Annotated in this window: 52 protein-coding genes, 2 tRNA genes, 2 pseudogenes and 1 riboswitch (2 of these 57 running past the window's edge); of the genes and pseudogenes, 25 read left to right on the top strand and 31 right to left on the bottom strand. The window is 57.8% G+C overall.

The genetic code is table 11. The annotated features are described in order from the left end of the window. Window positions 1-74, top strand: a tRNA-Ser gene (locus ACMGGM_RS21410); it begins 14 nt to the left of the window's first position. Window positions 75-219: 145 nt separating this feature from the next. On the opposite strand, the gene ACMGGM_RS21405 is transcribed toward ACMGGM_RS21410, so the two are convergent. The 5 genes from ACMGGM_RS21405 to efeU all read right to left on the bottom strand — a co-directional run bounded on the left by ACMGGM_RS21405 (window position 220) and on the right by efeU (window position 6,713). Continuing rightward, complete coding sequence (locus tag ACMGGM_RS21405) at window positions 220-1,725, bottom strand: alanine/glycine:cation symporter family protein (RefSeq protein ID WP_023332665.1); 1,506 nt, start codon at window positions 1,723-1,725, stop codon at window positions 220-222. 406 nt (window positions 1,726-2,131) lie between these two features. After that, window positions 2,132-2,923 carry a phosphate starvation-inducible protein PhoH gene (phoH, locus tag ACMGGM_RS21400; RefSeq protein ID WP_014883322.1) on the bottom strand — a complete coding sequence of 264 codons (792 nt, stop codon included), beginning with the start codon at window positions 2,921-2,923 and terminating at the stop codon, window positions 2,132-2,134. A gap of 499 nt (window positions 2,924-3,422) precedes the next feature. After that, entirely contained in the window at window positions 3,423-4,706 is a 1,284-nt protein-coding gene (gene efeB / locus ACMGGM_RS21395; RefSeq protein WP_045134616.1) for an iron uptake transporter deferrochelatase/peroxidase subunit, read from the bottom strand. Window positions 4,707-4,711: 5 nt separating this feature from the next. After that, a complete protein-coding gene (efeO, locus tag ACMGGM_RS21390; protein ID WP_063943488.1) occupies window positions 4,712-5,839 on the bottom strand; it encodes an iron uptake system protein EfeO in 1,128 nt (375 codons plus the stop codon). 40 nt (window positions 5,840-5,879) lie between these two features. Then, entirely contained in the window at window positions 5,880-6,713 is an 834-nt protein-coding gene (efeU, locus tag ACMGGM_RS21385) for an iron uptake transporter permease EfeU (RefSeq protein ID WP_045134618.1), read from the bottom strand. Window positions 6,714-6,964: 251 nt separating this feature from the next. Here efeU and ACMGGM_RS21380 point away from each other — a divergent pair, with 251 nt between their 5' ends. Next, the gene (locus ACMGGM_RS21380; protein WP_014883317.1) at window positions 6,965-8,149 is read left to right on the top strand and encodes a NupC/NupG family nucleoside CNT transporter; all 1,185 of its coding nucleotides are present in this window, start codon (window positions 6,965-6,967) and stop codon (window positions 8,147-8,149) included. A 69-nt stretch (window positions 8,150-8,218) separates the two neighbouring features. Here ACMGGM_RS21380 and ACMGGM_RS21375 read toward each other — a convergent pair whose 3' ends face one another. Further along, complete coding sequence (locus tag ACMGGM_RS21375; protein ID WP_059373390.1) at window positions 8,219-8,638, bottom strand: DUF3574 domain-containing protein; 420 nt, start codon at window positions 8,636-8,638, stop codon at window positions 8,219-8,221. Window positions 8,639-8,755: 117 nt separating this feature from the next. Beyond that, window positions 8,756-10,264: a sodium/proline symporter PutP gene (putP, locus tag ACMGGM_RS21370; RefSeq protein WP_014883315.1), complete on the bottom strand. Its 1,509-nt coding sequence runs from the start codon at window positions 10,262-10,264 to the stop codon at window positions 8,756-8,758. A 422-nt stretch (window positions 10,265-10,686) separates the two neighbouring features. On the opposite strand from putP, the gene putA reads away from it, so the two are divergent. Beyond that, window positions 10,687-14,649: a trifunctional transcriptional regulator/proline dehydrogenase/L-glutamate gamma-semialdehyde dehydrogenase gene (putA, locus tag ACMGGM_RS21365; protein ID WP_023337071.1), complete on the top strand. Its 3,963-nt coding sequence runs from the start codon at window positions 10,687-10,689 to the stop codon at window positions 14,647-14,649. A gap of 102 nt (window positions 14,650-14,751) precedes the next feature. Next, complete coding sequence (locus ACMGGM_RS21360; RefSeq protein ID WP_059373392.1) at window positions 14,752-15,147, top strand: lysozyme inhibitor LprI family protein; 396 nt, start codon at window positions 14,752-14,754, stop codon at window positions 15,145-15,147. Here the strand turns inward: ACMGGM_RS21360 and rutR are convergent. After that, window positions 15,144-15,782: an HTH-type transcriptional regulator RutR gene (rutR, locus tag ACMGGM_RS21355; RefSeq protein ID WP_014883312.1), complete on the bottom strand. Its 639-nt coding sequence runs from the start codon at window positions 15,780-15,782 to the stop codon at window positions 15,144-15,146. The two genes, ACMGGM_RS21360 and rutR, sit on opposite strands and share 4 nt — an antisense overlap. A gap of 243 nt (window positions 15,783-16,025) precedes the next feature. On the opposite strand from rutR, the gene rutA reads away from it, so the two are divergent. Genes rutA through rutG form a run of 7 tightly spaced genes read left to right on the top strand, consistent with a single transcriptional unit; the run spans window position 16,026 to window position 21,460 of the window. Beyond that, entirely contained in the window at window positions 16,026-17,117 is a 1,092-nt protein-coding gene (rutA, locus tag ACMGGM_RS21350) for a pyrimidine utilization protein A (protein ID WP_063614082.1), read from the top strand. After that, the gene (gene rutB, locus ACMGGM_RS21345; RefSeq protein ID WP_014883310.1) at window positions 17,117-17,806 is read left to right on the top strand and encodes a pyrimidine utilization protein B; all 690 of its coding nucleotides are present in this window, start codon (window positions 17,117-17,119) and stop codon (window positions 17,804-17,806) included. Before rutA ends, rutB begins: the two co-directional genes overlap by 1 nt. Before the next feature lie 11 nt (window positions 17,807-17,817). Beyond that, complete coding sequence (gene rutC / locus ACMGGM_RS21340) at window positions 17,818-18,204, top strand: pyrimidine utilization protein C (protein WP_014883309.1); 387 nt, start codon at window positions 17,818-17,820, stop codon at window positions 18,202-18,204. Between the two features lie 7 nt (window positions 18,205-18,211). After that, a complete protein-coding gene (gene rutD / locus ACMGGM_RS21335) occupies window positions 18,212-19,012 on the top strand; it encodes a pyrimidine utilization protein D (RefSeq protein WP_045134621.1) in 801 nt (266 codons plus the stop codon). Between the two features lie 9 nt (window positions 19,013-19,021). After that, entirely contained in the window at window positions 19,022-19,612 is a 591-nt protein-coding gene (locus ACMGGM_RS21330; protein WP_014883307.1) for a malonic semialdehyde reductase, read from the top strand. Between the two features lie 9 nt (window positions 19,613-19,621). Next, window positions 19,622-20,116, top strand: a complete 495-nt coding sequence (gene rutF / locus ACMGGM_RS21325; protein WP_023338235.1) for an NADH-dependent FMN reductase RutF — start codon at window positions 19,622-19,624, stop codon at window positions 20,114-20,116. A 21-nt stretch (window positions 20,117-20,137) separates the two neighbouring features. Beyond that, a complete protein-coding gene (gene rutG / locus ACMGGM_RS21320) occupies window positions 20,138-21,460 on the top strand; it encodes a pyrimidine utilization transport protein G (protein WP_023338234.1) in 1,323 nt (440 codons plus the stop codon). Between the two features lie 110 nt (window positions 21,461-21,570). On the opposite strand, the gene ACMGGM_RS21315 is transcribed toward rutG, so the two are convergent. Together ACMGGM_RS21315 and ACMGGM_RS21310 are read right to left on the bottom strand one after the other, a co-directional pair. Then, window positions 21,571-22,491 (bottom strand): DMT family transporter, encoded by a 921-nt coding sequence (locus ACMGGM_RS21315; protein ID WP_023338233.1) that lies wholly within the window; start codon window positions 22,489-22,491, stop codon window positions 21,571-21,573. A gap of 116 nt (window positions 22,492-22,607) precedes the next feature. After that, entirely contained in the window at window positions 22,608-22,778 is a 171-nt protein-coding gene (locus ACMGGM_RS21310; RefSeq protein WP_023332656.1) for a general stress protein, read from the bottom strand. Window positions 22,779-23,169: 391 nt separating this feature from the next. Between ACMGGM_RS21310 and wrbA the strand changes: the two genes are divergently transcribed. Both wrbA and ACMGGM_RS21300 read left to right on the top strand, forming a co-directional pair. Further along, a complete protein-coding gene (gene wrbA, locus ACMGGM_RS21305) occupies window positions 23,170-23,766 on the top strand; it encodes an NAD(P)H:quinone oxidoreductase (RefSeq protein ID WP_014883301.1) in 597 nt (198 codons plus the stop codon). An 18-nt stretch (window positions 23,767-23,784) separates the two neighbouring features. Further along, a complete protein-coding gene (locus ACMGGM_RS21300) occupies window positions 23,785-24,012 on the top strand; it encodes a YccJ family protein (protein ID WP_014883300.1) in 228 nt (75 codons plus the stop codon). A 33-nt stretch (window positions 24,013-24,045) separates the two neighbouring features. On the opposite strand, the gene agp is transcribed toward ACMGGM_RS21300, so the two are convergent. Together agp and ACMGGM_RS21290 are read right to left on the bottom strand one after the other, a co-directional pair. Next, window positions 24,046-25,287 carry a bifunctional glucose-1-phosphatase/inositol phosphatase gene (gene agp, locus ACMGGM_RS21295; RefSeq protein WP_023337066.1) on the bottom strand — a complete coding sequence of 414 codons (1,242 nt, stop codon included), beginning with the start codon at window positions 25,285-25,287 and terminating at the stop codon, window positions 24,046-24,048. Between the two features lie 103 nt (window positions 25,288-25,390). Further along, the gene (locus ACMGGM_RS21290; RefSeq protein WP_014883299.1) at window positions 25,391-25,891 is read right to left on the bottom strand and encodes a DedA family protein; all 501 of its coding nucleotides are present in this window, start codon (window positions 25,889-25,891) and stop codon (window positions 25,391-25,393) included. Between the two features lie 158 nt (window positions 25,892-26,049). Further along, window positions 26,050-26,219, top strand: a riboswitch (M-box (ykoK) riboswitch). Window positions 26,220-26,279: 60 nt separating this feature from the next. Here ACMGGM_RS21290 and ACMGGM_RS21285 point away from each other — a divergent pair. Then, the gene (locus ACMGGM_RS21285) at window positions 26,280-27,281 is read left to right on the top strand and encodes a magnesium transporter (RefSeq protein WP_014883298.1); all 1,002 of its coding nucleotides are present in this window, start codon (window positions 26,280-26,282) and stop codon (window positions 27,279-27,281) included. Here the strand turns inward: ACMGGM_RS21285 and hpxK are convergent. From hpxK to hpxU, 7 genes are all read right to left on the bottom strand, one after another. Then, the gene (gene hpxK / locus ACMGGM_RS21280; protein WP_045134623.1) at window positions 27,247-28,509 is read right to left on the bottom strand and encodes an allantoate amidohydrolase; all 1,263 of its coding nucleotides are present in this window, start codon (window positions 28,507-28,509) and stop codon (window positions 27,247-27,249) included. The genes ACMGGM_RS21285 and hpxK overlap by 35 nt on opposite strands. Beyond that, on the bottom strand, window positions 28,506-29,747 hold the full coding sequence (locus tag ACMGGM_RS21275) for a pyridoxal-phosphate-dependent aminotransferase family protein (RefSeq protein ID WP_045134624.1): 1,242 nt from the start codon (window positions 29,745-29,747) through the stop codon (window positions 28,506-28,508). Before ACMGGM_RS21275 ends, hpxK begins: the two co-directional genes overlap by 4 nt. Window positions 29,748-29,760: 13 nt before the next feature. Further along, on the bottom strand, window positions 29,761-30,498 hold the full coding sequence (locus tag ACMGGM_RS21270) for an amino acid ABC transporter ATP-binding protein (RefSeq protein ID WP_008499843.1): 738 nt from the start codon (window positions 30,496-30,498) through the stop codon (window positions 29,761-29,763). Beyond that, a complete protein-coding gene (locus ACMGGM_RS21265) occupies window positions 30,479-31,135 on the bottom strand; it encodes an amino acid ABC transporter permease (RefSeq protein ID WP_049008460.1) in 657 nt (218 codons plus the stop codon). The genes ACMGGM_RS21270 and ACMGGM_RS21265 overlap by 20 nt, the downstream gene beginning before the upstream one ends. Beyond that, on the bottom strand, window positions 31,135-31,800 hold the full coding sequence (locus tag ACMGGM_RS21260) for an amino acid ABC transporter permease (RefSeq protein WP_023332651.1): 666 nt from the start codon (window positions 31,798-31,800) through the stop codon (window positions 31,135-31,137). The genes ACMGGM_RS21265 and ACMGGM_RS21260 overlap by 1 nt, the downstream gene beginning before the upstream one ends. 4 nt (window positions 31,801-31,804) lie before the next feature. Beyond that, window positions 31,805-32,587, bottom strand: a complete 783-nt coding sequence (locus tag ACMGGM_RS21255) for a transporter substrate-binding domain-containing protein (RefSeq protein ID WP_014883294.1) — start codon at window positions 32,585-32,587, stop codon at window positions 31,805-31,807. Between the two features lie 192 nt (window positions 32,588-32,779). Continuing rightward, window positions 32,780-33,619, bottom strand: a complete 840-nt coding sequence (gene hpxU / locus ACMGGM_RS21250) for a MurR/RpiR family transcriptional regulator HpxU (RefSeq protein ID WP_014883293.1) — start codon at window positions 33,617-33,619, stop codon at window positions 32,780-32,782. Window positions 33,620-33,763: 144 nt separating this feature from the next. On the opposite strand from hpxU, the gene hpxW reads away from it, so the two are divergent. The 4 genes from hpxW to hpxZ are packed head-to-tail and all read left to right on the top strand — an operon-like array spanning window position 33,764 to window position 37,323. Next, entirely contained in the window at window positions 33,764-35,347 is a 1,584-nt protein-coding gene (gene hpxW / locus ACMGGM_RS21245; RefSeq protein ID WP_045134627.1) for an oxamate amidohydrolase, read from the top strand. Between the two features lie 10 nt (window positions 35,348-35,357). Beyond that, window positions 35,358-35,546: an oxalurate catabolism protein HpxX gene (gene hpxX / locus ACMGGM_RS21240; protein ID WP_023332649.1), complete on the top strand. Its 189-nt coding sequence runs from the start codon at window positions 35,358-35,360 to the stop codon at window positions 35,544-35,546. Then, a complete protein-coding gene (locus ACMGGM_RS21235) occupies window positions 35,543-36,940 on the top strand; it encodes an AtzE family amidohydrolase (protein WP_045134628.1) in 1,398 nt (465 codons plus the stop codon). Before hpxX ends, ACMGGM_RS21235 begins: the two co-directional genes overlap by 4 nt. Then, complete coding sequence (gene hpxZ, locus ACMGGM_RS21230) at window positions 36,937-37,323, top strand: oxalurate catabolism protein HpxZ (RefSeq protein WP_045134629.1); 387 nt, start codon at window positions 36,937-36,939, stop codon at window positions 37,321-37,323. Before ACMGGM_RS21235 ends, hpxZ begins: the two co-directional genes overlap by 4 nt. A gap of 73 nt (window positions 37,324-37,396) precedes the next feature. On the opposite strand, the gene ACMGGM_RS21225 is transcribed toward hpxZ, so the two are convergent. From ACMGGM_RS21225 to ACMGGM_RS21205, 5 genes and pseudogenes are all read right to left on the bottom strand, one after another. Further along, window positions 37,397-37,687 carry a DUF6966 domain-containing protein gene (locus tag ACMGGM_RS21225; protein WP_063943486.1) on the bottom strand — a complete coding sequence of 97 codons (291 nt, stop codon included), beginning with the start codon at window positions 37,685-37,687 and terminating at the stop codon, window positions 37,397-37,399. After that, the gene (locus ACMGGM_RS21220; protein WP_045134631.1) at window positions 37,684-38,835 is read right to left on the bottom strand and encodes a hypothetical protein; all 1,152 of its coding nucleotides are present in this window, start codon (window positions 38,833-38,835) and stop codon (window positions 37,684-37,686) included. The genes ACMGGM_RS21225 and ACMGGM_RS21220 overlap by 4 nt, the downstream gene beginning before the upstream one ends. A 272-nt stretch (window positions 38,836-39,107) precedes the next feature. Beyond that, window positions 39,108-40,006, bottom strand: a pseudogene (gene puuE, locus ACMGGM_RS21215) (allantoinase PuuE). Beyond that, a pseudogene (locus ACMGGM_RS21210) lies at window positions 39,927-40,798 on the bottom strand (aspartate/glutamate racemase family protein); the annotation flags it as partial. The pseudogenes puuE and ACMGGM_RS21210, both read right to left, overlap by 80 nt. Then, entirely contained in the window at window positions 40,798-41,514 is a 717-nt protein-coding gene (locus tag ACMGGM_RS21205; protein ID WP_014883286.1) for a GntR family transcriptional regulator, read from the bottom strand. The pseudogene ACMGGM_RS21210 and the gene ACMGGM_RS21205, both read right to left, overlap by 1 nt. 144 nt (window positions 41,515-41,658) lie before the next feature. On the opposite strand from ACMGGM_RS21205, the gene ACMGGM_RS21200 reads away from it, so the two are divergent. Together ACMGGM_RS21200 and guaD are read left to right on the top strand one after the other, a co-directional pair. Next, the gene (locus ACMGGM_RS21200; RefSeq protein WP_414149078.1) at window positions 41,659-43,155 is read left to right on the top strand and encodes an NCS1 family nucleobase:cation symporter-1; all 1,497 of its coding nucleotides are present in this window, start codon (window positions 41,659-41,661) and stop codon (window positions 43,153-43,155) included. 107 nt (window positions 43,156-43,262) lie between these two features. Continuing rightward, the gene (guaD, locus tag ACMGGM_RS21195; RefSeq protein ID WP_414149077.1) at window positions 43,263-44,579 is read left to right on the top strand and encodes a guanine deaminase; all 1,317 of its coding nucleotides are present in this window, start codon (window positions 43,263-43,265) and stop codon (window positions 44,577-44,579) included. On the opposite strand, the gene uraH is transcribed toward guaD, so the two are convergent. Continuing rightward, window positions 44,559-44,882, bottom strand: a complete 324-nt coding sequence (gene uraH, locus ACMGGM_RS21190) for a hydroxyisourate hydrolase (protein ID WP_023332642.1) — start codon at window positions 44,880-44,882, stop codon at window positions 44,559-44,561. The two genes, guaD and uraH, sit on opposite strands and share 21 nt — an antisense overlap. After that, entirely contained in the window at window positions 44,879-45,379 is a 501-nt protein-coding gene (gene uraD, locus ACMGGM_RS21185; RefSeq protein ID WP_414149076.1) for a 2-oxo-4-hydroxy-4-carboxy-5-ureidoimidazoline decarboxylase, read from the bottom strand. The genes uraH and uraD overlap by 4 nt, the downstream gene beginning before the upstream one ends. A gap of 240 nt (window positions 45,380-45,619) precedes the next feature. Here uraD and hpxO point away from each other — a divergent pair, with 240 nt between their 5' ends. The 3 genes from hpxO to ACMGGM_RS21170 are packed head-to-tail and all read left to right on the top strand — an operon-like array spanning window position 45,620 to window position 48,771. Continuing rightward, window positions 45,620-46,774: an FAD-dependent urate hydroxylase HpxO gene (gene hpxO, locus ACMGGM_RS21180; protein WP_023337051.1), complete on the top strand. Its 1,155-nt coding sequence runs from the start codon at window positions 45,620-45,622 to the stop codon at window positions 46,772-46,774. Window positions 46,775-46,789: 15 nt separating this feature from the next. Beyond that, window positions 46,790-47,824, top strand: a complete 1,035-nt coding sequence (hpxD, locus tag ACMGGM_RS21175) for a molybdenum cofactor-independent xanthine hydroxylase subunit HpxD (RefSeq protein WP_014883280.1) — start codon at window positions 46,790-46,792, stop codon at window positions 47,822-47,824. An 11-nt stretch (window positions 47,825-47,835) separates the two neighbouring features. Then, window positions 47,836-48,771, top strand: a complete 936-nt coding sequence (locus ACMGGM_RS21170; protein WP_414149075.1) for a PDR/VanB family oxidoreductase — start codon at window positions 47,836-47,838, stop codon at window positions 48,769-48,771. 132 nt (window positions 48,772-48,903) lie between these two features. On the opposite strand, the gene ACMGGM_RS21165 is transcribed toward ACMGGM_RS21170, so the two are convergent. The 4 genes from ACMGGM_RS21165 to ACMGGM_RS21150 are packed head-to-tail and all read right to left on the bottom strand — an operon-like array spanning window position 48,904 to window position 53,821. Beyond that, window positions 48,904-49,479: a DJ-1/PfpI family protein gene (locus tag ACMGGM_RS21165; protein ID WP_414149074.1), complete on the bottom strand. Its 576-nt coding sequence runs from the start codon at window positions 49,477-49,479 to the stop codon at window positions 48,904-48,906. 22 nt (window positions 49,480-49,501) lie between these two features. Beyond that, window positions 49,502-50,692: a glycoside hydrolase family 88 protein gene (locus ACMGGM_RS21160; RefSeq protein ID WP_414149073.1), complete on the bottom strand. Its 1,191-nt coding sequence runs from the start codon at window positions 50,690-50,692 to the stop codon at window positions 49,502-49,504. Window positions 50,693-50,705: 13 nt separating this feature from the next. Next, complete coding sequence (locus ACMGGM_RS21155; RefSeq protein WP_014883276.1) at window positions 50,706-51,986, bottom strand: oligosaccharide MFS transporter; 1,281 nt, start codon at window positions 51,984-51,986, stop codon at window positions 50,706-50,708. After that, window positions 51,983-53,821 carry a DUF2264 domain-containing protein gene (locus tag ACMGGM_RS21150; protein WP_063666683.1) on the bottom strand — a complete coding sequence of 613 codons (1,839 nt, stop codon included), beginning with the start codon at window positions 53,819-53,821 and terminating at the stop codon, window positions 51,983-51,985. The genes ACMGGM_RS21155 and ACMGGM_RS21150 overlap by 4 nt, the downstream gene beginning before the upstream one ends. 228 nt (window positions 53,822-54,049) lie before the next feature. Between ACMGGM_RS21150 and ACMGGM_RS21145 the strand changes: the two genes are divergently transcribed. Then, a complete protein-coding gene (locus ACMGGM_RS21145) occupies window positions 54,050-54,907 on the top strand; it encodes an AraC family transcriptional regulator (RefSeq protein WP_032637038.1) in 858 nt (285 codons plus the stop codon). 54 nt (window positions 54,908-54,961) lie between these two features. Here ACMGGM_RS21145 and ACMGGM_RS21140 read toward each other — a convergent pair. Beyond that, window positions 54,962-55,049 (bottom strand) — tRNA-Ser (locus ACMGGM_RS21140). Between the two features lie 278 nt (window positions 55,050-55,327). Here ACMGGM_RS21140 and ACMGGM_RS21135 point away from each other — a divergent pair. Next, window positions 55,328-55,941, top strand: partial view of a D-alanyl-lipoteichoic acid biosynthesis protein DltD gene (locus ACMGGM_RS21135; RefSeq protein ID WP_213783734.1) — the 5' portion only. The gene runs 523 nt beyond the window's last position; only the first 614 of its 1,137 coding nucleotides appear in the window; its start codon is at window positions 55,328-55,330; the stop codon falls past the right edge of the window.

Raw genomic sequence — 55,941 nt, 5'->3', positions numbered from 1 at the left:
GTGGCTGAAGGAGCACGCCTGGAAAGTGTGTATACGGCAACGTATCGGGGGTTCGAATCCCCCCCTCACCGCCATATTCAAGATGAGAGCTCGTACGAAAGTACGGGCTTTTTTCTTTTATATTCTCCCTACAAAACCCGTAGGCCCGTGCAAGCGTAGCGCCGCCGGGCGAAACGTTGTCAGCAGTCTGAGCCCGTATTGCGATACGGGCTGTCACGATTAATTGTTCAGTTTCCCTGCGCTTTGCTCTCTCACGACAGAAGTCGTCTGCCCCGGATTCGCAGCCGGTTCATCCTTACGCTCTCCCAGCCAGTAATCGGCATTTTTAATTCCCAGTCGAACCGGATCAAACTGTGGATCCAGTCCCTGTGCATTCTGGGTTTCATAATCCTTAAGGCTGACAAAGGCTTTTTTATGTAAAAGTACAATGGCAATAATGTTAAGCCATGCCATCATCCCAACCCCAATATCCCCCAGTCCCCATGCCAGATCCGCGGTGCGGACGGTCCCGTACACTGTGGAAGCCATCAGACATAATTTGAGCAGGAATGTCAGCCAGGGACGGTGAATTTTACGGTTGATGTAGGCGATATTGGTTTCGGCGATATAGTAGTACGCAATAATGGTGGTAAAGGCGAAGAAGAACAGCGCAATGGCAACAAAGTAATTACCAAAGCCCGGCATCATACTTTCCATCGCCGTCTGAACATAGCCAGGACCTGCGGCCACGCCTGCAATCCCCGTATAGAGTGCAGCGCCATCGACGCCCTGAACATTATACAGCCCGGTGATCAGCAGCATAAACCCGGTCGCGGAGCAGACAAACAGCGTATCGATATAAACTGAGAAGGCCTGCACCAGCCCCTGTTTCACCGGATGGCTCACCGCTGCCGCAGATGAAGCATGCGGTCCGGTCCCCTGTGCCGCTTCGTTGGAATAGACGCCGCGCTTAACGCCCCACATAATCGCCTGACCCAGAATCGCGCCAAAGCCCGCTTCAAAGCCAAAAGCACTTTTCCAGATCAGCAGAATAACACCAGGAAGCTCGGTAATATTAATCGCGATAATAACGCAAGCCACAATAATATAGCCGAGTGCCATAAACGGAACGACCATACTGCTAAAACTGGCGATCCTTTTCACACCACCGAAAATAATAAAGCTTAACAGTACGGCAAGTAATGCCGCCGTGACATTGGGATCAAGCCCAAAAGCTATCTCCAGGCTGGCGCCAATCGAGTTTGCTTGAACCCCTGGCATTAATAAACCGCAGGAGAAAATGGTGACGACTGCAAATAACCATGCATACCATTTGACCCCTAATCCTTTTTCGATATAAAAGGCAGGACCGCCACGATATTCACCGTTGATTTTTTCTTTATAAACTTGGCCCAACGTAGATTCCACAAACGCTGAGCTGGCACCCAAAAACGCCACCATCCACATCCAGAAAAGTGCGCCCGGTCCACCGAAGGTGATTGCGGTGGCGACACCAGCAATGTTTCCGGTCCCTACTCGCCCTGCCAGCGTCATCGTCAGTGCCTGGAAAGACGATACCCCTGCATCGGTAGGACGCCCCTGGAACATCAAGGTAATCATATGTTTTATATGACGTAACTGCAAAAAACGACTACGTAATGAGAAATAGAGACCGACACCCAGACATAAGAATATTAACGCCGGGCTCCAGATAACACCGTTAATTGCACCAACCAGTTCGTTCATGTATGACCCTCAACGTGATGTTCCAGGGAAACGGTTCCCCATGGGATTTTCTTGTTAGAATGTTGTTTGAATCAGTACGAAACATAGATAATTACCCTCAATACACCAACTTAATTTTTACAACTTAGTAACATTATGTGACAACATTCACGTTTAAATTTGAACGAACAATTAGCGCGATCATGATATTCATGGGTATTTTGTGGATATTATAAATACGCATCACATTTCGCCAGGCGTGATAAAAACCCACCGCTGAAATGAATACCGAAATGATGAATTCCGCACGACAGGCGATCTATTAAAAGATAACCAGGCGCGAGAAGAGCCCAGGAATAAAAGAAGCTTCCCGGCATGATGCCGGGAAGGGATTACTGAAGAAGGATAAAACGGTAATGTTTTACCTTCAGTCGGAATAGACTTGCAACGTCCGCTGACACAGTGCCGAACGCACGCAATCCTCTTTCGTGAAGCGTACCACCCCAATCATCTCATCTTCCTCAAAACGTGACATCGCGTCGCTCAGCCCGGATTTCACGCCGGATGGCAGGTCACACTGGGTAATGTCGCCGTTAACGATGACCGTCACGTTCTCCCCGAGGCGCGTTAAGAACATCTTCATTTGCGCAGCGGTCACGTTCTGAGCCTCGTCAAGAATGACGACCGCATTTTCAAATGTACGTCCGCGCATATAGGCGAACGGCGCGATTTCCACCTTGCCAATCTCTGGTCGCAGGCAGTACTGCATAAAGGATGCACCCAAACGCTTCACCAGCACGTCATAGACGGGTCTGAAGTACGGGGCAAACTTCTCCGAAATATCGCCGGGCAGGAAGCCGAGATCTTCATCCGCTTGCAGTACCGGACGGGTAACAATAATACGCTCCACGTCCTTATGGATGAGCGCTTCCGCCGCTTTGGCTGCACTGATCCAGGTTTTCCCGCATCCGGCTTCACCGGTTGCAAAGATGAGCTGTTTACTCTCGATAGCATTCAGGTAGTGCGCCTGAGCCTCATTGCGCGCCACAATTGGAGAATGATCACGGCTGTCTCGGGCCATGCCAATTGCTTCTACGCCACTCATCTGCACAAGCGAGGTGACCGATTCTTCTTCACGCTGTTTATGGCTACGTGAGTCCCGTCTCAGCACACGTTTTGCCTCGCGACGAGCTTTGATCACTGCTTTTTGTCTTCCCATGGATAGCACCTTGAGTTGTTGGTATTCATCACACGTGCCAGCGTCGGCACGATTATGCGCACGAACATCAGAGGGTTGGCTTCCTTGTAAGCCATTGCTTGCTTTATCAGATGACGATACAGAACGGCTACGCGCACCAGTCTGCACGTCGGTCGAATCAGATTCTTGAGGAGAGGGGGAGAATTTAGTGGTGAGGAAATCGCTGCCGGAGCCTGAGCCTCCGCGCCGGGTGCTGCGGTTGTTATGTTTACCTTGTCCAGTACAGGACGCAACCATTCGCGATCTCCATAGTGATTCAGCATCACTGCCGGGAACTACCGCTGTCTTATCTTAAGTACATCAGGAGTTATCATAAATGCAACATTTATTTTACCTGATTGCAACTTTTCAGACTGCTCCTGCAGCGGATTCAGTCTTATATAGAAATATTACAGAAATATAACAATATGTTTGTCATAGGAAAAAATAATGTCCCCGCGAACTCTCGCAGGGACAATTATCAGGCTTCAATCAGATCTTGCGCGAGATACGCGTTCCGATCGCGCACGCCAGGCAGGGCAAAGAAGTAGCCGCCGCCGATGGGTTTTACATACTCTTCCAGCGCTTCGCCGTTTAAGCGCTTTTGCACGGTCAGGAAGCCCTTTTCAAGGTCATGCTGATAGCAGACGAACAGCAGCCCCATATCGAGCTGACCTGCGTTGGTCACGCCGAGGGAGTAGCTGTAGCCACGACGCATCATCAGGCTGGACTGCGTCTCTTTGGTGCGCGGATTGGCGAGGCGAATATGGCTGTCCAGCGCAATCACATCGCCATTGGGATCGCGGGCATAGTCGGGCACATCATGCTCATGCGTCATACCGAGCGGCGCTCCGCTCTGCTTGTCGCGGCCGAAAATGGTCTGCTGCTCTTTCAGCGGCGTGCGGTCCCAGAACTCCACATGGAACTGGATAATGCGCACCGCCTGGTAGCTGCCGCCGACGGCCCACGCCGGTTCGCCCTGATCCGCCGTCACCCACACCACCTCTTTCATGAGCGCAGCATTGCTGCTGTCCGGGTTGGCCGTGCCGTCCTTAAAGCCCAGCAGGTTAACCGGCGTCTCTTCCCCTTTACTGCGCGCAGCGTGGTCAGAGATAAACCCTTCCCGCTTCCAGCGCACGCTGAGCAGATCCGGCGTGTGCTTGATGATATCGCGCAGGGCGTGGATCACCGTGTCCTGGGTATTGGCGCAAATCTGCAGGAGCAGGTCGCCATGACACAACCCCGCGTCGAGGGAATCGTTTGGAAAACGCGTCATTTTTTGCAGCGCTTTCGGCTTCTGCTTTGTCAGGCCGTAGCGGCCATCAAACAGCGACTCTCCGACCGACACGGTAATGGTCAGGTTATCGGGCGCGATAAACGCCCCGAGAATACCGGAGTCCATTGGCGGCAGGCGCGGATTAGGCGTGTCCGGCGCCGGTCCACCTGCGGTAAGAAACGCAATGCGTGCCGTCAGCAGGCGGAACAGACGTTCCAGATCGGCTTTATCGCTGGCCAGCGAATCAAACGCCACCAGCATCATGGAGGCCTGCTGCGGCGTCAGAATGCCCGACTGATGATCGCCGTAAAAAGGCTGCGTCTCCATGCGGGCATTGGGGGACAGCGTGCCGGGTGCGCTTTGCGGTTTCGCCGCATGCGCCACCGGGCAGCCGCCTGCAAGGGCAAGCGCGCCGCCCAGCGCCCCTACCCCTTTTAACAACCGACGACGGGAAGGTTCTACCTCGTCGAACTTACCATTCTTGTTCATCGTGCTTAGTCCAGACCCAGTACGCCGCGCAGCAGAGAGAGATCTTCCGCCAGGGCGGTAATCGGGCCTTTCAGCGCATTACGGTCGGCGTCGGTCAGCTTATCGTACGTTTCAAATCCGTCTTTGGTACGGTATTTCGCCAGAATGGTGTCGACTTTTTTGAAGTTGGCATCCACTTTTGCCAGCAGTTCGCTGTTCTCTTTCTGCAGCTGAGGACGCAGCAGATCGACAATTTTCTGCGCACCGTCGACGTTGGCCTGGAAGTCCCAGAGGTCGGTGTGGCTGTAGCGATCTTCTTCACCGCTGATTTTGCTTGCGGCCACTTCTTCAATCAGACCCGCCGCGCCGCCCACCACTTTTGACGGTGGGAAAGCCAGCTCGCTGATGCGCTTTTGCAGTTCCAGCACGTCGCCGTTCAGCTGTTCGGCGTATTTTTCCATCCCTTTGGTAGTGTTGTCGCCAAACAGGGCTTTCTCCAGACGGTGGAAGCCGGTGAATTTCGGATCGGCGGCCTTCTGCTCGAAATCATCTTCGCGGGCGTCAATGCTGCCATCAAGGTCAGAGAACAGCTCGGCAATCGGCTCGATGCGCTCGTAGTGCTGACGGGTTGGTGCATAAAGGGATTTGGCTTTTTCGATATCACCGGCTTTCACCGCATCGGTAAAGGCTTTCGTGCCCGCCACCAGATCTGCCGTCTCTTTGGTAACGTATGCTTTATAAGCGGTAATCGCGTCACCCAGGCTTAGCACCGCAGCGCCTTTCGCCGCATCCGCCGTCGCTTCACCTTTAACGATCAGCTTACCCTTAGGATTGGTCAGCAGACCGCAGGTCATTTCATACTCGCCCGGCTGCAGATTGGCAGTCATCTTCTGGCTGAAGCCAGGGGCGATATTTTCACGCTCTTCGACGACCAGCACCCCTTTCAGGATCTCCCACTCCAGCGCCTTCTGGCTGTGGTTCTGAATAATGAACTGGGTTTTACCGCTGTTCACCGTGAGGGTCATCGGCTCGCACTGCTTGTCATTGACGGTCACTTTGACCTGAGGAACATTGGCCCCCCAGGCGGAAAATGCGGAAGCGAACAGCGCGGCAATGCCTGCGCATAACGCACTACGACGGAACTGAATTGCCATGACTCTTCCCTTTAAAAGTATGTTGTAACTAAATCAATTATTACGGCGCGACGCGCGTCGCCTGTGTGTCGGTACGCGGCGGCATCGCAAACAACACCAGCGCCGGCACCAGATAAATAAAGTACATCGCCACTTCGCTGACGCTCGGTGTCTCCTGGTAACCGAAGATACCTTCGAGCAGAGTGCCGGTCAGAGAGTGTGTGGAGAGGACATTGCTGAGATCAAACGCCACGTCCTGGAAGTGGTTCCACAGGCCCGCTTCATGAAAGGCGCGGATCGCCCCAGCCGCCAGCCCCGCGGCGACCAGCAGAATAAACAGGCTGGTCCATTTGAAGAACGCCCCCAGGTTAAGGCGAATACCTCCCCAGTAGAGCAGGAAACCCAGCACGACGGCCGTTGCCAGCCCCAGCACTGCCCCCAGCGGCGGCCAGATGCCTACGTCCTGCTGGAAGGCGGCCAGCAGGAAGAAGACCGATTCCAGCCCTTCACGCGCCACCGCAAAAAAGACCATCATGATCAGCGCCCAGCCGTGATGGTTGCCTTTTTGCAGGGCGTTATCCACGGCCTGCTCCAGCTGCACTTTCACATTGCGGGAGACCTTGCGCATCCAGAACACCATCCAGGTCAGGATCACCACCGCAATGACGGCGACGATCCCCTCAAACAGCTCTTGCTCTTTCTGCGGGAACTCGCCGGTGGTTTCGTTGATCAGGATACCCAGGCCCAGACAGAGCGACGCGGCAAGGAACACGCCAATCCACATGACGCCAATCCAGCGTCCGCGCTGGGTTCGCTTCAGATAACTGGCGATAAGGCTGACAATGAGAGCCGCTTCGAGCCCTTCACGTAACATAATGAGAAATGGAACAAACATGCCGACACCTTAAATGTTTATCGCGGTCAACTGATGCAAAGAAAGGTAAATTCTTGTGATAGTGATTATCATTACGGCGAGAAGAAAAACAAGCGAAATGTGTGGCGTTTTGATGACGAGTTGTAAACGCGAAGCCTGATAATAGTTGTCAACGTAATCATTACGTTTATAAGTTATAACGAAAATGCCCGTTTACGGTTAATCAGCGCTGTGGCTAAATATCTGCCTCGAAAACCAAGTGAAAATAAACCATGTTTAAGATTATCCATTTCCTGCTGGCGCTGGTGATTATTCTTGCGCTCGCCTGGCTGGTGAGTTTCGACCGCCGAAAAATTCGCATTCGTTATGTTTTACAGCTGATTGTTATTGAAATTGCCCTGGCGTTCTTTTTCCTGCACGCCGAAAGCGGGTTATTCCTGATTAAATACGTTTCCGGCTTCTTTGAATCCCTGCTCAAATTTGCTGGCGAAGGCACCAATTTTGTCTTTGGCGGAATGGGTGAAAAAGGGCTGGCGTTCATTTTCCTTGGCGTGCTTTGCCCGATTATTTTTATTTCCGCATTGATTGGTATTCTCCAGCACTGGCGGATCCTGCCGATTTTTATTCGGGTTATCGGGACGCTGCTGTCAAAACTGAACGGTATGGGCAAGCTGGAATCGTTTAACGCGGTGAGCTCGCTGATCCTCGGCCAGTCGGAAAACTTCATTGCCTACAAGGGCGTGCTGGGGGATCTCTCCTCGCGCCGTCTGTTCACCATGGCTGCGACCGCCATGTCGACCGTTTCCCTGTCGATTGTCGGCGCTTATATGACCATGCTCGACGCCAAATTTGTCGTTGCGGCGCTGATCCTGAACATGTTCAGCACCTTCATTATTCTCTCCGTCATTAATCCGGTGCGTCCGGAAGCGGAGCCGGATATCAAGCTGGAAAAACTGCATGAATCCCAGAGCTTCTTCGAAATGCTCGGGGAGTATATTCTGGCCGGTTTTAAGGTAGCGATGATTATTCTGGCGATGCTGATTGGCTTTATCGCGCTTATTAGCGCCGTTAACGCCCTCTTCTCCAGCGTATTCGGCATGAGCTTCCAGCAGATTTTGGGTTATGTGTTTTATCCGCTGGCGTGGCTCATCGGTATTCCGCTGAGTGATGCGCTCAACGCCGGCAGTATTATGGCAACCAAGCTGGTGGCGAATGAATTTGTGGCGATGATTGAGCTGCAAAAAATTGCCCATCAGATGTCACCGCGCGGGCTGGGCATTTTATCCGTCTTCCTGGTGTCGTTCGCTAACTTCGCGTCTATTGGTATCGTCGCAGGCGCCATCAAGGGCCTGAACGAGCGGCAGGGGAACGTGGTTTCGCGGTTTGGTCTGCGCCTGGTGTACGGCGCGACGCTGGTGAGCCTGCTGTCGGCGAGCTTTGCGGGATTAGTGTTGTAAGTTTTGTGCGGTTTGTGCCCGGTGGCGGCTACGCCTTACCGGGCCTACAAAACTATCCCGCCATTTTGCTTAAAACTGCACGCACACCGGCTGATCGACCCGCATCACCGACTCCTGCGCGAAGCGAGATTTATAAATCCCGCGCAACGCTTCGATATTCTTCTCGCTCTGCGCGTCTTTACCGTGGATCAGCATCAGCGCTTTGCTCGGCTCGCGCGCCACTTTCCCGTCATTCCCCAGCCACTGGCCACGGGCATCAAACACCGTTAAGCCGTCCCGAAAGCGCGGCGTCACGTCCTGGTCAACAAACTGCTGCCACTCGTTGCCGGTGATCTGCGCTCCGGCCGGACGATTCAGTCCGAAATAAAGCGTGGTTTGCTGCATCTGGTTATCTGCTTTGCAGGTCTCCACTGCCGCGTGTTGCGCGGGTGCGTTGCAGCCTGCGAGCATCAATAATGCCGCCGCCATAAGCCCTGTTTTGATGGTCATTGTTCGCTATCCTCATTGTTATAAGTGCAGCGATATCAACGTAATTTACGCATTTTGGCAAGAAAAAAGCCGGGTCGCGCTAGCGCTTACCCGGCTTACAGGAGGGAATAGGTTTTTTTACTCAGCCTGAAGCTTCGTCGGTGGTGCAGTGTGGTAGTGCGCGTCCGCTTCCGCAAAGCGTTTCTGCATGGAGGCAGACGGTGCTTTACCCAGCAGGCTGAACACCACAATACCGATGCTGCCGAAGATGAAGCCCGGGATGATTTCGTACAGACCCAGCCACGCGAACTGCTTCCAGACGATAACGGTCACCGCTCCGATGATCATGCCCGCCAGCGCGCCGTTGCGGGTCATGCGTGACCACAGAACGGAGAACAGAACCACCGGACCAAACGCCGCACCAAAGCCCGCCCACGCATAGCTCACCAGACCCAGAACGCGGTTATCAGGATTGGCCGCCAGCGCGATGGCAATCAGCGCCACTAACAGCACCATAAAGCGCCCGACCCATACCAGCTCTTTCTGGCTCGCACCTTTACGCAGGAAAGCTTTGTAGAGATCTTCGGTAATTGCGCTGGAGCAGACCAGCAGCTGGCAGCTCAGAGTCGACATCACCGCCGCCAGAATTGCGGAGAGCAGAATACCGGCAATCCAAGGGTTGAACAGAATGCCTGCCAGTTCGATGAACACACGCTCGGCATTCTGGTTTACTGCACCTGCCTGCGCCGGGTTATTGTTGAAGTAAGCGATGCCGAAGAAGCCAACCGCACAGGCACCCGCCAGACAGAGGATCATCCACGTCATACTGATACGACGGGCATGAACAATCGTGTGGTGAGAGTCAGCGGCCATAAAGCGTGCCAGGATATGCGGCTGACCGAAGTAGCCCAGACCCCAGCCCATCAGAGAGACGATGGCCACGAAGTTCAGCCCTTTCAGCATGTCGACGTTTTCAATGCTCTTCTGCTTGATCACTTCCAGCGATTCACCGAAGCCGCCAACGGTGAAAATCACAATCACCGGGGTCAGGATCAGGGCGAAGATCATCAGGCTCGCCTGCACGGTGTCGGTCCAGCTTACCGCCAGGAATCCGCCCACGAAGGTATAGAGAATGGTCGCCGCGGCACCTGCCCACAGCGCGGTTTCATAGCTCATGCCGAAGGTGCTCTCAAACAGACGCGCGCCCGCCACGATGCCGGAAGCACAGTAGATGGTGAAGAACAGCAGAATCACCACCGCGGAGATAATGCGCAGAATGCGGCTGTTATCTTCAAAACGTCCGGTGAAGTAATCCGGCAGCGTCAGGGCATTGTTGTTCGCTTCGGTATGCACGCGCAGACGGCCTGCTACCAGCTTCCAGTTGATCCACGCCCCAAGGGTCAGGCCGATGGCAATCCAGCTTTCAGAGATACCGGAGATGAAAATCGCGCCCGGTAACCCCATCAGCAGCCAGCCGCTCATATCGGATGCGCCCGCAGACAGCGCGGTCACCATCGGGCCTAAACTGCGGCCGCCGAGAATGTAGTCGTCAAAGTTCTTTGTTGAACGCCATGCCAAAAACCCTATCAGGATCATGCCAAAAATATAAACGAGAAATGTCACCAGCATCGGTGTGCTAATAGCCATTCAAATTCTCCAAAATGTCGAGCGACAACCGTCCGGGTTGCCTTGTTATGTCATCACCGGAACGTAGTGATGTGTGTATGTGTTTCCATTGGGCGCGCTATCCTGCCGTATGCGCATCCCGCTGACAAACGATTTAACACTGCATTTACATCAAATTCATCCCCGGTTTGATACGAGTTTCCTATAGGTTGCACTCGCTCACACTTATACGGGTTGCACCTTTTAAAAGTGTTAAGTACCGCATAAAAACAGGCTTCTCATGCAGAAGCCAGCGCTTTTTTCCAGCTAACCAATCATTAACAATCCATTCATTTTCTGGGTTGCAAACCAGGTCACATTTAACACGGTTGCACAAAGTTGCAACATGGTGGATATTTCATGCCATCTACAAAACGCGATTACAGAACAACAGGAGTTTTGGCATGGGGATGACCACCATGGGGGTTAAGCTGGATGACGCTACCCGCGAACGGATTAAAACCGCAGCGACCCGCATTGACCGTACACCGCACTGGTTAATCAAGCAGGCGATTTTTAACTATCTGGAAAGACTGGAGAGCGACGAAGGCCTGCCAGAACTGCCTGCCCTGCTGGCGGGTGCCGCCAATGAAAGCGAGGATGCACCCGCCGCTGGCGACGAAAGCCACCAGCCGTTCCTCGAATTCGCCGAGCAGATCCTGCCGCAGTCCGTCAGCCGTGCCGCCATTACCGGCGCTTACCGTCGTGCCGAAACCGACGCCGTGCCGATGCTGCTGGAGCAGGCCCGCCTGCCGGAAGCCATTGCCGCCCAGGCGCACAGCCTGGCGTATCAGCTGGCCGACAAGCTGCGCAACCAAAAAACCGCCACCGGCCGCGCCGGGATGGTGCAAGGTCTGCTGCAGGAGTTTTCCCTCTCTTCACAGGAAGGCGTGGCGCTGATGTGTCTGGCGGAAGCGCTGTTGCGTATTCCGGATAAAGCCACCCGCGACGCGTTGATCCGCGACAAGATCAGCAACGGCAACTGGCATTCGCACATTGGCCGCAGCCCGTCCCTGTTCGTTAACGCCGCCACCTGGGGCCTGCTGTTTACCGGCAAACTGGTCTCAACCCATAACGAAGCCAACCTGTCACGCTCTTTGAACCGCATCATCGGTAAGAGCGGCGAGCCGCTGATCCGCAAAGGCGTGGACATGGCGATGCGCCTGATGGGCGAGCAGTTCGTGACCGGCGAAACCATTGCCGAAGCGCTGGCGAACGCCCGCAAGCTGGAAGACAAAGGTTTCCGCTACTCGTATGACATGCTCGGTGAAGCGGCCCTGACTGCCGCCGACGCGCAGGCCTACATGGTCTCTTATCAGCAGGCGATCCACGCCATCGGTAAAGCCTCTAACGGCCGCGGTATTTATGAAGGTCCGGGTATCTCTATCAAACTGTCCGCCCTGCACCCGCGCTACAGCCGCGCGCAGTACGACCGCGTGATGGAGGAGCTTTACCCGCGCCTGAAGTCCCTGACCCTGCTGGCGCGCCAGTATGACATCGGCATCAATATCGACGCCGAAGAGGCCGACCGTCTGGAGATCTCCCTCGATCTGCTGGAAAAACTGTGCTTCGAGCCAGAGCTGGCGGGCTGGAACGGCATTGGCTTCGTTATCCAGGCGTATCAGAAACGCTGCCCGTTCGTCATTGATTATCTGATTGACCTGGCAAGCCGCAGCCGTCGCCGCCTGATGATCCGCCTCGTGAAAGGCGCCTACTGGGACAGCGAAATCAAACGCGCCCAGATGGAAGGTCTGGAAGGCTATCCGGTCTATACCCGTAAGGTCTACACCGACGTCTCTTATCTCGCCTGTGCGAAAAAACTGCTCGGCGTGCCGAACCTGATCTACCCGCAGTTCGCTACCCATAACGCCCACACCCTGGCGGCAATCTACAGCCTGGCGGGTCAAAACTATTATCCTGGCCAGTACGAGTTCCAGTGCCTGCACGGCATGGGTGAACCGCTGTACGAGCAGGTCACCGGTAAGGTAGCAGATGGCAAGCTGAACCGCCCATGCCGCATTTATGCGCCGGTAGGTACGCACGAAACGCTGCTGGCGTACCTGGTGCGTCGTCTGCTGGAAAACGGCGCGAATACCTCCTTCGTAAACCGCATCGCCGACACCACGCTGCCGCTCGACGAGCTGGTGGCCGATCCGGTGCAGGCCGTTGAGAAGATGGCGGCCCAGGAAGGTCAGATTGGTCTGCCGCATCCGAAGATTGCCCTGCCGCGCGAGCTGTATGGCGCAGGCCGCGTCAACTCTGCGGGTCTGGACCTGGCGAACGAACATCGTCTGGCGTCCCTCTCCTCTGCCCTGCTCAACAGCGCGCTGCAGAAATGGCAGGCGAAACCGATCCTTGAGCAGTCCGTCGAGGACGGTGAGATGCAGCCGGTTATCAACCCGGCAGAGCCAAAAGATATCGTCGGCTATGTACGCGAAGCCACCGAAGCGGAAGTGGATCAGGCGCTGGACAGTGCGGTCAACAACGCGCCAATCTGGTTTGCCACCCCGCCGCAGGAGCGTGCCGCCATTCTGGAGCGTGCTGCCGTGCTGATGGAAGATCAGATGCAGTCGCTTATCGGTATTCTGGTGCGTGAAGCGGGTAAAACCTTCAGCAACGCTATCGCTGAAGTGCGTGAGGCCGTGGACTTCCTGCACTACTACGCGGGTCAGGTGCGCGATGATTTCGATAACGAAACCCACCGTCCGCTCGGATCGGTCGTGTGTATCAGCCCGTGGAACTTCCCGCTGGCTATTTTTACCGGCCAGATTGCCGCAGCCCTTGCCGCAGGTAACAGCGTGCTGGCCAAACCGGCAGAGCAGACCCCGCTGATTGCCGCGCAGGGCATCAACATTCTTCTGGAAGCCGGCGTACCTGCGGGCGTGGTCCAGCTGCTGCCAGGCCGCGGCGAAACGGTCGGCGCTAAACTGACCTCCGATAACCGCGTACGCGGCGTGATGTTTACCGGCTCGACCGAAGTTGCCTCTCTGCTGCAGCGCAACATTGCTACCCGTCTGGATGCGCAGGGTCGTCCTACCCCGCTCATCGCGGAAACCGGCGGCATGAACGCCATGATCGTTGACTCCTCTGCCCTCACCGAACAGGTGGTGGTCGACGTGCTGGCCTCGGCGTTCGACAGCGCCGGTCAACGCTGCTCCGCCCTGCGCGTACTGTGCCTGCAGGATGACGTGGCCGACCACACGCTGAAAATGCTGCGCGGCGCGATGGCCGAATGCCGTATGGGCAACCCGGGGCGTCTCACCACCGACATCGGCCCGGTGATTGACGCGGAAGCCAAAGCCAATATCGAAAACCACATCCAGACCATGCGCGCCAAAGGCCGTCCGGTGTTCCAGGCGGTGCGTGAGAACAGCGAAGATGCCCGCGAGTGGCAGACCGGCACCTTCGTGCCGCCAACGCTGATTGAGCTGGCAAGCTTCGACGAGCTGAAAAAAGAGGTCTTCGGTCCGGTGCTGCACGTGGTGCGTTACAACCGTAACAACCTTAATGAACTGATCGATCAGATCAACGCCTCCGGCTATGGCCTGACGCTTGGCGTACACACCCGTATCGACGAAACCATCGCGCAGGTGACCGGCAGCGCCAAAGTGGGCAACCTGTACGTTAACCGCAACATGGTCGGCGCGGTCGTGGGCGTGCAGCCGTTCGGCGGTGAAGGTTTGTCCGGCACCGGTCCGAAAGCGGGCGGTCCGCTTTACCTGTACCGTCTGCTGGCGAACCGTCCGGAGAACGCGCTGGGCGTGACGCTGGCACGTCAGGACGCAGACTATCCGGTCGACGCGCAGCTGAAAACCGTGCTGACGCAGCCGCTTGAAGCGCTGATCGCCTGGGCGGAAAAACGTCCTGAACTGCGTGCCATTGCGCAGCAGTACGGCGAGCTGGCGCAGGCTGGCACGCAGCGTCTGCTTCCGGGGCCAACCGGCGAGCGCAACACCTGGACGCTGATGCCGCGCGAACACGTACTCTGCGTAGCGGATAACGAGCAGGATGCGCTGGTACAGCTGGCTGCCGCGATGGCAACCGGATGTGAAGTGCTGTGGCCGGAAGATGCGCTGCATCGCGACCTGGCAAAACAGCTGCCAAAAGCCGTTTCAGCCCGCATTCGCTTCGCGAAGGCCGATGCGCTGCTGACGCAGCCGTTTGACGCCGTGATTTATCACGGTGATTCCGACCAGCTGCGCGAACTGTGCGAACAGGTGGCGGCCCGCAGCGGGGCGATTGTTTCGGTACAGGGCTTTGCGCGTGGGGAAACCAACCTGCTGCTGGAGCGTCTGTACGTGGAGCGTTCGCTCAGCGTCAACACCGCGGCGGCGGGCGGTAACGCCAGCCTGATGACCATCGGTTAATCGTGTAAACTCTCCCCGGTGGCGCTACGCTTACCGGGGCTACAAAGAATCGTAGGCCGGATATGCATAGCGCATCCGGCTTTTTTTTACACGGAGGGGATGATGAAAAGAGTATTTCTCGCAGGTGCCGCACTGCTGTTGAGCACCAGCGCGCTGGCCAACGAGTGCGACAACGCCACCACCCAGCTTGAACTGAACACCTGTAGCGCGCAGCAGTACAAGGCGGCGGATAAGAAGCTCAACGCGACGTATCAGGCCGCTATCAAACGTGCGGCAGCCCCCCAGCGTGACCTGCTAAAAAAAGCGCAGCAGGCGTGGATTACCCTGCGGGATGCAGACTGCACGTTTATCGGTTCGGGTACGGAAGGTGGAAGCATTCAGCCAATGATTGTCAATCAGTGCCTGGCAGAGAAAACCGCGGAGCGAGAAGCGTTTCTGGCCTCGCTGATGCAATGTGAAGAGGGCGATTTAAGCTGCCCTCTCCCGCCGGGAAACTAACGCACGCGGATCCCTTCGATAATCATCCGCTGTACGTTTTCCAGAGTGCTGTGGAAAAACGCTTCATCCTGGAGCGTTTTCCCGGTCACCGCCTCGACCTGGGCCGCAAAGTCAGCGTAATGCTGGGTGGCGGCCCAAATCATAAAGATCAAATGCTGCGGATCGACCGGCGCCAGCTTTCCGCTGGCGACCCACCCGGCAATAATCGCCGACTTATCGTCAACCAGCTGCTTTAAATCCCCCGTCAGCTCAGCCTGCAACAGCGGCGCGCCCTGCAGCATCTCAAGACAAAACAGGCGCGACGCCTGCGGGTAATCGCGTGACACCTCCAGCTTAAGGCGGATGTACTCTTTGATCGCCACCAGCGGGGCCAGCTCTGCGCGGAACGCTTTCAGGGGCGCCAGCCAGATATCGAGGATCTGCTGCATCACCGCCACATAGAGCGCCTCTTTCGACGGGTAGTAGTAGAGCAGATTGGTTTTGGAAACCCCGGACTGCTCCGCTACCTGCTCCAGCCGCGTGCCGTGAATGCCAAACTGTGAAAACGTCTCCAGCGCCGCGCTGAGAATAGCCTGCTTCTTGGCGCTGACTGCCTGTGACCGTTTACCTGGTGTTTTCACTGCGCCTTGTGTCATTCCCGCTCTCCTTATTCTGCGTTGCCCTCAGCATAGCAAAACCCCCGTCTCGCCACGACATTCTGCACTCCCATCGCGCATGAATGCCTGTTTTCTGTGCAATGTTTTTGACCAGTTAGTCCACTTTTGACCACATCAATACGCCAACCTTCGATTAACACATTAATAACAAAGTCATTTTCAAAACTGGCACTCCCTTTGCAAAAACGCCAGTACCTGCAACGTAGTGAAGAGAGGTTCGTGATGAAAATTGGCGTATTTGTACCTATCGGCAACAACGGCTGGCTTATCTCGACCACTGCCCCGCAATACATGCCGACCTTTGAGCTGAATAAAGCCATCGTGCAAAAAGCGGAGCACTACCATTTCGACTTTGCACTTTCGATGATCAAGCTGCGCGGCTTTGGCGGCAAAACAGAATTCTGGGATCACAACCTGGAGTCCTTCACCCTGATGGCAGGACTGGCCGCTGTCACCTCGCGGATTCAGGTCTACGCTACCGCCGCCACGCTCACCCTGCCCCCGGCGATCGTCGCGCGCATGGCCTCCACCATCGACTCGATCTCCGGAGGACGCTTTGGCGTGAACCTGGTGACCGGCTGGCAAAAGCCGGAGTACGAGCAGATGGGGCTCTGGCCGGGTGACGATTACTTCTCGCGTCGCTACGACTACCTGACCGAATACGTGCAGGTCCTGCGCGATCTCTGGGGCACCGGCAAAAGCGATTTCAAAGGTGACTTCTTCACCATGAACGACTGCCGCGTCAGCCCGCAACCGTCGGTGCCGATGAAGGTGATCTGCGCCGGGCAGAGCGACGCGGGGATGGAATTCTCCGCCAAATACGCCGACTTTAACTTCTGCTTCGGGAAAGGCGTTAACACCCCTGCCGCTTTCGCCCCCACCGCGGCGCGCATGAAAGAGGCTGCCGACAAAACCGGGCGCGACGTGGGCTCCTACGTGCTGTTTATGGTGATTGCCGACGAAACCGACGAGGCCGCACGCGCGAAATGGGAGTGTTACAAAGACGGTGCCGACGAGGAGGCCCTGAGCTGGCTTACCGAGCAGAGCCAGAAAGATACCCGTTCCGGCGCAGACACCAACGTCCGCCAGATGGCTGACCCCACCTCCGCCGTCAATATCAATATGGGCACGCTGGTTGGATCCTATGCCAGCGTTGCCAGAATGCTCGACGAAGTCGCCGCCGTACCCGGCGCAGAGGGCGTTCTGCTGACCTTCGATGATTTCCTCACCGGTGTGGAAACCTTCGGCGAGCGCATCCAGCCGCTGATGCAATGCCGCGCCCACATTCCTGCCGTCACGAAGGAGGTTGCGTAATGACGACCTTAAACGCTCGCCCGGAAGCCATTACCTTTGCGCCGCAGCAGAGCGCGCTGATCGTGGTGGACATGCAAAACGCCTACGCCAGTAAAGGGGGTTATCTGGATCTGGCGGGGTTCGACGTCTCCGCCACGCAGCCGGTCATTGCGAACATCAACACCGCCGTCAGCGCCGCACGGGAAGCCGGCATGCTCATCGTCTGGTTCCAGAACGGCTGGGACGACCAGTACGTGGAGGCCGGTGGCCCCGGCTCGCCCAACTTCCACAAGTCCAACGCCCTGAAAACGATGCGCAAAAACCCTGAACTGCAGGGCAAGCTGCTGGCAAAAGGCGGCTGGGATTATCAGCTGGTGGACGAGCTGGTCCCGCAGGCAGGTGATATTGTCTTGCCCAAACCGCGCTACAGCGGCTTTTTCAACACCCCGCTCGACAGCCTGCTGCGCAGCCGGGGCATTCGTCACCTGGTCTTTACCGGCATCGCCACCAACGTTTGTGTGGAGTCGACCCTGCGCGACGGCTTTTTCCTTGAGTATTTTGGCGTGGTGCTGGAAGACGCGACCCATCAGGCCGGGCCGGAATTCGCGCAGAAAGCGGCCCTGTTCAATATCGAAACCTTTTTTGGCTGGGTGAGTAACGTCGCAGCGTTCTGCGATGCCCTGAATCCGCCGCTCGCCCGTATCGCCTGAGGAGAACAACGATGCCGAAATCCGTGATTATTCCGCCGGGCACCAGCACACCGATTGCCCCGTTTGTCCCCGGAACGCTCGCCGACGGCGTGGTGTATGTCTCCGGTACGCTGCCGTTTGATAAAGACAACAACGTGGTGTTTATCAACGACCCAAAGGCACAAACCCGCCACGTGCTGGAGACGATCAAAAGCGTGATCGAAACGGCGGGTGGCACGATGGAGGATGTGACCTTCAACAGCATCTTTATCACCGACTGGAAAAACTACGCCGCGATTAACGAGATCTACGCCGAGTTCTTCCCCGGCGATAAGCCGGCCCGGTTCTGTATACAGTGCGGGCTGGTGAAGCCTGACGCGCTGGTTGAAATTGCCACCGTTGCGCACATTGCGAAGTGAGGCGGCCATGAAACTCTCCGTCTCACCGCCCCCGTATGAGGGGGCACCCGTGGTAGTCCTCATTGCCGGTCTCGGCGGCAGCGGCAGCTACTGGCTGCCCCAGCTGGCCGCGCTGGAGCCGGAGTATCAGGTGGTGTGCTATGACCAGCGGGGGACGGGTAATAACCGCGACACCCTGCCGGAAGGCTATAGCCTGGCGCAAATGGCGGACGAACTGGCCATAGCGCTGGCTGAAGCCGGAATTGCCCGCTACTGCGTGGTCGGTCATGCGCTGGGCGCGCTGATCGGGCTACAGCTGGCCCTCGACAGACCTGATGCGCTCACCGCGCTGGTGTGCGTCAACGGCTGGCTAACCCTCAACGCCCATACCCGACGCTGTTTTCAGATCCGCGAGCGTTTGCTGCATTCCGGCGGCGCGCAGGCGTGGGTAGAGGCGCAGCCGCTGTTTCTCTACCCGGCAGACTGGATGGCTGCTCGTGCGCCCCGCCTGGAGGCCGAAGAAGCGCTGGCGCTGGCTCATTTCCAGGGCAAAAGTAACCTGCTGCACAGGCTCAGCGCCCTGAAGAAAGCGGATTTCAGCCGCCACGCCGCGCGTATTCATTGTCCGGTACACCTCATCTGTTCCGCCGACGACATGCTGGTGCCCTCTGTCTGCTCGACTGAGCTACAGGCGGCTCTCCCACGCAGCCACAGCGTGGTCATGCGCCAGGGCGGGCATGCCTGCAACGTCACCGAACCGAACACCTTTAACACCCTGCTGCTGAACGGGCTTGCCAGCCTGCTGCACAGTCCTGAACCCGCTTTATAAGGAGCTTTAATGAGCGAAGCCATTAATCCTGCGGCGCGCGAAACGCTATTCACCGGCGCCCGTACCCACAACGGCTGGCAGAATCTGCCCGTCAGTGACGAGACGCTGCGCGAAATCTACGACCTGATGAAATGGGGCCCAACCTCCGCCAACTGCTCCCCGGCGCGAATCGTGTTTGTGCGCAGCGCAGAGGGAAAAGAGAAGCTGCGCCCGGCGCTCTCCAGCGGCAATCTGGAAAAAACGCTCACCGCGCCGGTCACGGCGATTGTTGCCTGGGACAGCGAGTTTTATGAGCGCCTGCCGGAACTGTTCCCGCACGGCGATGCCAGAAGCTGGTTTACCACCAGCCCGGCGCTCGCCGAAGAGACGGCATTTCGCAACAGCTCAATGCAGGCTGCTTACCTGATTTTCGCCTGTCGCGCCCTCGGGCTGGACACCGGCCCGATGTCAGGCTTTGACCGACAAAAGGTCGACGAGGCCTTTTTCACCGGCACGCTGCTTAAAAGCAATCTGCTGATCAACATTGGCTATGGTGATACGAACAAACTTTACGGACGCCTGCCGCGTCTGGCGTTCGAAGATGCCTGCGGGCTGGCGTAAGGAGCAATCATGACGACACCGGATAAACAAACCTTTCGCGACACCATGGCCTGCGTCGGCGCGGCAGTCAACATCATCACCACCGACGGCCCGGCGGGAATGGCGGGATTCACTGCCAGCGCGGTGTGCAGCGTCACGGATTCGCCTCCCACCCTGCTGGTATGCCTGAACCGCGGCGCGTCCGTCTGGCCGACGTTTAGCGAAAACCGCACGCTGTGCGTGAACACCCTGAGCGCCGGACAAGAGCCGCTATCCAACCTGTTTGGCGGCAAAACGCCAATGGAGACGCGCTTTGCCGCCGCCCGCTGGCAAACGGGCGACACGGGGTGTCCGCGTCTGGAGGATGCGCTGGCCTCGTTTGACTGCCGCATCAGCCAGGTGGTGAGCGTCGGTACCCACGACATTCTGTTTTGCGACATTGTTTCGATTGCTCGCCACCCCGCGCCGCAAGGGCTGGTGTGGTTTGACCGCGGCTACCACGCGCTTATGCGACCCGCCTGCTAAGGCGCTTTAAGGAGACAGACCATGTTCGGATTTCCCCACTGGCAGTTGAAATCGACCACCACAGAAGCAGGCGTGATCGCGCCGGATGAACGACTCCCGCTCGGACAAACGATGGTGATGGGCGTCCAGCATGCAGTCGCGATGTTTGGTGCGACCGTACTCATGCCGATGCTAATGGGGCTTGATCCCAACCTGTCGATTCTGATGTCGGGTATCGGCACCCTGCTGTTCTTTTTTGTCACCGGTGGGCGCGTGCCCAGCTATCTGGGCTCCAGCGCCGCGTTTGTCGGGGTGGTTATCGCCACAACCGGATTTAACGGCCAGGGGATCAACCCTAACCTGAGCGTGGCGCTCGGCGGCATCATCGCCTGCGGCCTGGTCTATACCCTGATTGGTCTGGTGGTGATGAAGATTGGCACGCGCTGGATCGAACGCATGATGCCTCCCGTGGTGACCGGTGCCGTCGTCATGGCGATTGGCCTGAACCTGGCGCCGATCGCGGTGAAAAGCGTCTCCGGCTCGCCGTTTGAAAGCTGGATGGCGGTGATCACCGTGCTGTGTATCGGCCTGGTGGCGGTGTTTACGCGCGGGATGATCCAGCGTCTGCTGATTCTGGTCGGGCTGATTGTCGCCTGTCTGGTTTACGCTCTGCTGGCGAACGTTTTCGGTCTCGGCAAGCCGGTCGATTTTACCCTGCTCCATCAGGCTGCCTGGTTTGGCCTGCCGCAGGTCACTTCCCCCACCTTTAACACCCAGGCAATGATGCTTATCGCACCGGTGGCGGTGATCCTGGTGGCGGAGAACTTAGGTCACCTGAAGGCGGTCGCGGGAATGACCGGCCGCAGTATGGACCCGTACATGGGCCGGGCATTTGTCGGTGACGGTCTGGCAACCATGATCTCCGGCTCCGTGGGCGGCAGCGGCGTCACCACCTATGCCGAAAATATCGGCGTGATGGCGGTGACCAAAGTCTACTCGACGCTGGTCTTCGTCGCGGCAGCGGCGATGGCGATACTGCTTGGTTTCTCTCCGAAGTTCGGCGCGCTGATCCACACCATTCCGTCGCCGGTCATCGGCGGGGCATCGATTGTGGTATTTGGGCTGATCGCCGTGGCTGGCGCGCGAATCTGGGTGCAGCATCGGGTCGATCTGAGCCAGAACAGCAACCTGATTATGGTGGCGGTCACGCTGGTGCTGGGCGCGGGCGATTTCGCGCTAACGCTGGGCGGATTTACGATTGGTGGGATCGGCACGGCAACGTTCGGGGCAATTCTGCTTAACGCCCTGCTGAGCCGCCGGAAAGGGGATGAAGCGCAGGCTGAAGCCATCACCCCCTCAACCTGAAATGAGTGCTGCTTTCTTGCCGGGTGACGCTACGCTTACCCTGCCTACAATGAGCATGTAGGCCCGCGCAAGCGTAGCGCCGCCGGGCAAAACGGGCAGAGTGCACGTTGTTAGCTATCTGCCCCTTGTTCAGCCCCCACCCCGGTAATCGCCTTGCGTCGGTTTTTTAGCTTCAGCTCGCTCACCAGCACCCCGGCGACAATAAATGCCGCACCGACCAGGGCCAGCAGCGGCAAGCGCTCTCCGGCGAGGCGACCAAAAATCCCCGCCCATACCGGTTCGCCGGTGTAGATCACCGTTGCCCGCGTCGGGGAGACGCTGCGCTGCGCCCAGTTCATGGTGACCTGAATAATGGCGCTGAAGATGCCCAGCCCCAACGCGACCACGATCAGACCGGTAGACATCGGCGGCACGGACTCTCCGGCCGGTACCATCGTCGCAAACGCCACCAGCGAGGCCGTGGCGAGCTGGACCACCGTCACGCGCTTGACGTCCACCTTGCCCGCCCAGGCGCTAATCAGAATAATTTCCGCCGCAATGGCAATCGCCCCGACGAGGGTAATGATCTCGCCCGGTCCCAGTGCCAGCAGGTTATTTTCCGGCCCGGCCAGCAAAATCAGGCCGATAAATGCCAGCACGATACCGATGCAGGACATCATCCCCGGCAGCCGTCCCAGGCAAAGCCACTGCAGGAGCGGTACCAGCGGTACATACATGGCGGTGATAAATGCCGATTTGCTGCTGGAGATAGTCTGTAATCCCCATGTCTGCAGGCTGTAGCCCATTGCAATCGCCACCCCGATCGCCACCCCGGCCTTCAGCTCTTTAAGGGTTAATCCGCGCAGGGATTTTAGCGATACGAGCGCCACGGCTATCGCCGCCGTCGCAAAGCGCAGACCAACAAAAAAGAACGGATCGCTCAGCGTTACCGCGTACTGGACGGCCAGAAACGTCCCGCCCCAGAACATGGTGATGAGAATAAGGATGGCTTCCTGCGGTTTTACGGAGAATTTAAAGCGTGAGACAGACATGCGACACCAGCAAATGAGAACAATTCTGTAGTGTGCGTCGCCTTTGGTTACAGTTCAATGTTGCAGAAATAAAAAAACCGCCGGGAACGCCCGGCGGCAGGGTTCAGCCTGGCGCGTTACTTATTGCTGCCGTGGCTGTTTTTACCCCCTTTCTTGCCAGCCTCTGATGCGCGCTGAGGGTCATTTTTGAAGTTGCCCCCGCTATGCTGGCCACCTTTACGACCTGCTTCTGATGCTCTTTCACGGTCTTCAGCGAAATTACCTGAACCACCACGATGGTTTGCCATCTCTAACCTCCAGAGTGTGAAACATTAGACATCATATTGCATTCAGTAAAAGAGGATTCTTTCACCTCGCGGCATGAGGACAGTGCCTTTATCTGTGCCGCGTGAAACTAAGCTTAGTGGACTAAGGCTGTCCGGCAAGCCGCTGGTAATATCCTGCAACAGGATCTCAGTCTTTCGGGTGAGATAACGCGACGGAGATTCATAACTCTTTCTTATCATTTCAAAAAACGGAGGCGAGAAAGTTGTTTCATTTTGCTACAGCACGCTTCCCCAATCATATTGTTATAAATCAAAGAAATGGTGTTCATTTTTGCAGTCTGGCCGTGATGGCATATCTTTAAATGAACGCAGCGATCCGCTGTCAGAAAACACAAACGAGGAGTGATGCAAAATGGCAAAAGTTCTGGTGCTCTATTATTCCATGTATGGACACATTGAAACCATGGCTCACGCAGTCGCAGAAGGTGCAAACAGGGTGGACGGCGTTGAGGTTGTGGTGAAGCGCGTACCGGAAACCATGCAGGCGGAAGCCTTCGCCAAAGCCGGGGGAAAAACACAGAATGCCCCGGTCGCCACGCCTCAGGAGCTGGCAGATTACGATGCGATTATTTTCGGGACGCCAACCCGTTTCGGCAATATGTCCGGCCAGATGCGCACCTTCCTCGATCAGACGGGCGGGCTATGGGCCTCAGGCGCTTTATACGGCAAACTCGCCAGCGTCTTCAGCTCTACCGGCACCGGTGGCGGTCAGGAGCAGACGATTACCTCAACCTGGACTACCCTTGCTCATCATGGGATGGTGATTGTGCCGATTGGCTACGGCGCGCAGGAACTCTTTGATGTTTCTCAGGTACGTGGCGGTACTCCCTACGGTGCAACCACCATTGCCGGCGGCGATGGTTCCCGACAGCCGAGCGACGAAGAGCTCGCCATCGCCCGTTATCAGGGTGAGCATGTCGCGGGCCTCGCCAAAAAACTGAACGGCTAACTCAACAGGAGGACAAGCATGCCAACTCAGGAATCAAAAGCCCACCGCGTGGGTGAATGGGCAAGTTTACGCAATACCTCTCCGGAGATTGCCGAAGCCATTTTTGAAGTCGCGAAATATGACGAGAAACTGGCAGAGCAGATTTGGGAAGAAGGTAGCGACGAAGTACTGGTTCGCGCCTTCGAAAAGACGGACAAAGACTCGCTCTTCTGGGGCGAACAGACCATCGAACGTAAAAACGTCTGAACGTTTCCCCCCGCCTTTGCGGGGGGTTATCCTCTATTTTGCCGCGCTGTTCATCACCGCATTAAACTTATCAACCGGGCAGAAGCCGTTAGCATCCACCGGGCAGCCTTTCAGCTCCAGCGTCACACGCTGCGCGGGGGATTCCAGCGACAGCACGCTGGCGTTTCGCAGCTGCTCTGAGCTCTGGTAGACATACTCAATTTTCATCAGTTCCTGGTTAGCGTTTTTGTCATGCCAGCGCTGGAAGACTATTTTGCCGCCAATTGGCGTGCGCTCGTGCTGATCGTGGAGTTGATACGGTTTGAAATCCAGCGCGGTCAGCAGCGACGCAATGTTCGAATCATGCCCCACCAGCAGGGTGATTTTAGGCGCTTTCGCCTGATCGGTGACCAGCGCTTTATCAATATATTTCACCAGCGGTTTGGCGACGTTTTGCGCCACCTCGGTGGAGGTAAACAGCGAGTCCTGATAGCCGTTTTTCAGCTTCGACAGCACACGCCACTGCTGGTCAGTCTTGATCTCACCCCAGGCCACCTGGTCAGCCGGGAAACCTTCGTAATATTGCAGCGTGAACGCATCCACCAGCGAGTTACCCACTTTCAGCGGACCGGACACGCCTGGCTCTTTTTCATAGTCGGCACTGAACGTATCTTTCGCGTCCGCCAGCGAGCAGACTTTTTTCTCTTTGCAGGACGGCGAATCGGCGTAGTTCGTCATCTGCTCCAGCAGCTTATAGCTTTCTGAAAGCTGCATTTTCTGCCGCTCGGTCTCCATCGCCTTCAGCGCTTTTTCGCGGAACTCAGGCGAGTTATCGGTAATGACCGGATTAAAGGTGGGATCCATCGTGCCCATTTTTTCCTGATGATGCACAGGCACATCGCACCCCGGGAACGCGCCGGTAATGAAGAATTGTGCGGTCGCAACGGTACGCTGCAGGCTATTGGCATATGCATAAACGGTGTCCGCTGGCGGGCACTCTCCAGTCTTTATCATCCCCTGCTGCGCCAGCCACTCGCGCATGTAATGACCCATATAGACCTCCAGCACGCCGCCTTTGGTGGTGAGCTGACCACCCGGTACCTCCCACTCTGGCCACTGTTTCGGCGTGGACTGCTCCAGCACGCTGCCGTTGTTGGCGAGCGGTGCGCGCAGGTTATGGCGACTCATGATTAAAACTTGCTCCAGCTGATACCCTTCCGGCGTCTCTTGTGCCTGCACGCCAAACGTTGCTGAAATGGAACCGGCGACTGCCAGCGCGAGTAGTGCTTTTCTCATCCCTAATTCCTCACTCGTTTTAAAATGTCGCATTCAGTGTGACAGATTCGTGACAATTTTCCGGGAAGCATTTCTCAATCTGATGAATACCTTACTCGCCGATTCAGACGCTGATGCCAGCGACGATGCCAACATACAGCGCCGCCCACGCGCAGGCAGAAAGCAGGCTGACGGCGTAGACCTTCACAGCGCTTAGCCTGAGCATCCCCGCTGCCAGCGGCACGATATAACGCAATACCGCCAGAAAGCGCGACGTAAACAGCGCAATTTCACCGTTCTTTTGCAGCTGATGCTGCACTCTCAAAAACCTGTCGGCATGCTTAGACGTGAAACGCGTGACCAGGCGGGTGTGTCCCATCAGCTGGCCAACATGGTAATTTAGCACCGATCCCACCGTTGCCCCCATTACCACGGCAAGCCATGCGAGCCCAGGATGCATGCTCCCCTGGCTGACGCCGATGCCCGCCAGCAGCATCACCGAGGCGGGTGGCAGCACGGAGGAGATCAGTACCGTCGATTTACCCAGCGCCATCACGAATAACAACGCAAACAGATGTGCCGGATAGAGCGCAAAATGAGTAAGCAGATGATCAAACCACGCCATTTACCCCATCCTCGTGATGATTTAATCTTTTATTTAAAATGAATAATCTTAAATAAACCCTCAACATCGTATTAATAAAATTCTTCTAAACCGTTCTTAAACATTATTTAAAATCCTGAGCGGTAAAATTAAATATGCGTATTATCCCTCATGTTTTACAACGATCTCGTTATGGCGAGGCTCCTGTACAAATACACGTTATCGCTCTGGTGGGTTCGAGAGAACCGACACAGGGTAAAACAGGCACTGTCGAATCAAGGCTTTGTCAGTATAACTTCCCTTGCGGGATACGGTGTACAGTGCTGAACCCAGGACGTGGGGATCTCCTCTTCGACATGCCCTGTCTTGCTCGCCCCTGAGAGATATTTTTATTCAAAGGGAATTCACTATGTCTTACGCTATTCACAATCAAAACCCGGCATTCAATGACAGCGCCATCGCGCAATATATGAATACCGATTTTATCGTCCTTGATATTGCATTATGCGTGGCGCTGGCGCGCGAGCAATTCTTCGCAAAATTAAAAGACGACGATATTCCATCGCATATTTTTATTGAAGACAATGGCCGCCTGGCGGGCATGATTGCGGTGCGTAAATTGCTGCAAACCGCCGATACGCTACAGCCGGTGAAATCGCTGATGATCTCGCAGTTTTTACAGGTCAAACCGGAGGATGAACGTGCCGATGTTGCCGGCCAGCTGGCTCACGGCGGCGCGGACGTGGTGCCGGTGGTCACCCACGGCAAGCTCGTCGGCTGCCTGACCGAGCGCGAAATCGCCCATCTGCTGGAAGATGACGTCACCGAAGACGCTCAGCTTCAGGGGGCGACGCTGCCGCTGGAGAAGCCCTATCTGGAAACCAGCGCCTTCAGCCTGTGGAAGAAACGCTCCGTCTGGCTCCTGCTGCTGTTTGTCGCAGAAGCCTATACCAGTTCGGTGATCCAGCACTTCGAAGAGGCGCTGGAGTCCGCCATTGCGCTGGCGTTCTTTATTCCGCTGCTGATCGGCACGGGCGGCAACAGCGGAACGCAGATCACCTCCACGCTGGTGCGCGCCATGGCGCTGGGAGAGGTGCATCTTCGCGACGTCGGGCGCGTGCTGCGAAAAGAGATGACCACCTCGCTGATGATTGCCGTGACGCTGGGGATTGCCGGGTGTATCCGCGCGTGGATGATGGGGATTGGGCTGGAAATCACGCTTATCGTCAGCCTGACGCTGGTGTGCATAACGCTGTGGAGCGCGATTGTATCGTCCGTGATTCCGATGGTGCTCAAACGCTGCGGCATTGACCCGGCGGTCGTCTCCGCGCCGTTTATCGCGACGCTTATCGACGGTACCGGGCTGATTATCTACTTCAAGATCGCGCAATATACGCTGGGGCTGGAGTAACACGGTCCGCCAGCTGGATCACCGCTCGCGAAAACGCCTCAATCGCCAGCGCGACATCCTCAGCCATCACCGACTCTGCCGGGTGGTGGCTGACGCCCCCCTTGCAGCGCACAAACAGCATCCCTACCGGCCAGCGTTCCGCGATGGCAATCGCATCATGGCCCGCGCCGCTGGGCAGCGACAGTGAACGCCCCTGCACCGATTCGACGGCCTCCCCTAACACGTTTTGCAGGTGGATATCGCACGGCGTGGCGGCGATGCGGTAAAACTCCTCGGCGCTGAACTGCAGTCCGCGTCGCGACGCGATTGCCTGCGCATTTTCCAGCAATTCGGCCAGCAACCGATCCAGCGGCGCATCCTGCGGACCGCGGATATCCAGCGAGAGATGCACCTCGCCGGGGATCACGTTTACCGCACCGGGCAGGCAGCGCAGCTCCCCGACCGTCGCCACCCGATTGCCGCCCTGCTGCCGGGTGGTATTTTCGATGAGAACCATCCATTCGGCAGCGGCGGCCAGCGCGTCCTTACGATGGTTCATCGGCACGGTTCCCGCGTGCCCGGCTTCGCCGGTGAAACGGCAATTCAGGCGACGCGCGCCGTTGATGGCTTCCACCACGCCGAGCGCGAGACCGTCCTGCTCAAGGCACGGCCCCTGTTCAATGTGCAGCTCCAGGTAGGCGCTGAAATCCTCGGGACGGCGTGCAGCATGCGACACGCGGCCGGGATCGAGCCCCACCTGCACCATTGCCTGTGCCACGCTGATGCCGCTGGCGTCGGTTTTTTCCAGCCAGTCCTGCGGCCAGGTGCCCGTCAGCCCCCGGCTGCCTAACAGCGTAATGCCGAAACGGGTGCCCTCTTCATCGCAAAAACCGACAATCTCAATGGCCTGCGCCAGGTGCAGGCCCTGCTGGTGCAGGCTGTCCACCACTTCAATCGCGGTGAGCACCCCGAGCATACCGTCGTAGCGCCCCGCATTGCGCACGGTATCCAGATGCGAACCGAGCAGCACCGCCTGCGCCCCTTCCTGAGCACCTTCATAGCGTCCACAGATATTGCCCACGCTGTCCTGCCAGACGGTCATCCCCGCCTGGCTCATCCACTGCCCGACCAGCTGGTTGGCCTGCAGATGCTGCGCCGAGAGGTAGACCCGGGTCAGCGCATCCGGCGTTTCGCTGATGGCGGCCAGCGCATCGGCGCGCGCCATCACCCGTTCTGCCGCCGGGCTCATTGCGGCGTCTCGCGGTGATAGTGTTCCCACGCGGCCTGCATGGCGGCCCCCTGCGTGGTGGTGAATTTCAGGTAGTTCAGCACCGACTCCAGCGCGCTCAGGGTGGTCATCACGCAATCCTTACGCGCGTTATAACCCATGGTGCCAATGCGCCACACTTTACCGTGCAGCGGGCCAAACGAGGTGCCGATTTCAATCCCGAAATCTTCCAGCATCAGCTTACGCACCTCGTCGCCGTTGACGCCCTGTGGAATCACCACGCCCAGCACGTTATTCATCTTGTGCTTCAGGTCGCCGAAGGTCTCCAGCCCCATCGCCTGAATGCCCTTCAGGAGCGCATCGCCGTGCAGCTTGTGGCGGGCAATGCCGTTATCCAGCCCTTCCTGCAGGATCAGCCGCGCGCATTCGCGGGCGCCAAACAGGGCGGTGGTGGCTTCGGTGTGGTGGTTCAGGCGCTCCGGCCCCCAGTAGTCCATCACCATGCCGAGATCGAAGTAGTTGGAGTAGATCATCTCCTCGTCGCCGTCGCGGTGGGCGTCGGTGCGAATGCCCGCCTCAACGCATTTGCGGCGGCGGATCGCCTCCTCCATGCGCGCGCTCAGGGTGACTGGCGAAGTACCCGATGGCCCGCCGAGACACTTCTGCATCCCGGCCGAAACGGCATCCAGCCCCCAGGCGTCGGTCTCCAGCGCGTTGCCGCCGAGCGACGCGGTGGCGTCGGTGTAAAACAGCACGTCGTAGCGGCGGCAGATAGCGCCAAGCTCCGCGAGTGGCTGCAGCATGGTGGTGGAGGTGTCGCCCTGTACAGTGAGCAGCAGGCGAGGACGAATACGCTTAATCGCATCCTCCACCTGGTCCGGGGTGAACACCTCGCCCCACGGCACCTCGATGGTATGCACCTCCGCCCGACAGCGGCGGGCAATTTCGCACAGCAGGTGACCAAAGCGGCCAAAGACCGGAACCAGCACTTTATCCCCCGGGCGAATGGCGGAAACCAGTATCGCTTCAATTCCCGCCCGGGAGGTACCGTCGACCAGCATCGTCCAGCGATTTTCAGTGCGGAATACGCCGCGATAGAGCGCCATCACCTCGTTCATGTAGTGGGTCATGGCCGGATCGTACTGGCCAATCAGCTGGCTCGACATAGCGCGCAGCACGCGCGGGTCGGCGTTGATCGGCCCCGGCCCCATCAGCAGACGCTGCGGCGGGTTAATTTGTGGAAAATGTGCAATATCCATGAGTCAGTCCTTATCAGTTGAGGCCGCGCACGGAGGAGATGAACTGCTTCAGTTCCGTGGTCTGCGGGTTGGCGAACAGCGTTTTGCTGTCGCCCTGCTCCCAGACTTTCCCCTGGTGCATAAACACCACGCGGTCGCCCACTTCGCGGGCAAAATTCATTTCGTGCGTCACGAGAATCAGGGTCATCCCCTCGGCGGCCAGCTGCTCCAGTACCTTGAGCACTTCGCCCACCAGCTCCGGGTCAAGCGCGGAGGTGATCTCGTCACAGAGTAAAACTTTAGGCGACATCGCCAGCGCGCGGGCAATCGCCACGCGCTGCTGCTGGCCGCCGGAGAGGCTCGACGGGTAGTAATCCAGACGATCGCCTAAGCCCACTTTCTCCAGCATGCGCTGCGCCAGCTCCCGGCATTCGGCAGCACTTTTCTTCAGCACCCGACGCGGGGCGAGCATGACGTTTTCCAGCGCCGTCATGTGCGGGAACAGGTTGAAGCTCTGGAACACCATCCCCACCGAGCGGCTGATTTCACGCGCCTGGGAATCCCGGTCGGTAATGGTCATGCCGCCCAGCTTAATGCTGCCGTCCTGATAGCCCTCCAGGCCGTTGATACAGCGCAGCAGCGTGCTTTTTCCCGATCCGCTGCGCCCGATAATAGAGATCACCTGGCCCATGTCGATATCCAGATCGACGCCCTTGAGCACGTGGTTATCACCGTAGTACTTCTGCACCTGATTAATGGTGATGAGAGGCATTGAATTTCGTCTCCAGATAGCGGCTGTAGCGCGACAGCGGATAACACAGAATGAAGTAGCCCAGCGCCACCAGCGCAAAGACTTTGAACGGCTGATAGGTCACGTTGGTCAGCATGGTCCCGGCCTTGGTCAGCTCGATAAAACCGATAATCGACGCCAGCGCGGTACCTTTGATCACCTGCACGGCAAAGCCGACCGTCGGGGCGATGCCGATGCGCAGCGCCTGCGGGGCGACCACGCGAAACAGGGTCTGGCCGAAGGTCAGTCCCAGACAGCGCGAGGCTTCCCACTGCCCTTTCGGCAGCGCACGGATGCTACCGAACCAAATATCGAGCAGAAACGCGCTGGTGTAGAAGGTTAACGCCAGCGAGGCGGCGGTCCACGGCGAAACGTCGATGCCGAACAGCGCCACGCCAAAGAAGGCCAGGAACAGCTGCATCAGCAGGGGCGTCCCCTGAAACAGCTCGATATAGCCGCGGATGATGCGCTTCACCGTGCGCCCGCCGGTCAGGCGCAGCAGCAGGAGCGGTAGCGTCACCACCGCCCCGCCGACAAACGCCACCAGCGACAGCAGCACCGTCCAGCGTCCGGCCAGCAGCAGGTTGCGAATAATGTCCCAGTCGGTAAAGGTGGTCATCATGCCTGCACCCCCAGCCATTTCCGTCCAGCCGCCATCATCAGCTGGCGCAGGGTAATCGACAGCGCTAAGTAAATACCGGTTGTCACCAGATAGACCTCAAAGCTCAAAAACGTTCTGGACTGGATCAGGTTGGCGGCAAAGGTCAGCTCTTCATACGAGACCTGCGACACCACCGACGAGCCGAGCATCACGATGATGCACTGGCTCACCAGTGCCGGATAAATACGTTGCAGCGCGGGCGGCAGCACCACGCGAATAAAGGTCTGCAGGCGGGTCAGCCCCAGCACGCGTCCGGCCTCCCACTGCCCTCTCGGCGTTACCTGAATGCCCGCGCGGATAATTTCGGTGCTGTACGCGCCCAGGTTCACCACCATCGCCAGCAGCGCCGCCTCCCCCGCCGTCATCTTCAGGCCCAGATTCGGCAGGCCGAAGACGATGAAAAATAGCTGCACCACAAACGGCGTGTTGCGGATAATCTCCACGTAACCGCCCCAGATCCGGCTGTACCACGTTGGGCGTCCGCTGCGGATCGCCGCCCCGAAAATCCCTATCGCCAGCCCGCCGACGGTCGCCATCACCGTCAGTTGGATGGTGACCCACAATCCCGCCAGCAGCGCCGGCCAGTGCGGCCACAGTTCAGAGAAATGAAGTTGCTCAGTCATCGGCTCAGGCGCCAAGGTTTGCCGGCAGTGGGGCCTTCAGCCATTGCTCAGACAGACCATTCAGCGTGCCGTCCTTAATGCCCTGCTCAATCAGCGCATCCACTTTTGCCTTCAGGGCCGGTTCGTTTTTCTTCAGGCCGATAAAGCACGGTGAATCTTTCAGCATAAAGCTCGGCACCGGGGCCTTATCGGCATTCTGGCGGGAAATCGCCGCCACCACGAGGTTGCCGGTCGCCACGTACTGCACCTGTCCGGAAAGGTATGCAGAGAGCGTGGTGTTATTGTCTTCGTAACGTTTCACGTTGGCATCTTTCGGCGCCAGGCTGGTGAGTACCATGTCCTCCACCGCCCCGCGCGTCACGCCGATAGTTTTTCCGCTCAGCCCGGCGGCATCTTTCAGCTCGGCCCCTTTCGGGCCAAACACGCCAAGGAAGAACGGCGCGTAGGCGCGGCTAAAATCAATCACCTTCTCGCGCTCCGGGTTTTTCCCGAGGCTGGAGATGACCAGATCCACCTTATCGGTTTGCAGATACGGCACACGGTTGGCGCTGGTCACAGGCACGAGCTGCAGCTTGAGCTTCATCTGTTTCGCCAGATAGCGTGCCATGTCAATGTCGTAGCCCTGCGGCTGCAGGTCGGTCCCCACCGAGCCAAACGGCGGGAAGTCCTGCGGCACGGCAATGCGGAGGGTGCCGCGCTTCTCGATATCCTGAAGCTGGTCAGCCTTTGCAGGCAGTTGTGTGAAGAGGCATGCGGCCCCGGCGAGTGCAATCAACAGTTTTTTCATGGTGCTTCCCCGTAACGTTAACATGAAACAAAAGATTCTTTTAATGTGATTTTGCAACTAATGTGCCAGGTGAGGCGAAACGGGGGATATTCTTATAAAGCCTGATAAAACGCGGACGGAGCGAAAAATTGAGGATGTTCACGCCCCGCCACGTTGCACCATTTCAATGCAAAGCACCAGTCTGAGGCCCCATTATCGTTGTTCGAGTTCGTCCAGCTGCTGATAAAGGGAAGCAATCTCGTGAATGCGCGGACGGCCTTTATCGAGACTGTCATGCAGGAAGGCATTCGCCAGCAGGTTGATCAGGCTGTTGACCGAGGAATAGCTGTCATAGGCCGAAACGCTGTCCAGCGGGGCGCAGAGCTGCCAGCTCGCCAGCGGAAACAGGCTGTGCGCCTGCGGCTCGCACATCAGCAGCACCGGAATACCGCTACTCTGAAGCTGCTGCATCAGCGGGCGGATAATGCGCGGACGGCGGCGAAAGGCCATCATCACCACCAGATCGTCAGGGGTTAAATCCACCAGTTCTTCGCTCAGGCTCTGGCCTGGCTGAGGGAGCACCAGCACCTGACCCCGCGCCTGCAGCAGCTGCTGGCGCAGGTGGAGCGCCGCGGGATAGGCGTTACGCATGCCAATAATGACAATGCGCCGCGCCTTCACCATGCAGGCCATGGCGTCGGCAAACTGCTGAGCATCGAGAGCATTAACCCACTGGGTCAGGTTCGCCATCTCCTGCTTATAATGGCGCGCCAGTAGCGTGTTGCCCTGCACCGCGTCGCGGTTATCGGTAAGCGGCATCCCGCTCTGACGCAGGGTGCGCAGCTCGTCACGCATCTCTTTATACTTCTCATAGCCCAGACGCTTGAACAGACGGCTCACCGTGGCTTTCGATACCCCGCTCAGCTGCGCCAGCTCGGCACTGTTATAGCTAATAAGGTCGTCAAAATGATCGAAAATAAAATCCGCCACCCGCTGCTCCTGCGGCGACAGTGACGGGTATTGCGCTTTCAGTCGTTCATCAAGCTGTTCCATAACGCCTCTGTAACGTTTGTTTCATCTCATACTCACTATTCATTAAGCATGCCAGCTTCTGCGGCAACTGGCATGAAACTTTTTATTCAGAACTGGAACAGCTTTTGCAGCACCTTGTGACTTTCAGGGTTATGAGGACGCTTCATGCAAAGTAATGTCTCCACACACGGGATGGCTGTTGCCCCCCACCACCTTGCCAGCCAGAGTGCGCTGGCCGTCCTGCGCGAAGGCGGCAGCGCGATAGAAGCCATGGTCGCGGCGGCGGCCACCATTGCCGTAGTTTACCCGCACATGAACGGGCTGGGTGGCGATGGCTTCTGGCTTATCGTGCCGCCGGAAGGGGATCCGATCGCCATTGATGCCAGCGGTGCGGCGGGATCGCGTGCGACGCTCGCGGCCTACGACGGGCTCCCGCATATCCCCCATCGCGGCCCTCAGGCGGCGTTGACCGTTGCCGGCACGGTGAGCGGCTGGGACGAGGCGCTGAAGGTCTCGCGCGAGATGACGGGCAAGGCGCTGCCGCTGTCCCGCCTGCTGGCCGACGCCATTGAGTACGCGCAAAACGGTACCCCGGTCACGGCGTCACAGGCGCATGCCACCGCCAGTAAATTTGACGAGCTAAAGGACGTTCCCGGCTTTGCCGAAACCTGGCTGGTGGACGGCAAGCCACCGCCGGTCGGGAGCCGTTTTTACCAGCCCGCCATGGCCACGACCCTTTCGCGCCTGGTGGAAGACGGTCTGGACAGTTTTTATCGCGGCCCGCTGGCGGAGGTGCTGGCGCAGGGTATGGAGACGCTGGGCCTGCCGGTCACGCTGGCCGATCTACACGCCCACGTCGCCCGGCGCACCACGCCGCTGAAGTTGCAGCATCAGCAGGGAGAAATTTATAACCACGCCCCGCCGACGCAGGGGCTGGTGTCGCTGGCGATACTCGGCATCACAGACCGCCTGAATATGGCGGAGGCTGACGATGCGGGGACGATTCACCGTATTGTTGAAGCCACCAAGCTGGCCTTTGGCCTGCGCGATGCGCACATTACCGATCCGCGCGAGCTGAAAACGGATATTCAGGCACTGCTGGCACCCACCGCCCTTCAGGCGCTTGCCGACAGGGTTGACGACAGCCGTGCCGCATCGTGGGGCACCGGCAAAGGTCCCGGCGATACGGTGTGGATGGGCGTGATGGATAACAGCGGGCTTGCCGTGTCGTTTATCCAGAGTATTTATCACGAATTTGGCAGCGGCGTGGTACTGCCCGATACCGGCATCGTCTGGCAGAACCGGGGCGCATCGTTCAGTCTCGACCCCAGTCATCTTCTGGCCCTCGCGCCGGGCAAACAGCCTTTCCACACCCTGAACCCGGCGGCGGCGCGCCTCAAGGACGGGCGCGTGATGGTCTATGGCTCGATGGGCGGCGACGGACAGCCGCAAACCCAGGCCACGCTGTTTACCCGCTATGTGGTCCAGGGCGCGCCCCTGCAGGAGAGCATCGCTCGCCCGCGCTGGCTGCTGGGGCGTACCTGGGGACAAACGTCGGACACGTTAAAACTGGAAGGACGCTTTTCGGGTGAGACCGTGTCACAGCTCAGGGCGCGTGGACACGACGTGGAGATCTTCCCGGACTTCAGTGAAGCCATGGGCCACGCGGGGGCGATTGTTCGCCACCCCAACGGGCTGTTTGAAGGAGCGTTTGATCCGCGCAGCAACGGCGCGGCCGCCGGATTTTGAGGAGAGAATAATGACGACACAACAACCCGACTGGCATGCCTATCTCGCGCAAATGGAGACCGTTCTTGGCGTGACGCTGGATGATGCCCGCCGCGCCGAGCTACAGGTACAGTTCAGCCGCATTGCCAGCATGGCCGCTCCATTGATGGCGCTGCCGCTCGATGACCGTCTGGAGATCGCAGGAGTGTATAAAGCATGACGCTACACGAGATGAGTATCAGCGCAATCCAGCGGGCGCTGAGCGCGGGCGAGCTGAGCGCCCATGAGATTGCCCGTCAGACGCTGGAGGCGATAGCGCGCGTGAACCCGCAGATCAACGCCTGGACCGCCGTGACGGAAGCGCGCATGCTCGCCGAGGCCGCGAATATCGACACCCTGCGCCGCGAAAAGCGCCCCCTGCCACCGCTGGCGGGCGTGCCCTATGCGGTGAAAAACCTGTTTGACGTTGCCGGGCATACTACCCTCGCCGGGGCCGAGCTGTTCAGCCAGCGCCCTCCCGCGGCCACTGACAGTTTTGCCGTACGTCAGCTGCGTAGCGCGGGCGGGTTACTGACCGGGATGGTGAATATGGATGCCTACGCCTACGGCTTTACCACCGAAAACAGCCACTACGGCGCGACGCATAACCCGCACGACCTGACGCGCATCGCGGGCGGTTCGTCCGGCGGTTCAGCCGCCGCCGTGGCCGCCGGGCTGGTGCATTTTTCGCTCGGCACCGACACCAACGGCTCCATTCGCGTTCCGGCATCCCTGTGCGGAATTTATGGCCTGAAACCCACCTTTGGCCGCCTGTCGCGATCCGGTAGCCATCCGTTTGTCGCGAGTCTGGATCATATCGGGCCCTTTGCCCGCCGCGTGTGCGATCTGGCGTCGGTGTACGACGCGCTGCAGGGGCGCGATACCCGCGACGGTTTTCAGGCAGAACGCTCGCGCGAGGAGACGCGTCCCCTGCTCGAACGCGGTCTGGACGGCCTGCGCTGTGCGGTGCTTGGCGGCTACTTCACCACCTGGTGCGACACGGAGGCCCGGGACGCCGTGGCGCGGGTGGCGAAGGCCCTCGACGCGCAGGAGGAGCTGCAGTTCCCCGACGCCGGGCTGGCGCGCTCCGCGGCGTTTATCACCAGCGCCTCGGAAGGGGGTAACCAGTACCTGCCCGCGCTTCGCCGCGAGCCTGAGCGTTTTGAACCCCATTCCCGCGAACGGCTTCTGGCAGGCGCGATGATCCCTTCCGCCTGGTATATTCAGGCCCAGCGGTTTCGCGCTCAGGCGCGTCAGGCGTTCAACGCCTTGTTTGAACAAGCCGATGTCCTGATCGCCCCCGCAACGCCGCGTAGCGCCACGCGGATCGGTGAGCAAACCATGGAGATTAACGGTCAGCCGCTGCCCATTCGCGCCAGCATGGGCATGCTCACTCAACCGATTTCGTTCCTGGGTTTGCCGGTGACCACCGTTCCGCTACGCACCGCCCGGGGTATGCCGATTGGCCTGCAGCTGATTGCCGCGCCGTTTAACGAGCAGGCCTGCCTGCGCGTCGCGCGCGTGCTGGAAGAGAGTGGCATCACCGATGCCCGCCCGGCGGAGGTGGTCGCATGATGAATCACGATGACATTAACCTGCCGTGGGTGGTTGCCGAAGTGACGGCGGCGTTTTACCGCTATGAAGATGCGCTGGTGAGCAACAACATTGCCGTGCTGGACGAGCTGTTCTGGCACGACAAAAATACGGTGCGTCTGGGGGCAGGTGAAAACCTGTACGGCATTGATGAAATCCGCGCCTTTCGTGCGGCGCGCGCGTCAGCCGGACTGGCGCGAACGTTGCGTCACACCGTCATCACTACCTTCGGGAAGAATTATGCCGTGTGCAGCACCGAGTTTACCCGCGAGGGCACGGAACGCATTGGCCGCCAGCAGCAGACGTGGGTGCGGTTTGCCTGTGGGTGGCGGATCGTGGCGGCGCAGGTGAGTTTGATGTCATAACGATTTGCTGCTCAGGGCGGGAAATCGCCCTGAGCGCTTTTTTAGCGATGCGCGTTATAAGCCGCCATGGTAATTAACCTGCTTTTAACAAGCCGATAGCATGATCGAGTTGCTTGTAGAGTTTGTGTCTCAAATCTTCTAACTCGTCATTTTCTCGAATGAGAGGTATTTCATTTTTATGAAGAACAATATCGTTAAATGATCCCATTCCACCGTAGAGTTTTTTCAATGAGTAAATGGATGACTCATAATCAACATCGAGTTCAAAGCACAGTTTTTCAAATGTTTTAGCCCATGCGTCCTCATCATTTGAGGACAGTATGGTGATGATATCATTTACCGTTTTCTTTATTTCATTTTTCATTTCAAACCACCACTTCCAAGTATCTTTATGCCAGGTATTTTCCACGGTGTAGGCACTATAACTTGCTCAGTTCCGCCGGAATAAAGGTCTGTTTGATAACCTACCTTTCCAACATATACTTTTGTTCCTGCGGGTATTTGAATCTCGTGATAGCTATCAAGAGGAGATTCACTTCCATTGGGCCATTTAGGTAGCAGTGCCTTATCTACCCTTGTTTGAAGTACTCCTCGAGGTTGTTCATATCCGAAAAATTGACCTAATGGTCGCCCCTCAACACCACCTCTATAAAAACTTGTATCTGATGATAGAGAGATCTCTTTGTATGTACCACTGGAAAAGGTTTCTGCTAGCTCTTTAGGTAATGGTCCGGGCTCTATTATCGAATATTCACCCTCAACTTTTCCCAGAACGTGGAGATCGTTAATCTCACTGGCAACTCCTAATCGGCCAAGACCAAGACCCGCAGCAACAGAAGCGGCAGCAATGATTAACCCTTTGTTGTCCATAACCTGATCGTAACCTGCTGGAGCATCGCCGCCTAGCTGCTTTGCGGTCTCATGAAATCCCTCTATGTTGCCGTTGTAGATGCCACCCGCAGCAAGAAGACTTCCCGCAGCTTTGCTGTTGATGGTTTCCGCTGCCTGCGCGTGCTGTAATGGGGCGTCGGAATAGTGCTGTTTAACTGTCGGTGCGGGCTTTCTGCCTTGGTGTTCGTTCAGAACGTAATCGTAAATCCGGCGTACTTCCTGCGGGAAACCCTCGCCGTAGGTGTCCATAAAACAGTCATAAACCAGATTACATTCGTCATCAAAGGAGAACGGATTGCAATACTTATCCCACTTTTCCCCCGTGTTCACGCCGACCATCCAGCCGTGTTCGAGATTCCATTCCACTTCATCATAAAGTCCGTCATATTCGAAACGCTGCTTGCGTTTATAAGGCTGCGTCGCGTGACGGTGGTGAACGCCTTGTCGACGTTTCGGGACGCTGTTATGGCATAGGGGGTTACGCTGGTAGTCGTATTCCAGGTAATCCAGTTCGTAAAATATGCTCGCCATCACCAGTGCTTCACGTGGAGTGAGGATGAACTGAATATCATCCGGCGCCAGTATTCGCTGGGCTTCCCATTTCATGTAGAGCGTGAACATCCGGTTCATTCCTTTTCCATTTAAAGTGCAGGGATTTTCCGGCTGAAGTGACGTAAAATCAATCATTCAGGCAAAAAAATCTAATGCCCCCGTGGTGGGTACACCAGAAAATGACTAGTGGAGCATCCAACTTCAGGCCGATCTTTTAGGTTTCCGTGGGTGCGGTTTGCCTGTGGGCGACGCAGGTGAGTTTGATGTCATAACGCGACCGGGCAGGCGACGTCCTGTAGGCCGGGTAAGGCGCAGCCGCCACCAGGCAAAACATCGCACAATTATTTCAGAAACGGATGCACCTCCCGCCAGTGGTCGGCAATCTGCTGGCGGGTACAGACCCACACCTGCTCATGCTGCTGCACGTAATCCAGGAACCGCTGTAGCGCGCGAAAACGCCCCGGCCGCCCCAGCAGGCGGCAGTGCATGCCGATAGACATCATTTTCGGCGCGCGTTCCCCTCCTCGTACAGCACGTCAAAACTGTCCTTCAGATACGTATAAAACTGCTCGGCGGTGTTAAACCCCTGCGCGGTGGCAAAGCGCATATCGTTAGCATCCAGCGTATAGGGCACAATCAGGTGCGGTTTACGGGTCCCGTCGCTACAGGCCACTTCCGTCCAGAAGGGTAAGTCATCGCCATAGTAGTCGCTGTCGTAGTCGAAGCCGCCATGCTCCGCGACCAGCTGGCGCGTGTTGGGGCTATCGCGCCCGGTGTACCAGCCTGTGGGCGGTTTGCCAAACAGATCGGTCAGCACGTGCACCGCTTTATGCAGATGCTCGCGCTCCTGGGCGATGTTCATATGCTGATAGTGGATCCAGCGCCAGCCGTGGCTGACCACGTCATAATCCGCCGCTTTAATCGCTTCGACGATTTCCGGATGACGCGCCAGCGCCATCGCTACGCCAAAGACCGTCAGCGGCAGACCGCGTTTTTGAAATTCAGTGTGGATGCGCCAGAACCCGGCGCGGCTGCCGTATTCGTAGAGCGAGTCCATCGACATGTGCCTGTCCGGGTAGCTTGCGGCACCGATGATGTCCGACAGGAACTGCTCGGATCCGGCATCGCCGTGCAGAACGTGGTTTTCCGCTCCTTCCTCGTAATTGAGTACAAACTGCACGGCGATGCGCGCCTGATTCGGCCACCGCGCGTGCGGTGGGTTGCCTGCGTAACCGCGCAGATCACGCGGGTAATCCTGTTCAAAAGTCCCCATTGCCACCCCCAAAAATTAAAATGGATTCAGTGCCTGAAATTGTCCGCTTAACGCTTTATTTTCCGGGAAGGCCAGATCCCCGTGCTTGCTGGTCGACAGCCCCAGCGCCACCAGCGACTCCACCATCTTCACCGCCGCGCTGACGCCGTCGATAACCGGCACGCGCAGTTCGCGCGTCAGCTCCTGCGCCAGCGTCGCCATGCCGCCGCAGCCCAGCACGATGGCCCCGCAGCCATCCTCTTTCAGCGCCTGTATACAGCGCGCGCGCACCTTTTCCTGCGCCAGACCGCTGCCGTCTTCCAGCGCCAGCACCGGGAGATCGATGGCATGCAGCGCCGCGCAGTGGTCCTGAAAGCCATACTGATGCAGCAGATGGCGGGCGATAATCAACGTGCGCGGCAGCGTGGTGACCACCGAAAAGCGCGTCGCCACCAGCGTCGCCATATGCATGGCGGCTTCAGCAATCCCTACCACCGGCCCCTGGGCCAGCTCGCGCGCCGCCAGCAGACCCGGGTCGCCAAAGCAGGCAATAACGTGACCATCCACGCCCTGCTGTCTGCCGAGTTTGACCTGTTCGAGAACGCCCACGGCAGCAATGGCCTCGTCAAAGTGGCCTTCGATGGACGGCACGCCTGCGGTCGGGCAGACCGCGAGGATTTCCGTTCCCGGTGCAGCCACCGCACGGGCTGCCGCACCGATGGTTTCCGTCATGGCGAGGCTGGTGTTGGGGTTGATCACTTGTATACAGACAGACGACATTACGACTCCTTGTGGCCGGCAAACAGCCGGGCAAAATCAGGCAGACACTCGCCCGCCCGCTCGAAGCAGAGGCTGGCGACGATATGTTCAAAATGGTGCATTAAGGCCTCGCTGAGCGGCTGGAGCGCCTTCTGGCGCAGCAGATCCACCAGCTGTTCGTGATCGTTGCAGCGACAGCCCTGCCGCCACGGCGCGCCCCAGGTGGCAATCACCAGCGATGAACGCTGGCTCAGGCCGGTCACCATCTCCGTCAGCACCTGGTTGCCGGAGATGGCCTGTAGCTGAATGTGAAAATTGGCGGAGTGGCGTATCGCCGCCGGGCCGTCATAGGCCTCGTGCGCCTGCTGCTCCTGACGAATAATGGCCTCCAGTGCTGCCAGATGCGGCGGCTGGCAGTGGGCCAGCACGTCCGGCAGATTAGCGACCTCCAGCAGCGCGCGAGTGCGGAAGATGTGCCGCGCCTCTTCTACCGTCGGGCTGGCGACGTGTGCACCACGTTTGGGCGTTAAGGTGACCATTTGCACAGCGGCGAGTCGTTGCAGCACCTTTCGGATGCCGGTACGGCTCACGCCAAACACCTCGGCCAGCGCCTCTTCCGGCAATTTGCTCCCCGGCAGCAACTGATGTTCGACAATTGCGGTCATCAGCGCCTGAAAGATGGATTCGTCTTTGTCATGCAGGTCTGGCGCGGTCTGCAGGCCATTTACGTTGTTCATTCACCACTCCGTGCTTTACCTTTCGTTATCGAATCGTATACATAAAAATAAAATATTGCATACAAGATTTATTATTTTGGCCTGGATCCTGCAACACCGTTTGCACTCCCACTCAACGGGTTTTCATTCACAGGAGCAGGTTTCATGCCAAACAGTCAAAACGCGCAGCAGGGTACGGCCGCTGATTCCGGTGCGGTTTACAGCCCACGTCTTTGCAATGAGGATCTGGCACCCACGCGTGACCAGAAATGGAGCTGGTACAACATCTTTTCATTCTGGATGTCGGACGTTCACAGCATGGGGGGATATGTGGTCGCCGCGAGCTTCTTTACGCTCGGGCTGGCAAGCTGGCAGGTGTTACTCTGCCTGCTGGTGGGGATTTGTATTGTGCAACTGTGCGCCAACCTGGTCGCAAAACCGAGCCAGATGGCGGGCGTGCCCTATGCCGTGATCAGCCGTCAGGCGTTCGGCGTCTTTGGGGCGAACATTCCAGCGGTGATCCGCGGGCTTATCGCCTTTGCGTGGTATGGCATCCAGACCTACCTGGCCGCCAACGCCCTGATGCTGGTGGCACTGAAGTTCTGGCCGTCGCTCTCTTCACTCACCACCGGCGCGTTCCTCGGCCTGTCACATCTGGGCTGGATCTGCTTCGCCATCATGTGGGTATTGCAGGCGATGGTTTTCTGGCACGGGATGAGCGCCATCAAGCGCTTCATTGATATCGCCGGTCCGGCGGTCTACGTGGTGATGCTGGCCCTTGCGGGCTGGATTGTATACAAGACCGGTTTTGACGGGATCTCCTTTACCCTCGCCAGCAAATCCCTGACCGCGGGCGAGCAAACCTGGCAGATGATCACCGCGACCGCGCTGGTGGTCTCCTACTTCTCCGGCCCGCTGCTCAACTTTGGTGACTTCTCCCGCTACGGGAAAAGCATGGGGGAGATCCGCCGCGGTAACCGCTGGGGTCTGCCGTTTAACTTCCTGCTGTTCTCCATCGTCACCGTGGTGATTGTCTCCGGTACCCAGTCGCTGTTTGGCCGCATGATCACCGACCCGATTGAAACCGTCAGCCGTGTGGGTAACGATCTGGCCGTGGCGATTGGCCTGCTGACGATGATCACCGCCACCATCGGGATTAACATTGTGGCGAACTTTGTCTCGCCAGCCTTTGATTTCTCTAACTGCTCGCCGCAGAAGATCAGCTTCCGCACCGGGGGAATGATTGCTGCCGTCGGCTCGATCCTGCTCACCCCGTGGAACCTGTTCAACTCACCGGAGTTAATCCACTACACCCTGGACGTGCTCGGGGCGTTTATCGGCCCGCTGTTTGGCATACTGATTGCCGATTTCTACCTGATTAAACGCGGCAAGGTGTCGGTTGACGACCTGTTCGATGACACGCCAAAGGGCAAATACTGGTATCGCAACGGCTTTAACCCGAAAGCCATCGGCGCGCTGATCCCGTCCGTTGCCGTGGGCCTGGTGATTAGCTTTATCCCGGCCCTGCATGAGGTGGCGAACTTCAGCTGGTTCATCGGCGTCTTCCTCGGCGGCGTGACCTACCGCTGGCTGGCGCGGGAAGATCGCGAGACAGCAGGCGCGACGACGTTCAGCTCCCGCGTGGCAACGCAAAAAGAGTAACCCTTCCCTCCTCCTCTGGCCGCAGCGTAACTGCGGCCCGTTCATTCTGGCACTGTTCTTGCTGCGCTTTCTCACCCCGCTACGCAAACACGAAGGCAGGAACCATGATGGAATACCAGACTGCGATACGCGGTACATTTTTTGACATTACCCAGGTCTGCGACAGCGCAGACACCATTGCCGAACACGCGCGCTACCTTGAGGACGGGCTGCTGTTTATACAGAACGGAAAAATTCTGGCGCACATGCCCTGGCAGGAGGGCGAGCAGTATCTTGACCCCCACAAGGGCTACACCGACCTGCGCGGCAAGCTGCTGCTGCCCGGTTTTATCGATACCCATGTGCATTATCCGCAAACGGAGATGATCGGCGCCTTTGGCGAGCAGCTGCTGGAGTGGCTGACCACCTATACCTTCCCGGTGGAGAGCCAGTTTGCCGATGAAGCCTACGCGAAAGAGATCGCCGAATTTTTCATTAACCAGCTGGTGAGCAATGGCACCACCACCGCGCTGGTGTTCTGCACGCTGCATCCGGAATCGGTCGAGGGGCTGTTTACTGAGGCGCTTCGCCTCAACATGCGCCTTATCGCCGGGAAGGTGATGATGGACAGACACGCGCCGGACTACCTGAGCGAGGACGCGAAACAGAGCTACCGGCAGACGCGCGAGCTGATCCAGCGCTGGCATCACCGGGGGCGGCTGGGCTATGCCATTACGCCACGCTTTGCTCCGACGTCATCTCCCGAGTTGCTCGCCGCGGTCAGCCTGCTGAGAGAGGAGTTTCCGGATACCTGGCTGCAAACCCATCTGAGCGAAAACCCAAACGAAGTGGCCTGGGTGAGCGACCTCTGGCCGGAGCATGAACGCTATCTGGACGTGTATCACCACTACGGCCTGACCGGCGAGCGCAGCGTGTTTGCCCACGCCATCCACCTGCACCACAGCGAGTGGCAATGCCTGCATGACACCGGTTCGGCGGTGGCGTTTTGCCCCACCTCGAACCTGTTTCTCGGTAGCGGGCTGTTTCGCCTGCCCGCCTGCTGGCAGCACAGAGTGCGGATGGGCATCGGCACTGACGTGGGTGCGGGCACCACCTTCAGCATGCTGCGTACCCTGGGGGAAGCGTACAAGGTGGGTCAGCTCCAGAGCTACCGTCTCCGCGCCAGCGAGGCGTTTTACCACGCCACGCTGGGCGGCGCGCACGCCCTCCGGCTTGACGAGAAGATTGGCAACTTCACGCCCGGCAAAGAGGCGGATTTCGTCGTCATCGACCCGGACATAACGCCGCTGCAGCGCCTGCGCAATCGCCGCTGCCAGGACATTTACGAGCAGCTCTTTGTGCTGATGACCCTGGGCGATGAGCGCAACATCAGCGAAACCTGGGTCAACGGCGTGCAGGTGTGGTCAGCTGCCCCGGTAGGTTGACCAGCCGCCGGGCGCAATCACAAACGGCAGATGGAAATGCTCGTCTGCCGATTCTCCCGTCACAAACTCAATCTGCGCGCAGGGATAGATCGTCTCGCGGCCTGTGTCGCTAAACCACTTACCGATTTCGGCCACCAGCCGGTAGCGGCCTTTTGCCAGGTTCGGGACGAATTCTGTGATGCGCCCACTGGCGTTCGTGACGCCAGTCGCCATGATCTCCCCGTCCCGCTCAAGATGAACCGTCACGCCCTCGGCGGGTTTCCCCGTTGAAATATCGAGAATATGGGTGCTGAGTGTGCTCATTCGCTAATGACTCCTTCCAGCCGCAGCAGCGTAATTTCCCGCAGCTGTTCCAGCGCGGTCAATACTTCCTGCGTATCGTTGTTTTCCAGCCGCGCGTTCAGCGCCTGTAAGATCTCTTCTCCGCTGCGGCCCTTCGCGCGGATAAGAAAGACCCGTCCGAAACGGGCTTCATAGCGGGCGTTTCCTTCCCGTAACGCCTGCGTCAGGGCAGCATCGCGGTCATTCACCGCGCCCTGTTCCTGCCGCGACAGTGCTGCCTCCGCCTGGGAACCCGCTGGCTTTTCCCCGATACGCGGATGGGCGCTCAGGGCTTGCGTTAACGCCGTCTCATCCCAGCATTGCGTCAGCGCCAGTGCTTTACTGAACACGTCTTCCCGGCGGGAGTAGGGCCGCCCGCGTACCAGGGCTTCAGCCCAGCCGGAGATCGCCACGCAGGGGTGGAGCCGCGCGAGAGCCTCTTTCTCAGGAAGCCGATTAAAGTCGTGCAGTGCGATCATAGTATCTCCTTGATTATCCTCTTTCAGGTCATTGCACAAACCACGCCACTCCTTTGCCTGAGCGTGAAACAGTTGATTCCGTATAGCTCAACTGGAAATTTTTGATTCAAAAAAAGGCAAGCTCACCACGTCTGCGCACCTTAGCAGTGCAAACCTGCCCTTCACAACGCCGTTTTCACCCCTTTGCAGCCTGGTACGCAAATTGCTGAATGGCTTTACACCCTGCAAAAGGAGAGAAGCATGAAAGCAATCGTTATTGGTGCGGGAATTGGCGGCCTGAGCGCCGCTGTTGCGCTGAAGAAAGCGGGCATCGACTGTACCGTGTTTGAAGCCGTCAAAGCGATCAAGCCCGTCGGGGCGGCCATCTCCATCTGGCCTAACGGCGTGAAATGCATGCAGCACCTCGGCATGGGCGACATCATCGAGACGTACGGCGGGCCGATGCGTTTTATGGCCTACAAAGATTACCGGCGCGGCGATACCCTGACCCGCTTTAGCCTCGCGCCGCTGGTCGAGCGCACCGGCGGGCGTCCCTGCCCCGTCTCGCGCGCGGAACTTCAGCGCGAAATGCTGGACTTCTGGGGGCGCGATAACGTGCAGTTTGGCAAGCGCGTCGAACGTGTGCGGGAAGATGACGCGGGCGTGAGCGTCACCTTCACCGATGGCACCGCGGCAACCGGGGATTTTCTGATTGCCGCCGACGGCAGCCACTCGGCGGTTCGTCCGTATGTGCTGGGGTATACGCCGGAGCGCCGCTACGCCGGTTACGTGAACTGGAACGGGCTGGTGAAGATTGATGAAGAGATTGCCCCGGCGCACCAGTGGACCACCTTCGTTGGTGAGGGCAAACGCGTATCGCTGATGCCCGTCTCCGGCGGACGCTTCTACTTCTTCTTTGACGTGCCGCTCCCTGCGGGTCTGGCAGAAGATCGCACCACCCTGCGTGCCGATCTCACGGGCTACTTCCGCGGCTGGGCGCCGCCGGTGCAAAAGCTTATCGCCGCGCTCGATCCTGACACCACTAACCGGATTGAAATCCACGACATCGAACCGTTCGATACCCTGGTGCGCGGCAACGTCGCGCTGCTCGGCGATGCCGGGCACAGCACCACGCCGGATATCGGCCAGGGCGGCTGTGCAGCGATGGAAGATGCCGTGGTGCTGGGCGAATGCCTGCGAGAGAACCACAACATTACGCTGGCGCTGCGACAGTACGAAGCGCTGCGCTGCGACCGGGTGCGTGACCTGGTGCTGAAGGCGCGCAAACGCTGCGACGTCACCCACGGCAAAGACATGACGTTGACGCAGGCCTGGTATCAGGAGCTGAAAGAGGAGACCGGGGAGCGCATCATCAACGGTCTGTGCGAGACCATTCAGGGCGGCCCGTTAGGCTGAACAAGAGGGACAACGATGAAAAGAGAACCGACTCCACCCGCCCACTGCACCTTTGAGCCAGAGGACTGGCTGCGCCTGGCGAAATGCTGGCATCCGGTTGCACGCGCCTGCGACATCGGCCCGGCACCGGTTAAAGCAACCCTGCTGGATGAACAGCTGGTCATTTACCGGATTAACGACCAGGTCGTGGTCGCCCGGGATGTCTGTCCGCACCGTGGCGTGCCGCTGACGCTGGGCTTTCACGATGAGCACGGCATTATTTGTCCGTACCACGGCTTACGCTTCGGAGAGGACGGGCGCTGCAACCGTATCCCGTCCAGCCCCGACCAGCCCGTTCCGGCGAAGCTGAACCTGATTAACTACGCCGTGGAGGAGCGCTTTGGCCTGATCTGGACCTGTCTGGCCTTTGACCCGGACAATCCGGTACCGCTGCCCGCCATGCCGCACTGGGATGACGACGGATTCCAGCAGATTAACTGCCCGGCGTTCGAGGTGAATGGCTTCGCCGGTCGCCAGGTGGAAGGATTTCTGGACGTGGCGCACTTTGCCTGGATCCACACCGATACCTTTGCCGATCCCAATAATCAACTGGTTCCCACCTATCAGCCGCAGGAGACGCCGTTCGGTTTCGTGGCCGATTACTGGAGTTCCGTGAGCAACTATCCCGCCAGTTCAGATGTCCAGGCTCCGGAGGGCTTCCAGTGGCTGCGTCATTTTGAAATGCATCTGCCGTTTACCGCCACGCTGACGATCCATTTCCCGGGGGAATCCCGACTGGTGATTATGAACGCCGCGTCGCCGGTATCATCGCGGGTGACCCGGATGTTCGCCCCTATCGCGCGCAACTTCGATCTGCATATTCCGGTGGAAGATGTGCATGCCTTCAATCTGCGCATTTTTGAAGAAGACCGTCTGATGGTCGAAACCCAGCGCCCGGAAAGCCTGCCGCTGGATCTGACGCTCGAAGCCCATATCCCGGCGGATAAAAGCTCGATTGCCTACCGTCGGGGACTGAAAAAGATGGGATTCGGCGAATTTTTCCTGGTATGACGGAGGCCAATATGTTGAGCGTTATCGTTGATGGGCTGTGGCGTGAGGGGGATAAAAGCCTCGCCGTCAGGCTGGTGGCGGAAAACGGCGCCGCGCTACCGGCGTGGCAGCCCGGCGCGCATATTGATGTGCACCTGCCCTGCGGCCTGGTGCGCCAGTATTCCCTGACCGGAGCCTGTGAGGACGAGGGGTATCTTATCTGCGTGGGGCGCGAAACCGCCTCGCGCGGCGGGTCGCGCTACGTTCACGAGACGCTGCGGCCTGGACAGAAACTCACGATCTCCACCCCACGCAATCTGTTCCCGCTCGTTCAGGCAGAGCGGGTTTTACTCCTGGCTGCGGGCATTGGCATTACGCCGCTGTTTGCGATGGCCCTGCAGCTGAAGGCGGCCGGAACGCCGTTTACGCTACATTATTACGTTAAAAATCGCGAAAGCGCGGCGTTTGTTCGGGAACTCTCAAAGTACGGTGAGTGCATCATTCATACCCTCAGCCCCCGCTCAGCGCTGGCAGAACATCTCCCCATACCGGAAGCGGGACTGCATGCCTGGGTGTGCGGACCTGCGGGTTTTATGGAGAAAGTCCGCAATGTGGCAACGACGAAGGGATGGGATAACGCCCACATTCACAGCGAGGCGTTTCAGCCTGCTGCGCCTGCCGCTGGTCATGAAACCGGCGAGATCTTTACCGTTAAACTGGCCTCCACCGGGGAGCGCTGGCCGGTGCCTGCGGATAAGACCATTGCCCAGGTCTTACAGGCAAACGGCGTAGACGTACCGCTGTCCTGTGAAATGGGGATCTGCGGCGCCTGCCTGACGCCGGTGATTGACGGCGTGGTGGATCACCGGGACAGCGTGCAGTCGGAGGCGGAAAAAAGCGCAACAAACCAGCAGGTGGCGCTGTGCTGCTCGCGGAGCCATTCTGGGGAGCTGGTGATTGGGCTGTAAAACGACATCAACATTTTAGCGGCCCTTCTTGCCGGGTGGCGCTGTGCTTACCCGGCCTACAATTCGTAACAATATCAATACATTGCACTATTCATTGTAGGCCCGTGCAAGCGTAGCGCCGCCGGGCGAAACTCACACATCGCCTTTACCCTGCCACGCGTACTCAATATGGCTGGCCTGCTCGCGCGCCAGGGCATCATCGCCCTTTAATCGCGCCGCCAGGGTAAAGGCGAAATCAAATACGTTACCCAGGCCGCGACCGCTCAGCAGATTGCCGTCTTCCACCACCTCGGCATCGACGTACCTGCCCTCGCTGACTGTTTTCCACAGATCGCCGGAACAGACGTAGCGGCGCCCCTTCAGCAGCCCGTTACCGCCCAGCACACGGGCGGCGGCGGAACAAATCGGGCAGATATATTTGCCCATTTCATCGTGGCGGCGGACGAAGGCGATGACCTCCGCGCTTTTCGCCAGGTTAACGCTGCCCTCCGGGCCGCCCGGTAACACTACGGCGTCAAAGGTGCAATCGAAACTGGCCTTCAGGGTGCTGTCCGCCACCATTGAGATGGCGTGATAGCTCACCACTTCGCGGCTCTCGCCGCAGGCAATCGTCTGCACCGTAATATTCAGGCGACGCAGGATATCAATGGTGACGATCGCTTCCCCCTCTTCAAAACCGGGGGCCAATAGCACGGCTACGCTTTTCATTTTGCTCTCCATGGCTTCCGGGTTACCAGTACGGGTGCCAAATCTGTCGCAGCCGCGCCAGCAGCTCGAGATAGAAATAGTCTCCCCAGCTACAGCACTGATCGACCCCCTTGCCGCTGCCCATATGATAAACCGAGTGTTGCAGCAGCCCTTCGGTCGGATCGTCGTCGTGGGCAAGGTAGTTATCGGTCAGCGACAGCGCAATACGCAGCGCCATCTCTTCGTAATACGCACGGTTTGCGTCGAGCGTCGGCAGCGCCTTGACCAGCTCCAGCAGACCGCAAGCGGCAATCGCCGCCGCTGAACTGTCGCGCACGGCGTCAGTACCGAGCAGCGCCAGATCCCAGTGGCACACATCATCTTCCGGCAAACGGTTGAGGAAGTAATGTGCCAGGCTGCGTGACAGCTCAACCATCTGCTTATCGCCGGTGTGCTGATAGCTGAGCAGGAAGCCGTAAATGCCCCATGCCTGCCCGCGCGACCAGCACGAGGTGTCGCTGTAGCCCTGATGGGTATTACCAAAGCGCGGCTCACCCGTCTGGACATCCATATAGTATGTGTGATACGTCGAGGCATCTTCCCGCACGATATAGTTCGCAGCCTGTCCGGCGTGAGCCGCCGCCGCTTGTGCATAGCGCGGATCCCCGGTCTGTTCGCTGGCCCAGTACAGCAGCGGCAGGTTCATGTTGCAGTCGATGATCATTCGCCCCTGCTGCTCCGGGTCGTTTAAATCACCCCATGCCTGGATAATCCTGGCCGTTGGGTTAAAACGCTCCATCAGGCGCTCGGCTGCCAGCAGCGCCGACCGGCGAGCGGCTTCGTTGCCGGTGAGGCGCCAGGCGCTGATGCAGGAGAGCGAATAGAGAAAACCAAGATCGTGCGTTGCCGTGTCGATACGCTGCTCAATACGCCGGGCGAACGACGGTAAATAGCGCTCGGCGGCGTCACGATAATGCGCTTTGCCCGTCATCTCCCACGCCAGCCACAGCTGGCCTGGCCAAAAACTGGTGGTCCATTCCACGTTATCGGTGCGCGGCCAGACGCCCTTCTCACAGGCTTCGCCGGGGAATTTATCGCCGAAGGCAACAATATTTTTGTCGAGCTTGCGCGTTACGCGGGTTAACGCCGCTTCCAGCTTCTGGCTCAGGGCCAGGCGATCGACCTGATGCAGTTCGATCGGCCGCAGCGCTTCGGTGATAACAGATTTGGTCATAACAACTCCTGAATTAATGTTTGGCCGGTTCAACCGGGGCGGAATCTAATGCCGGAGCAAAGGGGCGTGAGACATCGCACTTAGACTGGCAGCGCGACAGCGTAAAGGCGGAAATCAGCGTAAATATCAGGGCGCAGCAGCCCATCAGCAGATAGGTATGCTCAAAGCCTATCCTGTCGTACAGATAGCCAGCAGGTGGGGCGACCACAATCGACCCCACGTAAATCATCGCCTGGTAGCCCAGCAGGTACATCGTGGCGTTAACCCGACGATGGAAATGTTCGGCGATGTATTTGAAGACCGAGATCAGCAGCAGCGCGATCTCGACGCCATAAAACGGTTTGATGATAGAGATCACTATCGGGTCACTGGTGAGTCCGGAGGCGATCAGCCGAGCCCCTACCACGCAGCCGCAGAACACCAGGCCGCGCTTGGCGCCGTAGTGATTCACCAGCCACGGGATACACATCATCATCAGGAATTCCATACCCGACTGGACGGTGCTCAGGTAGCCGTACCAGGCATTTCCCTGCTCTTTGGTGGCGAAGAATGATACGAAGTAGCGCGGGAATTGCTGTTCGGCGATAAACATCATCCACGCCACCCCGGCGACGTAGAGGCTGAACATCCAGAATTTGCGGTTTTTCAGGAGCATCAGCACATCGGCGAAGACAATCTTATTGGCGGAAATAACGCTGTTATTACGCAGCTGCTCATCGCCGATTTTGAGGCTAATCAGCACCAGCAGCATCAGTACCGAGGTACCGCTGCTGAGCAGAAAGTTGGCCAGCGGCGTGACGTTAAACAACAGCCCGGAGACCGAAGCCGCCATCGCCCAGCCCAGCGAACCCCACATTCTGATGCGGCCAAACTCCAGCCCGTACAGACGGCTAAAGCGGTCTGCGTAAGATTCAGATGCCGCCACGCCAGCGTACCAGCCCAGGCTCAGATACAGCGCGCCGATGATAATCCCGGCCATCGCATGGCTTTCCAGCAGCGGCTGGTACACCAGCGCAAAAAACGGTGCCATCAGCGCAGAAATGGCGCAGACAAAATAGAGCAGCCACTTGCTCATGCCGATTTTGTCCATGATGTAGCCATACACCGGCTTCAGGACAACCGCGAAGACGCCATTGATGGCGAACACGCTGCCGATAGTGATGCTATCGAGGCCCACTTTCTGGCTCAGCCACAAGGCGTACAGGCCAAAGCTGGATGACCAGGTGAAGAAGTAGAGAAAAATAAAGGTACTCATTTTGTACTGTGCGGCGCGTACGGACGATGATGTGCTCATAGCGATGTCTCCGGGGCCAGAACGAGCGTCGTTTCTTGTCGTGCCATCACGAAGCGTACCGCGTCATCGCTTATGAAGGCCTGCGGGCAGTGTTGCGGATCGAAGCCTGCGGCATTTCCCGCCCACACCGCGCTTATCAGCAAATGCGTGCCGGGGTCGAGTTCACCGCGCAGCAGCGGCACTGCCGCGCGCTCGGCAAACAACAGATTACTGTTTGGCGGCGTCACCACCGTTTCGCCGCGGCGGGCGTGCGGATGTAAACAGAAAATGGCTGAGGCATCCTGGGCATTGCGTAACCAGCAGGCGCTTTCCATCTCCTGCGCCTGCGGCTGTGGGCGGTTCGCGAGGCTAAAGCCCCCTTCCGCGCAATCCAGCTCGCGTTGAGTATTGATACGATGGACGCGCAGTTGCCAGTCGCCCAGCGCCAGCAGCCAGCTCTCAATCACCACGTCGCGCCACGGCAGCCAGCGGCTGTATATGGTACCGTCGGCGGTGACCACGTGCTGGCATTCACGGCGGCCACGCCAGTAGTTATCTTTTTCGGCCAGCAGCAGCATCGAATCGGGTGCGGCATGGTTCAGGCCGTAGCGCCCGCGTTCGAGGGTGAAGCCAAAGCGGGTGGAATAGGCAAATTTGCAGTATTTTGCTTCGGTATTCACGAAGTTGTTCAGCTCCAGCTGGCCGGACGTCAGCATCCACAGGTGATCGGCCTGATGCACCACCACCTGATCCGCGTGGGCTATCGTGTGCTGCGCGGGCAATGGCGGCAGCGGCAGCTCGGCCGCCTGCCAGAAAGCGTCGCCCTCATCTAATGCCAGTACCAGCAGGGTCTTCAGGCCCCAGTACGGTGAACCGGGCGCGTTGTAGTCTTCCGCCATCGCCAGATTCGGGTAGCTGTAGCCGACGCTCAGTATGCCGTCGCGGTCGAATATCGGCTGCTTCAGCCACCAGCGCAGATGGCGCAGCACGATGCCCTTAATTACGCCCGGCGAAAAGACCTCCAGCCCGGCGAAAGCCGCCGCACTCCAGAACGCCGCCTCGGCAAAGCGGTAGGTCAGGCTACGGCCAAACGGGATCGCCGAGCCGTCTTCGGCAAAGAAATGAATGAAGTCAGAGGAGAAACGCGCGGCGCGATCGCGCAGGGTTGCACACCGCGTTGGATCAACATCGGCCATTAGCTTCGCGTAAATCAGGCCATAGAAATGGAAGCCCATCGAGATGTAATAGTCGCGCGGCCGGCCCGGTCCATCGGAGTACCAGCCATCTCCAAGATAGTAGTGCTCCATGGCAGCGAAATGCTTTTCCAGCGCCTGCGGATGGGTCGGCATGCCACAATAATGGAAGCCAACCTGCACTAGAATCGGAAAGAAGTGCCAGTTGTTATCGGGGATATCCTGGGTCTCGCACTGCTTTAGCCAGCGCCATAGATTCTCTTTCTCCGTCTCAGTGAAATGTGCCAGTACGGTTTCGCCCGCCAGCGCCAGCAGTAACCCGTAAGCCGCCATTTCGACGATTCGCTGATCGAAAGGACCGACATCGCCCCAGTAATCAGCATGCTGCGGATTGGTGCCGTTTTTTATCGCCTGTAAATAGAAAGAGAAGTGTTGCGGCTCGCTGCCGCCAGCCAACAATGGCGTGATGCCCCACAGCAGACGGGAAAAGGTTTCCATGCTCGCGACCTGCTGGCCGTAGTGAGCGGTAAAGTTCGCTAAATCAATGCGGCTGGCGTCTTTTTTAAAATAAGGCGTCACCGCGTTCAGCATATCGTTAACCAGCCGCAGTACCTCATCACGGCTCGTCAGTGGGTTATCCAGATGAATATTTTCAGGTTGCACAGGGTCCTCCCGCATAACACGAGGGTAGAGATAAGTTATTGTTATTTGGCTTTTTAAAGCCACAAGTGCGACGTCTGAATGAAGAGTAACCGCTTTTATTCCCGGTGCTGAGTGAGCAGACTCACAAAATTAAACCGGCATTTCATTTTTGCTGGATTTTGTCGATCGAGAGAGGGATAAATTACAAATGATGGTCTAAAAATTTAAATCTGTTGTCCTGGAGGGAAAATGGGTGAAACGCAACTGCTGGAACGCATTACGCTCGATCGGCAGGCCATTTCATTTAACCGCATGTACACCACCAGCGCGGTTTACTACCACTGGCATCAGTGCGTTGAATTGCTCTATATTTCCAGCGGTTATGGCATCGTGGTGGTGGACAATCAGCACTACACCGCCCGTCCGGGGCGTTTATTTGTCTTCCCGCCCTTCCGTTTGCACAAAGTGCAGGTCGATCATAGCGATAAGAACCCCTATCACCGCACCACCATGCACATTGCGCAATCGGTCGTCGAAAGCGCGCTCAGCACCTTTCCGCGCCATCAGGCCCGCTTCGCCTCGCTGGCCGCCAGCAATCTCCCGGCACAAATTTACGATCTCAGCACGCACGCGGCGTTTATTGAGAGAATACTTGAACAGTTTCAGCGCCTGGAGGACAACGCGCAGACCGAGGCCTGCGAGGTGGCATTTCTGGTGATGCAGCTCATGACATGTCTGCCCGAGCAGCCGCAGCCCTACCCGCCGCGCCAGCAGACCGTCGCCTCGCGGATAATGAGCTGGGTCGAAGCCCACTATGCCAGCAAGTTTTCGCTCGATCGGTTAGCGCACGACCTGGGGCTCTCGCGAAGCTATACCTCACGCATTTTCCGCCAGCAGACCGGCGGTAGCATCCACGAATATTTGCTGACCCGGCGGATTAAAAGCAGCTGCGATCTGTTACGGTACAGCGATGAGCCTGTTGACGCCATTGCACTGGCAGTGGGGTTTAGCGAGGTGACCTATTTCATTACCTGCTTTAAAAAGATGATGCGTCAGACGCCGCTGCAGTATCGACGGAGTAACTCCGGCACCAGAATTCCCGGTTAAGGCGGTTTTAACAAACAAAAAACCCAGGTCGCATAACGACCTGGGTTTCGAATTTGGCGGAAGCGTAGAGATTCGAACTCTAGAACCCTTTCGGGTCGCCGGTTTTCAAGACCGGTGCCTTCAACCGCTCGGCCACGCTTCCAAAGTGAGGCGCACTATAAACATCTATTAGCGCCTTGTAAAGCAGGAATTTTTCTATTTCTACGCCCTGGCGTTTAACTGCGCAAAAAATCGCTCATTCCCCGATCCCCGCGTCGCTCTCTCCCACTTGTACATACCGTTACACGGCAACGCTCATCCTTCTAAATCGCTCTGGTATAGAATGCCCCAAAATAGACGGCCATTTGTTGTGTAATTGTTATAAAGCCGGTTATTAACGGATTTTAGAAAATTGCCGCCATGTAGTCTTACTGGTTAATGATGAAAATCAAAAATACGTTTTGCTTACATATCCTGATGGCAGCCCTGGCCATTTTATTCCTCAGCATTCACCCGCTGGTGACCAGCTTTGATCCGCCGCTTAAATTCCAGCCGCTGATCAAATCCATGGCGGGCACACCGAAAGAACAAGCGGAAAAAATTGCCACCATTTCCCATGCCCTGGAGGGGAATGCCATTTTCTTCATTGGTGCCTCTGAAGTTGCCACCTCCGAAGATGAACATTACGCGGTCTATCATTATTTTAATCAGCAATTACACCAACCCGTCGTGGCGTATGGCGATGCGTTTGTCGATGATGAAACACAATTTTTACTGTTTTCACGTTTTAAAAATAGCCTTAACGCAAACAGTAAAGTGGTTTTATTGTTGGCACCTGACAGCTTTTACTCAAAAGGTCTGCCACCCGCTATCTATGCGGATAATTTTCCAGGCTCTGTTTTTGATCCCCTGATGAAGGATCCGCAGGCACGTCCGATCCTCATGAATTATTTAAAACATATTGATGCTAAAGAGATAAGCCATTTAACCTTTGGGCAAATGCGTGTCTTCGGCTGGCACCCCGATCTGATTTGGGATGAGATCGGTTTCCAGTT

Source organism: Enterobacter sp. BNK-14 (assembly GCF_047456095.1).
GTDB classification, from domain to species: domain Bacteria; phylum Pseudomonadota; class Gammaproteobacteria; order Enterobacterales; family Enterobacteriaceae; genus Enterobacter; species Enterobacter kobei.
Note: the sequence above shows the minus strand (reverse complement) of the source record. Positions and strands in the feature narration are given on the sequence as shown.

Excerpts from the sequence above, each read along its gene's own strand:
- ACMGGM_RS21405 (WP_023332665.1), bottom strand. The coding sequence starts at position 1,725 with ATGAACGAACTGGTTGGTGCAATTAACGGTGTTATCTGGAGCCCGGCG.
- phoH (WP_014883322.1), bottom strand. The coding sequence starts at position 2,923 with ATGGGAAGACAAAAAGCAGTGATCAAAGCTCGTCGCGAGGCAAAACGT.
- efeB (WP_045134616.1), bottom strand. The coding sequence starts at position 4,706 with ATGAACAAGAATGGTAAGTTCGACGAGGTAGAACCTTCCCGTCGTCGG.
- efeO (WP_063943488.1), bottom strand. The coding sequence starts at position 5,839 with ATGGCAATTCAGTTCCGTCGTAGTGCGTTATGCGCAGGCATTGCCGCG.
- efeU (WP_045134618.1), bottom strand. The coding sequence starts at position 6,713 with ATGTTTGTTCCATTTCTCATTATGTTACGTGAAGGGCTCGAAGCGGCT.
- ACMGGM_RS21380 (WP_014883317.1), top strand. The coding sequence starts at position 6,965 with ATGTTTAAGATTATCCATTTCCTGCTGGCGCTGGTGATTATTCTTGCG.
- ACMGGM_RS21375 (WP_059373390.1), bottom strand. The coding sequence starts at position 8,638 with ATGACCATCAAAACAGGGCTTATGGCGGCGGCATTATTGATGCTCGCA.
- putP (WP_014883315.1), bottom strand. The coding sequence starts at position 10,264 with ATGGCTATTAGCACACCGATGCTGGTGACATTTCTCGTTTATATTTTT.
- putA (WP_023337071.1), top strand. The coding sequence starts at position 10,687 with ATGGGGATGACCACCATGGGGGTTAAGCTGGATGACGCTACCCGCGAA.
- ACMGGM_RS21360 (WP_059373392.1), top strand. The coding sequence starts at position 14,752 with ATGAAAAGAGTATTTCTCGCAGGTGCCGCACTGCTGTTGAGCACCAGC.
- rutR (WP_014883312.1), bottom strand. The coding sequence starts at position 15,782 with ATGACACAAGGCGCAGTGAAAACACCAGGTAAACGGTCACAGGCAGTC.
- rutA (WP_063614082.1), top strand. The coding sequence starts at position 16,026 with ATGAAAATTGGCGTATTTGTACCTATCGGCAACAACGGCTGGCTTATC.
- rutB (WP_014883310.1), top strand. The coding sequence starts at position 17,117 with ATGACGACCTTAAACGCTCGCCCGGAAGCCATTACCTTTGCGCCGCAG.
- rutC (WP_014883309.1), top strand. The coding sequence starts at position 17,818 with ATGCCGAAATCCGTGATTATTCCGCCGGGCACCAGCACACCGATTGCC.
- rutD (WP_045134621.1), top strand. The coding sequence starts at position 18,212 with ATGAAACTCTCCGTCTCACCGCCCCCGTATGAGGGGGCACCCGTGGTA.
- ACMGGM_RS21330 (WP_014883307.1), top strand. The coding sequence starts at position 19,022 with ATGAGCGAAGCCATTAATCCTGCGGCGCGCGAAACGCTATTCACCGGC.
- rutF (WP_023338235.1), top strand. The coding sequence starts at position 19,622 with ATGACGACACCGGATAAACAAACCTTTCGCGACACCATGGCCTGCGTC.
- rutG (WP_023338234.1), top strand. The coding sequence starts at position 20,138 with ATGTTCGGATTTCCCCACTGGCAGTTGAAATCGACCACCACAGAAGCA.
- ACMGGM_RS21315 (WP_023338233.1), bottom strand. The coding sequence starts at position 22,491 with ATGTCTGTCTCACGCTTTAAATTCTCCGTAAAACCGCAGGAAGCCATC.
- ACMGGM_RS21310 (WP_023332656.1), bottom strand. The coding sequence starts at position 22,778 with ATGGCAAACCATCGTGGTGGTTCAGGTAATTTCGCTGAAGACCGTGAA.
- wrbA (WP_014883301.1), top strand. The coding sequence starts at position 23,170 with ATGGCAAAAGTTCTGGTGCTCTATTATTCCATGTATGGACACATTGAA.
- ACMGGM_RS21300 (WP_014883300.1), top strand. The coding sequence starts at position 23,785 with ATGCCAACTCAGGAATCAAAAGCCCACCGCGTGGGTGAATGGGCAAGT.
- agp (WP_023337066.1), bottom strand. The coding sequence starts at position 25,287 with ATGAGAAAAGCACTACTCGCGCTGGCAGTCGCCGGTTCCATTTCAGCA.
- ACMGGM_RS21290 (WP_014883299.1), bottom strand. The coding sequence starts at position 25,891 with ATGGCGTGGTTTGATCATCTGCTTACTCATTTTGCGCTCTATCCGGCA.
- ACMGGM_RS21285 (WP_014883298.1), top strand. The coding sequence starts at position 26,280 with ATGTCTTACGCTATTCACAATCAAAACCCGGCATTCAATGACAGCGCC.
- hpxK (WP_045134623.1), bottom strand. The coding sequence starts at position 28,509 with ATGAGCCCGGCGGCAGAACGGGTGATGGCGCGCGCCGATGCGCTGGCC.
- ACMGGM_RS21275 (WP_045134624.1), bottom strand. The coding sequence starts at position 29,747 with ATGGATATTGCACATTTTCCACAAATTAACCCGCCGCAGCGTCTGCTG.
- ACMGGM_RS21270 (WP_008499843.1), bottom strand. The coding sequence starts at position 30,498 with ATGCCTCTCATCACCATTAATCAGGTGCAGAAGTACTACGGTGATAAC.
- ACMGGM_RS21265 (WP_049008460.1), bottom strand. The coding sequence starts at position 31,135 with ATGACCACCTTTACCGACTGGGACATTATTCGCAACCTGCTGCTGGCC.
- ACMGGM_RS21260 (WP_023332651.1), bottom strand. The coding sequence starts at position 31,800 with ATGACTGAGCAACTTCATTTCTCTGAACTGTGGCCGCACTGGCCGGCG.
- ACMGGM_RS21255 (WP_014883294.1), bottom strand. The coding sequence starts at position 32,587 with ATGAAAAAACTGTTGATTGCACTCGCCGGGGCCGCATGCCTCTTCACA.
- hpxU (WP_014883293.1), bottom strand. The coding sequence starts at position 33,619 with ATGGAACAGCTTGATGAACGACTGAAAGCGCAATACCCGTCACTGTCG.
- hpxW (WP_045134627.1), top strand. The coding sequence starts at position 33,764 with ATGCAAAGTAATGTCTCCACACACGGGATGGCTGTTGCCCCCCACCAC.
- hpxX (WP_023332649.1), top strand. The coding sequence starts at position 35,358 with ATGACGACACAACAACCCGACTGGCATGCCTATCTCGCGCAAATGGAG.
- ACMGGM_RS21235 (WP_045134628.1), top strand. The coding sequence starts at position 35,543 with ATGACGCTACACGAGATGAGTATCAGCGCAATCCAGCGGGCGCTGAGC.
- hpxZ (WP_045134629.1), top strand. The coding sequence starts at position 36,937 with ATGATGAATCACGATGACATTAACCTGCCGTGGGTGGTTGCCGAAGTG.
- ACMGGM_RS21225 (WP_063943486.1), bottom strand. The coding sequence starts at position 37,687 with ATGAAAAATGAAATAAAGAAAACGGTAAATGATATCATCACCATACTG.
- ACMGGM_RS21220 (WP_045134631.1), bottom strand. The coding sequence starts at position 38,835 with ATGTTCACGCTCTACATGAAATGGGAAGCCCAGCGAATACTGGCGCCG.
- ACMGGM_RS21205 (WP_014883286.1), bottom strand. The coding sequence starts at position 41,514 with ATGAACAACGTAAATGGCCTGCAGACCGCGCCAGACCTGCATGACAAA.
- ACMGGM_RS21200 (WP_414149078.1), top strand. The coding sequence starts at position 41,659 with ATGCCAAACAGTCAAAACGCGCAGCAGGGTACGGCCGCTGATTCCGGT.
- guaD (WP_414149077.1), top strand. The coding sequence starts at position 43,263 with ATGGAATACCAGACTGCGATACGCGGTACATTTTTTGACATTACCCAG.
- uraH (WP_023332642.1), bottom strand. The coding sequence starts at position 44,882 with ATGAGCACACTCAGCACCCATATTCTCGATATTTCAACGGGGAAACCC.
- uraD (WP_414149076.1), bottom strand. The coding sequence starts at position 45,379 with ATGATCGCACTGCACGACTTTAATCGGCTTCCTGAGAAAGAGGCTCTC.
- hpxO (WP_023337051.1), top strand. The coding sequence starts at position 45,620 with ATGAAAGCAATCGTTATTGGTGCGGGAATTGGCGGCCTGAGCGCCGCT.
- hpxD (WP_014883280.1), top strand. The coding sequence starts at position 46,790 with ATGAAAAGAGAACCGACTCCACCCGCCCACTGCACCTTTGAGCCAGAG.
- ACMGGM_RS21170 (WP_414149075.1), top strand. The coding sequence starts at position 47,836 with ATGTTGAGCGTTATCGTTGATGGGCTGTGGCGTGAGGGGGATAAAAGC.
- ACMGGM_RS21165 (WP_414149074.1), bottom strand. The coding sequence starts at position 49,479 with ATGAAAAGCGTAGCCGTGCTATTGGCCCCCGGTTTTGAAGAGGGGGAA.
- ACMGGM_RS21160 (WP_414149073.1), bottom strand. The coding sequence starts at position 50,692 with ATGACCAAATCTGTTATCACCGAAGCGCTGCGGCCGATCGAACTGCAT.
- ACMGGM_RS21155 (WP_014883276.1), bottom strand. The coding sequence starts at position 51,986 with ATGAGCACATCATCGTCCGTACGCGCCGCACAGTACAAAATGAGTACC.
- ACMGGM_RS21145 (WP_032637038.1), top strand. The coding sequence starts at position 54,050 with ATGGGTGAAACGCAACTGCTGGAACGCATTACGCTCGATCGGCAGGCC.